Source organism: Dyadobacter sp. CY323, from assembly GCF_021390245.1.
Taxonomy (GTDB): Bacteria; Bacteroidota; Bacteroidia; order Cytophagales; family Spirosomataceae; genus Dyadobacter.
This window is the reverse complement of record NZ_JAJUXH010000034.1, coordinates 1-57,671: the sequence shown is the minus strand read 5'-3', so window position 1 is coordinate 57,671 and position 57,671 is coordinate 1. Positions and strand designations below refer to the sequence as shown.

The 57,671-nt window shown below is 47.4% G+C and carries 51 protein-coding genes (1 of these 51 running past the window's edge); 21 read left to right on the top strand and 30 right to left on the bottom strand.

Annotated features, from left to right (window positions below; translation table 11 throughout):
- Both LZG72_RS27905 and LZG72_RS27900 read left to right on the top strand, forming a co-directional pair.
- Positions 1 to 142, top strand: part of the annotated coding region (locus LZG72_RS27905; RefSeq protein ID WP_233878446.1) for a fibronectin type III domain-containing protein (this coding region is incomplete at its 5' end). The annotated region extends 776 nt beyond the left edge of the window; 142 of its 918 annotated nt are in view.
- 2 nt (positions 143 to 144) lie between these two features.
- The gene (locus tag LZG72_RS27900; protein ID WP_233878445.1) at positions 145 to 591 is read left to right on the top strand and encodes a hypothetical protein; all 447 of its coding nucleotides are present in this window, start codon (positions 145 to 147) and stop codon (positions 589 to 591) included.
- A 111-nt stretch (positions 592 to 702) separates the two neighbouring features.
- On the opposite strand, the gene LZG72_RS27895 is transcribed toward LZG72_RS27900, so the two are convergent.
- Positions 703 to 1,224 (bottom strand): DUF892 family protein, encoded by a 522-nt coding sequence (locus tag LZG72_RS27895; protein WP_233878444.1) that lies wholly within the window; start codon positions 1,222 to 1,224, stop codon positions 703 to 705.
- Positions 1,225 to 1,234: 10 nt separating this feature from the next.
- Positions 1,235 to 1,597: a two-component system response regulator gene (locus tag LZG72_RS27890; protein ID WP_233878443.1), complete on the bottom strand. Its 363-nt coding sequence runs from the start codon at positions 1,595 to 1,597 to the stop codon at positions 1,235 to 1,237.
- Between the two features lie 283 nt (positions 1,598 to 1,880).
- On the opposite strand from LZG72_RS27890, the gene LZG72_RS27885 reads away from it, so the two are divergent.
- Positions 1,881 to 5,027, top strand: a complete 3,147-nt coding sequence (locus LZG72_RS27885; RefSeq protein WP_233878442.1) for a PAS domain S-box protein — start codon at positions 1,881 to 1,883, stop codon at positions 5,025 to 5,027.
- A complete protein-coding gene (locus LZG72_RS27880) occupies positions 5,024 to 5,425 on the top strand; it encodes a response regulator (RefSeq protein ID WP_233878441.1) in 402 nt (133 codons plus the stop codon). The genes LZG72_RS27885 and LZG72_RS27880 overlap by 4 nt, the downstream gene beginning before the upstream one ends.
- A 34-nt stretch (positions 5,426 to 5,459) precedes the next feature.
- On the opposite strand, the gene LZG72_RS27875 is transcribed toward LZG72_RS27880, so the two are convergent.
- The 4 genes from LZG72_RS27875 to LZG72_RS27860 all read right to left on the bottom strand — a co-directional run bounded on the left by LZG72_RS27875 (position 5,460) and on the right by LZG72_RS27860 (position 8,297).
- A complete protein-coding gene (locus LZG72_RS27875) occupies positions 5,460 to 5,882 on the bottom strand; it encodes a response regulator (RefSeq protein WP_233878440.1) in 423 nt (140 codons plus the stop codon).
- Between the two features lie 124 nt (positions 5,883 to 6,006).
- Positions 6,007 to 7,455, bottom strand: a complete 1,449-nt coding sequence (locus LZG72_RS27870; protein WP_233878439.1) for a hypothetical protein — start codon at positions 7,453 to 7,455, stop codon at positions 6,007 to 6,009.
- Positions 7,456 to 7,489: 34 nt separating this feature from the next.
- A complete protein-coding gene (locus LZG72_RS27865; RefSeq protein ID WP_233878438.1) occupies positions 7,490 to 7,876 on the bottom strand; it encodes an SPW repeat protein in 387 nt (128 codons plus the stop codon).
- Positions 7,877 to 8,033: 157 nt separating this feature from the next.
- A complete protein-coding gene (locus LZG72_RS27860; protein ID WP_233878437.1) occupies positions 8,034 to 8,297 on the bottom strand; it encodes a SemiSWEET family sugar transporter in 264 nt (87 codons plus the stop codon).
- Positions 8,298 to 8,478: 181 nt separating this feature from the next.
- On the opposite strand from LZG72_RS27860, the gene LZG72_RS27855 reads away from it, so the two are divergent.
- From LZG72_RS27855 to LZG72_RS27835, 5 genes are all read left to right on the top strand, one after another.
- Complete coding sequence (locus tag LZG72_RS27855) at positions 8,479 to 8,709, top strand: hypothetical protein (protein ID WP_233878436.1); 231 nt, start codon at positions 8,479 to 8,481, stop codon at positions 8,707 to 8,709.
- 16 nt (positions 8,710 to 8,725) lie between these two features.
- On the top strand, positions 8,726 to 9,484 hold the full coding sequence (locus tag LZG72_RS27850) for an OBAP family protein (RefSeq protein WP_233878435.1): 759 nt from the start codon (positions 8,726 to 8,728) through the stop codon (positions 9,482 to 9,484).
- 184 nt (positions 9,485 to 9,668) lie between these two features.
- Positions 9,669 to 10,139, top strand: coding sequence for a hypothetical protein (locus LZG72_RS27845; RefSeq protein ID WP_233878434.1), 471 nt, complete (start codon positions 9,669 to 9,671; stop codon positions 10,137 to 10,139).
- Positions 10,140 to 10,252: 113 nt separating this feature from the next.
- On the top strand, positions 10,253 to 10,804 hold the full coding sequence (locus tag LZG72_RS27840) for a DUF4142 domain-containing protein (RefSeq protein ID WP_233878433.1): 552 nt from the start codon (positions 10,253 to 10,255) through the stop codon (positions 10,802 to 10,804).
- 105 nt (positions 10,805 to 10,909) lie between these two features.
- On the top strand, positions 10,910 to 11,824 hold the full coding sequence (locus LZG72_RS27835; RefSeq protein WP_233878432.1) for a response regulator: 915 nt from the start codon (positions 10,910 to 10,912) through the stop codon (positions 11,822 to 11,824).
- Between the two features lie 8 nt (positions 11,825 to 11,832).
- On the opposite strand, the gene LZG72_RS27830 is transcribed toward LZG72_RS27835, so the two are convergent.
- From LZG72_RS27830 to LZG72_RS27785, 10 genes are all read right to left on the bottom strand, one after another.
- On the bottom strand, positions 11,833 to 12,327 hold the full coding sequence (locus tag LZG72_RS27830) for a DUF892 family protein (protein WP_233878431.1): 495 nt from the start codon (positions 12,325 to 12,327) through the stop codon (positions 11,833 to 11,835).
- 174 nt (positions 12,328 to 12,501) lie between these two features.
- On the bottom strand, positions 12,502 to 12,738 hold the full coding sequence (locus tag LZG72_RS27825) for a hypothetical protein (protein ID WP_233878430.1): 237 nt from the start codon (positions 12,736 to 12,738) through the stop codon (positions 12,502 to 12,504).
- Between the two features lie 159 nt (positions 12,739 to 12,897).
- Complete coding sequence (locus tag LZG72_RS27820) at positions 12,898 to 13,902, bottom strand: SDR family oxidoreductase (RefSeq protein WP_233878429.1); 1,005 nt, start codon at positions 13,900 to 13,902, stop codon at positions 12,898 to 12,900.
- 14 nt (positions 13,903 to 13,916) lie between these two features.
- Entirely contained in the window at positions 13,917 to 14,435 is a 519-nt protein-coding gene (locus LZG72_RS27815) for a DUF4142 domain-containing protein (protein WP_233878428.1), read from the bottom strand.
- Positions 14,436 to 14,571: 136 nt separating this feature from the next.
- On the bottom strand, positions 14,572 to 14,925 hold the full coding sequence (locus LZG72_RS27810) for a hypothetical protein (protein WP_233878427.1): 354 nt from the start codon (positions 14,923 to 14,925) through the stop codon (positions 14,572 to 14,574).
- A 219-nt stretch (positions 14,926 to 15,144) separates the two neighbouring features.
- Entirely contained in the window at positions 15,145 to 15,597 is a 453-nt protein-coding gene (locus LZG72_RS27805; protein ID WP_233878426.1) for a PleD family two-component system response regulator, read from the bottom strand.
- A gap of 16 nt (positions 15,598 to 15,613) precedes the next feature.
- The gene (locus tag LZG72_RS27800; protein WP_233878425.1) at positions 15,614 to 20,854 is read right to left on the bottom strand and encodes a PAS domain S-box protein; all 5,241 of its coding nucleotides are present in this window, start codon (positions 20,852 to 20,854) and stop codon (positions 15,614 to 15,616) included.
- Positions 20,855 to 20,933: 79 nt separating this feature from the next.
- Entirely contained in the window at positions 20,934 to 21,971 is a 1,038-nt protein-coding gene (locus LZG72_RS27795; protein WP_233878424.1) for a chemotaxis protein CheB, read from the bottom strand.
- Positions 21,972 to 22,112: 141 nt separating this feature from the next.
- The gene (locus LZG72_RS27790) at positions 22,113 to 22,589 is read right to left on the bottom strand and encodes a response regulator (RefSeq protein WP_233878423.1); all 477 of its coding nucleotides are present in this window, start codon (positions 22,587 to 22,589) and stop codon (positions 22,113 to 22,115) included.
- A gap of 161 nt (positions 22,590 to 22,750) precedes the next feature.
- On the bottom strand, positions 22,751 to 23,173 hold the full coding sequence (locus LZG72_RS27785; RefSeq protein ID WP_233878422.1) for a response regulator: 423 nt from the start codon (positions 23,171 to 23,173) through the stop codon (positions 22,751 to 22,753).
- A 153-nt stretch (positions 23,174 to 23,326) separates the two neighbouring features.
- Here LZG72_RS27785 and LZG72_RS27780 point away from each other — a divergent pair, with 153 nt between their 5' ends.
- Positions 23,327 to 24,565, top strand: a complete 1,239-nt coding sequence (locus tag LZG72_RS27780) for a sorbosone dehydrogenase family protein (protein ID WP_233878421.1) — start codon at positions 23,327 to 23,329, stop codon at positions 24,563 to 24,565.
- Between the two features lie 121 nt (positions 24,566 to 24,686).
- Here LZG72_RS27780 and LZG72_RS27775 read toward each other — a convergent pair whose 3' ends face one another.
- The 3 genes from LZG72_RS27775 to LZG72_RS27765 all read right to left on the bottom strand — a co-directional run bounded on the left by LZG72_RS27775 (position 24,687) and on the right by LZG72_RS27765 (position 28,623).
- The gene (locus LZG72_RS27775) at positions 24,687 to 25,418 is read right to left on the bottom strand and encodes a hypothetical protein (RefSeq protein ID WP_233878420.1); all 732 of its coding nucleotides are present in this window, start codon (positions 25,416 to 25,418) and stop codon (positions 24,687 to 24,689) included.
- Between the two features lie 122 nt (positions 25,419 to 25,540).
- Entirely contained in the window at positions 25,541 to 27,955 is a 2,415-nt protein-coding gene (locus tag LZG72_RS27770; protein ID WP_233878419.1) for an ABC transporter permease, read from the bottom strand.
- Between the two features lie 245 nt (positions 27,956 to 28,200).
- Complete coding sequence (locus LZG72_RS27765) at positions 28,201 to 28,623, bottom strand: SRPBCC family protein (RefSeq protein WP_233878418.1); 423 nt, start codon at positions 28,621 to 28,623, stop codon at positions 28,201 to 28,203.
- 279 nt (positions 28,624 to 28,902) lie between these two features.
- Between LZG72_RS27765 and LZG72_RS27760 the strand changes: the two genes are divergently transcribed.
- Genes LZG72_RS27760 through LZG72_RS27750 form a run of 3 tightly spaced genes read left to right on the top strand, consistent with a single transcriptional unit; the run spans position 28,903 to position 33,604 of the window.
- Positions 28,903 to 31,362 (top strand): glycosyl hydrolase family 95 catalytic domain-containing protein, encoded by a 2,460-nt coding sequence (locus tag LZG72_RS27760; RefSeq protein ID WP_233878417.1) that lies wholly within the window; start codon positions 28,903 to 28,905, stop codon positions 31,360 to 31,362.
- Positions 31,363 to 31,395: 33 nt separating this feature from the next.
- Entirely contained in the window at positions 31,396 to 33,075 is a 1,680-nt protein-coding gene (locus tag LZG72_RS27755; RefSeq protein WP_233878416.1) for a glycoside hydrolase family 43 protein, read from the top strand.
- 7 nt (positions 33,076 to 33,082) lie between these two features.
- Complete coding sequence (locus LZG72_RS27750; protein ID WP_233878415.1) at positions 33,083 to 33,604, top strand: VOC family protein; 522 nt, start codon at positions 33,083 to 33,085, stop codon at positions 33,602 to 33,604.
- Positions 33,605 to 33,620: 16 nt separating this feature from the next.
- On the opposite strand, the gene LZG72_RS27745 is transcribed toward LZG72_RS27750, so the two are convergent.
- Positions 33,621 to 36,779: a zinc-dependent metalloprotease gene (locus tag LZG72_RS27745; RefSeq protein WP_233878414.1), complete on the bottom strand. Its 3,159-nt coding sequence runs from the start codon at positions 36,777 to 36,779 to the stop codon at positions 33,621 to 33,623.
- Between the two features lie 257 nt (positions 36,780 to 37,036).
- Here LZG72_RS27745 and LZG72_RS27740 point away from each other — a divergent pair, with 257 nt between their 5' ends.
- From LZG72_RS27740 to LZG72_RS27715, 6 genes are all read left to right on the top strand, one after another.
- On the top strand, positions 37,037 to 37,621 hold the full coding sequence (locus tag LZG72_RS27740; RefSeq protein ID WP_233878413.1) for an RNA polymerase sigma factor: 585 nt from the start codon (positions 37,037 to 37,039) through the stop codon (positions 37,619 to 37,621).
- A gap of 225 nt (positions 37,622 to 37,846) precedes the next feature.
- Positions 37,847 to 38,866 (top strand): FecR family protein, encoded by a 1,020-nt coding sequence (locus LZG72_RS27735; RefSeq protein WP_233878412.1) that lies wholly within the window; start codon positions 37,847 to 37,849, stop codon positions 38,864 to 38,866.
- 171 nt (positions 38,867 to 39,037) lie between these two features.
- On the top strand, positions 39,038 to 42,466 hold the full coding sequence (locus LZG72_RS27730) for a TonB-dependent receptor (protein ID WP_233878411.1): 3,429 nt from the start codon (positions 39,038 to 39,040) through the stop codon (positions 42,464 to 42,466).
- A gap of 12 nt (positions 42,467 to 42,478) precedes the next feature.
- Positions 42,479 to 44,176 carry a RagB/SusD family nutrient uptake outer membrane protein gene (locus LZG72_RS27725; RefSeq protein WP_233878410.1) on the top strand — a complete coding sequence of 566 codons (1,698 nt, stop codon included), beginning with the start codon at positions 42,479 to 42,481 and terminating at the stop codon, positions 44,174 to 44,176.
- 92 nt (positions 44,177 to 44,268) lie between these two features.
- Positions 44,269 to 46,197, top strand: coding sequence for a heparinase II/III family protein (locus tag LZG72_RS27720; RefSeq protein ID WP_233878409.1), 1,929 nt, complete (start codon positions 44,269 to 44,271; stop codon positions 46,195 to 46,197).
- A 676-nt stretch (positions 46,198 to 46,873) separates the two neighbouring features.
- Positions 46,874 to 47,038 (top strand): JAB domain-containing protein, encoded by a 165-nt coding sequence (locus LZG72_RS27715; protein ID WP_310590577.1) that lies wholly within the window; start codon positions 46,874 to 46,876, stop codon positions 47,036 to 47,038.
- A gap of 16 nt (positions 47,039 to 47,054) precedes the next feature.
- Here the strand turns inward: LZG72_RS27715 and LZG72_RS27710 are convergent, their stop codons facing one another.
- The 6 genes from LZG72_RS27710 to LZG72_RS27685 form a co-directional block, all read right to left on the bottom strand.
- Entirely contained in the window at positions 47,055 to 47,711 is a 657-nt protein-coding gene (locus LZG72_RS27710; RefSeq protein WP_233878408.1) for a hypothetical protein, read from the bottom strand.
- Complete coding sequence (locus LZG72_RS27705; protein WP_233878407.1) at positions 47,708 to 48,349, bottom strand: 7-cyano-7-deazaguanine synthase; 642 nt, start codon at positions 48,347 to 48,349, stop codon at positions 47,708 to 47,710. The genes LZG72_RS27710 and LZG72_RS27705 overlap by 4 nt, the downstream gene beginning before the upstream one ends.
- A complete protein-coding gene (locus LZG72_RS27700; protein WP_233878406.1) occupies positions 48,342 to 49,664 on the bottom strand; it encodes a nucleoside 2-deoxyribosyltransferase in 1,323 nt (440 codons plus the stop codon). The genes LZG72_RS27705 and LZG72_RS27700 overlap by 8 nt, the downstream gene beginning before the upstream one ends.
- A 381-nt stretch (positions 49,665 to 50,045) precedes the next feature.
- Positions 50,046 to 50,564, bottom strand: coding sequence for a PIN domain-containing protein (locus LZG72_RS27695; protein ID WP_233878405.1), 519 nt, complete (start codon positions 50,562 to 50,564; stop codon positions 50,046 to 50,048).
- 1 nt (position 50,565) lies between these two features.
- Positions 50,566 to 51,861 (bottom strand): AAA family ATPase, encoded by a 1,296-nt coding sequence (locus LZG72_RS27690; protein WP_233878404.1) that lies wholly within the window; start codon positions 51,859 to 51,861, stop codon positions 50,566 to 50,568.
- A 137-nt stretch (positions 51,862 to 51,998) separates the two neighbouring features.
- Positions 51,999 to 52,424 (bottom strand): helix-turn-helix transcriptional regulator, encoded by a 426-nt coding sequence (locus LZG72_RS27685; RefSeq protein WP_233878403.1) that lies wholly within the window; start codon positions 52,422 to 52,424, stop codon positions 51,999 to 52,001.
- Positions 52,425 to 52,604: 180 nt separating this feature from the next.
- Here LZG72_RS27685 and LZG72_RS27680 point away from each other — a divergent pair, with 180 nt between their 5' ends.
- A complete protein-coding gene (locus LZG72_RS27680) occupies positions 52,605 to 52,850 on the top strand; it encodes a hypothetical protein (protein WP_233878402.1) in 246 nt (81 codons plus the stop codon).
- Positions 52,851 to 52,926: 76 nt separating this feature from the next.
- Here the strand turns inward: LZG72_RS27680 and LZG72_RS27675 are convergent, their stop codons facing one another.
- The 3 genes from LZG72_RS27675 to LZG72_RS27665 form a co-directional block, all read right to left on the bottom strand.
- On the bottom strand, positions 52,927 to 53,532 hold the full coding sequence (locus LZG72_RS27675; RefSeq protein ID WP_233878401.1) for a hypothetical protein: 606 nt from the start codon (positions 53,530 to 53,532) through the stop codon (positions 52,927 to 52,929).
- A gap of 29 nt (positions 53,533 to 53,561) precedes the next feature.
- A complete protein-coding gene (locus LZG72_RS27670; protein ID WP_233878400.1) occupies positions 53,562 to 53,906 on the bottom strand; it encodes a hypothetical protein in 345 nt (114 codons plus the stop codon).
- Positions 53,907 to 54,119: 213 nt separating this feature from the next.
- Entirely contained in the window at positions 54,120 to 54,752 is a 633-nt protein-coding gene (locus tag LZG72_RS27665) for a hypothetical protein (protein ID WP_233878399.1), read from the bottom strand.
- Between the two features lie 259 nt (positions 54,753 to 55,011).
- Between LZG72_RS27665 and LZG72_RS27660 the strand changes: the two genes are divergently transcribed.
- Complete coding sequence (locus LZG72_RS27660; RefSeq protein WP_233878398.1) at positions 55,012 to 56,031, top strand: hypothetical protein; 1,020 nt, start codon at positions 55,012 to 55,014, stop codon at positions 56,029 to 56,031.
- Between the two features lie 838 nt (positions 56,032 to 56,869).
- Here LZG72_RS27660 and LZG72_RS27655 read toward each other — a convergent pair.
- Positions 56,870 to 57,304 (bottom strand): hypothetical protein, encoded by a 435-nt coding sequence (locus tag LZG72_RS27655; protein WP_233878397.1) that lies wholly within the window; start codon positions 57,302 to 57,304, stop codon positions 56,870 to 56,872.
- Positions 57,305 to 57,671 lie beyond the last annotated feature (367 nt).

The window sequence follows — 57,671 nt, the reverse complement described above, 5'->3', positions numbered from 1 at the left end:
CATGAAAGGAAATGTGATCCAAAAAGCAGCATTCGATTCGCAGATTTCCATTGATGCGCGTGGGATTCCGTCAGGTGCCTACATATTAAAAGTTGGCGTCGGTAATAAACTCAATTCTTATAAAATCGTAAAGATCCAGTAGCCATGAGATATCAGCATTTGTTTCTGTTAATCATTTTGGGTTCGGTATTTTCCTGTCGTACACGGAATGTAGAGCCTGCCGATGAAGCATTGTTCACAGGCACATTTAAAGCCAGCGAGGTGAAAGAAGGCAATGTCCTTGTTTACCGGGAAGGCGCTACCAATAACATCATTCCGGGTTATGCCAGTTATCGAATTGCGCTTTTAAATGAAAATGGTGAAAGGAAAGTCGTTTTGACGGAATTTACCGGCGAGAGATTCGAGGGGATATGGACTTATTCTTCCCCGGACCAATTGCTGACGCTCGGCGCGCTTTCTCCGCAACCCGCCTCCATTACATTTGTTTACAAAGTAGAAAGTCTGACGCAGTCCTCATTAATTCTTGTAAACACAGTGCCCAATCCGAAAACCGGGCAGACGATCAATCGGCTGGTGCTGGTACCTGAATGATTCCCGGGCTGCACGCGGCTATCATATTGGGGGATATAGTGGAACAGATACCCCCAAATGGGATACCCACTTCGAATGGGCCGTCGTCTCACGTATTTCAATACCGTTAGCTCAAAGTGGGTTGTTCACAGTCGCCATGTACTTGGCACTGATCAGCAATAATAGCGTCCGGTCTGCTTTTGCTTGCTCGTAGTTCTGCTTGATCAGTTGTTTGATCTGATCGTTTCTCAATTTAACCGCAGCCATTTCAAGGATCTGGAACGAAGCCATTTCGATGCTTTCAATATTGTGAAGGTAGAACAGGATCGACATGTCCCTCAATTCGGGATTTTTACTATGCAATTTAATATCATTGAAAGAATCGTCGATTAGACCTTTAAGTCCATTTGAATGCACCTCGGAGAAATCGACAGGTAGCATTTCGTAAATCTGCTTCATCCGCTCAATCTGCTGTTTTACGTCTTCAATGGTCGTGTGAATGGCTTCACGCAGATCCGAAAAATGAGCATTGTTCATCAGTTCCGGCAGTTCGGTCACCAGCATTGTTTTTGCTGCGTAGATCTTGTGCAGGTGGTGAACAAAAAATCTTTCAAGATCACTTCTCTCAACATTGATATCGTCAGCTTTCAGCATACACAGCTAGTTAGGATAGATATTTGTTTACCTGAGACAGCAGGCTTACGATGTTATAAGGTTTGGCCAGATACATATCTGCATGGCATCTGCTGGCGATTTCTGGCAGGTCATACTCGGCGGAACACAATATCACAGGCGTCATTTCAGTATCCGGATTGGATTTTAAATCACTGCAGATCTGAGCCCCCGACCTGGATGAATCTTTAAGTCGGACATCCAGCAGGATCAGGTCGGGGTGCAGAACCTGAATATAGCCCGTGTCAAGCTCCACCGGAGAAAAGATCACATCGTATCCCGAATCACGGAAAACGATCCTGAGAAGTTCCAGGATATCGGGATCGTCTTCAATTATCAGTATTTTTTTTCTCATGCAAATAGATGTAGGGCTTTGGTTTGCGAATGGCTCAAATGCTATGCCAGGAAGGAAAGCATCGGGATTAGTCGCTTTGGCTTATCACTTTAGTGCGTGGCATGAATATTACAGCAATTGCTTCCTATTGCCTGAGGTTCTGACATTTACTATGTAAGTTCTATAGGTCTCTCACAGATTGGACGTCAACGAACCCCATGTCGTCCATCGGGTCTTCATCATCCCGACAAAAATATGCACAACATAGCTCTTTGATGAACAAATACACTTTAAATTATTCCTCATGATCAATACGCCTGAACTTAAGCCGGATGACTTACCATCGAAAAAGTCGACGGCTAAGGAATACAGACAGTTGATCAGGTCTTTCGCCCAGGCTCTCTGGGAAACGGACGCGAACGGACAGGTATTGGAGGACTCCGACAGCTGGCAAGCGTACACCGGGCAAACACCGGGCGAGAGCAGGGGGGAAGGTTGGGCGGAAGCGGTTCATCCCGACGACCGCTCCAGTGCATTAATTCATTGGCGGGTGGCCGTCCGGACAGGGCAAAATGTTAACACCGAATTCCGTCTGCGATGCCCGGACAGGAGCTGGTGCTGGACCAATTTAAGGGCGAATCCCGTGCGTGACGACGATGGAGATATTATCAAATGGCTTTGTGTCAATTTGGATATTACCGGGCAAAAACTGGCGCAGCAAGGTTTGCAGCAGTCAGAAACCCAATTTCGCCTGCTAACCACGCTCAACTCGGATACGGTATATAAAATGAATGCGGATTGGAGCCTGATGGTCAATCTTAAGGGTTTCGATTTTTTGGAAGACACCGTCCACTCGAACCGGAGCTGGTTTGAACAATACATTCCTCCGGGTGACCGGGCCAAGGTAAAGTCTGCTATCGACAAGGCTCGTTCGACAAAAACTCTTTTTGAGCTTGAACACCAGGTGTATGTGGTAGACGGCACGGTGGGCTGGGCCTTTTCGAGGGCAGTCCCGTTATTCGACGAGCATGGACAAATTACGGAGTGGTTCGGAACGGCCCGTGATGTTACAAAACGTAAATATGCGGAACAACGGCAGGCGTTTCTGCTGGAGTTAAGCGATGAATTAAGAGCATTGGGCGATCCGCTTGCGATTCAGGAAGCAGCTGCCCGTTTGCTGGGACAGAGACTGGGTGCAGACCGTGTATTGTATTCTGAAATTGCAGGTAATGGCCTGGAATATCTGATCGCCCGCAACTACGTCGCGTCTGCTGACACGGTCGCAGTTATCGGAAATTTCTCGACAGTTCAGTTCGGACAATGGCTGATCGACGCCGGGAAGGCGGGACACACGATGGTTGTAAGCAATGTGATGGAGGATGCCCGACTATCCTCTTCCGAGCGGGATGCATTTCTTGGGATTGGTGTCCGGGCCTTTATCATTACTCCGCTCAACAAAGAAGGGAAATGGGTAGCCGCTGTGAAGATACACCAGGCGCAGCCCAGAAAGTGGACTTCCCTCGAAATCTCACTGGTTGAAGAGGTGGCAGAATACACCTGGGCGGCTGTGGAACGGGCCAGGGCTGAGGAAGCCCTGAGCGACTCGGAAAAACGGCTCCGTCTGGCGATCGATGCCACTCAGCTGGCTACCTGGGAATGGAACCTGAATACCGACGATGAACTTTGGAATGAACAGCATTTCCGGATGCTTGGAATGGAAGTCGAAAATAAAGCTCAGTCGTCTGCGACATTTCTCGACAGGGTTCACCCGGACGATCGCGCGTGGATCGTGGCCGAACTGAGCAGCGCCATTGCTGAGCAAGGCTTGTATGACGCCGACTTCCGGATTGTGCGGCAGAACGACGGAGCTGTCCGCTGGATGAGCGGATACGGGCGTGTTACCGAGATAGTGGACGGGACGCCGGTCCAGATGAGCGGAGTAATGTTTGATATCACCGACCGGAAACAGGCAGAAGAATCTTTGCGCCACAGCGAGCAGCGCCAGCGCGCTATCCTGGAAAGCGCCAGGGATTATGCGATCCTGACGCTGAATACCGACCGGACTGTAAGTAGTTGGAATACAGGTGCCGAGAATATGATGGGCTACACGGAAGCGGAGATCATTGGGAAGTCGGGGGACATTTTCTTCGTGCCGGAAGACCGTGCGAAAGGGGGGCCGGAGCGGGAAGTCGAGCAGGCACTTGAAACCGGCCGGGCTGAGAACGAACGCTGGCATCTGCGCAAAGACGGTTCCCGTTTCTATGGCTCCGGGGTCACTACTGCCCTCATGAACGAAGCGGGCGATGTGATCGGCGTGTTGAAAGTAATGCGAAACCTGACGGCCCAAAAAGAAGCCGAAGACGCATTACGGAAATCGCAGGAACGCCTCCAGAAAGCATTGCGTATCCCGACGGTCGGTGTACTGTTTTTTGATGACGCCGGCAACTTCACCTCGGCCAACAATGCATTTCTGACCATTGGAGGATATTCAAGAGCGGAGGTCGAGAGCCGGCAGCTGAACATCAGCGAAATGACATTGCCGGAGTGGATGCCGCGCACACAGCAAGCATTACACGAACTCAGAACGATCGGCCGCAGTACTCCTTTTGAAAAGCAGCTCCGGCGTCCCGACGGCTCGCGCTGGTGGGGATTGTTTGCAGGTACCCAGCTCAGCCAGACGGAATATGTCGAGTTTGTGCTGGATATTACTTACCGTAAAAAGACCGAGGAAGCACTACTGGAGGCGGATCGGCGTAAGGATGAGTTCCTGGCGTTATTGGCCCATGAGCTGCGCAATCCCATGGCAACTCTGTCCAATACACTCATGTTGCTGGAATTGACCGGCGGCCAGCAGGAAATCCTCCCGCTTGAAACGGCCTTGTCGATGATGAGACGCGAAATGGCGCAGCTGGTGAGGCTGGTGGACGATCTTCTGGATGTGAGCCGGATCAATCAGGGTAAAATTGTGCTGAAACTGGAACGCCTGGACCTCACCCGGCTCGTGGAAGAAAGCCTTCAGGCGACACGGCCGCTGATCGATAACGCGCAACGTCAACTTACGGCCACGCTGCCCGGCGAGCCTTTGTACCTGCACGGAGACGCGACGCGCCTGACGCAGGTAGTGCGCAACCTTCTCACAAACGCCACCAAATTTTCGAATGAAGACGGCCGTATCTGGCTCGACCTCACCCGCGAAGGAAATGAAGCCGTATTACGGGTGCGGGATGAAGGTATCGGCATACCTGCGGATCAACTCGACCGCATTTTCGGGCTTTTTGCCCAGGTAGACACATCCCGAACGCGCTCACAGGGCGGATTGGGGCTCGGCCTGACGCTTGTCAGAGAATTTGTGAAAAAACACGGCGGCCGGGTGGAAGCCCGAAGCCCCGGACCAGGCCTGGGCAGCGAATTCATTATTCATTTACCTCTACAAAAAACAATAATTAAATGAGTTCAACCTTAGAAAAAACGGACAGAAAAATGATCCTGGTTGTTGATGATAACCGGGATGCAGCTGCCACATTGGGCATGTTTTTGAAACTGAAAGGTTACCGGGCCCATACTTGCTACGGAGGCAGAGAGGCATTGGAGGTAATCGAAGACATCCGGCCAGACCTGGTTATACTTGACCTGGCGATGCCGGACCAGGATGGATACCAGACTGCCGCATTGCTCCGTACGAACCAGGGGTTATCGATTCCATTGATCGCACTTTCAGGTTATGGGCAGGAGGAAGACAGGCGCAGGACGGCTGACGCCGGTTTTGATGCACATTTGGTCAAGCCCGTGGATTTCGCAGAACTGATAGACCTGCTGGGTACGATGCTGCCGGATACGCCCCAGAATTAATTGTAAGAGAATCAAGAACAGAAAAAAGTAAGTGTCAGAAATTGTTGGGAGCCGCGCATCTTTTCCAGTATTCCATCATGACATGGATCGTGTCCTTAATTTCTTCAAATTCACTTGGCTTTACGAAGAAACCCTGCGCAGAAGTACTGTAAGCATCAATGACGGCACGCTGGTTGATAGCCGTGGTAAAATATACGTATGGAATGCATTTAAGACTGAGTTCCGCGTCATTTTGAACTTTCTGTCTGAGTTCGAGCCCATTCAGTATAGGAAGATTAATGTCCGAAATGATGATGAAGGGTCGGTCGGGGGTTGTATAAAGGTAATCCAGCGCTGTCAACCCATCCGCGAAGTACATCCGCTTATTTGTATATCCCAGTTCATTAAAAACCTCTTCCAGTACAAACTGGTCATCGGGATCATCTTCTATGATGATGATTGTGCCGCTTTTATCCATTATCAGGTAAGATTGTTGAACCGTACGATTTTCGTTCAGCACGGAGCCAGATGCCCCATATGGAGCATCTGGTCGTGGAAAGAACGGGAATTCTTTTGAGTTTAACAAACAGAGTTTTTGCAGATCAATAACGGAATATCGCAGCCACCGGAGAATTTGCCGGCATGGTGTCCTGGTCCAGCACAAACACTTCACCGCCATTTCGGATCGTTTTGATCAGCGCTTCGTCCAGCAAATCTTCGGCATTTTCGTTTTCAGTATTGTCCAGATTCAACTCACTGGTCGTTTCATCGAAAATGCCATAAATATGCTCCGCTTTTCTGACAAAAATGTGTGAAACCCGGCCGTAGTACGCCGCTGGTATCACATCCGCCGGAATGGAAGAAGTAAGCTCGGTAGCGGATTGATTGGCATAGATCGTCAGCGCTTTTTCCAGCGGTTGCCTGAAATAAGACGTCATTACTTCTTTCGCCACTTTGTACAACTCATTTTTGTCGTCGTGCTCGTGACTTCCCGTAATGGATTCGCTGCATACATTGTAATAATCGCACACTGATTTATAAATAGGGATCAGATATTCGACACCCGCCAGAAGCAGCGGCACATTCTCGGTGTGCAGGATTTGTTTGAACAAAATATCGTCCACATGCTCGAAGTAGGTGGCAATGTTGGCTTTTTCGTCCGGGTTTCCGCCGCCCATTCCGTGGAAGTTGGCGCCGCCTCCGGAGCTGTTTGCTACACGCACCGTGCTCGCATCTTTTTCGGAAATGCGTTTGACTTCCATCATTTCGTCCGGCAGGTCGGGCACGTCGATGTATTCCATTCCAAATGCATCCGCTTTGAACAGCTTGCATTTTTGCTTGCTGATCACGAGCAGATAAAAATATTCCTTGCAAGCCATGATCGGGATCAATGGAGAGACGTAAAATGTCTTCTCGCACATCACCTCATTTTCCGGCGCAACCGGCATTTTGCTATACTTGAAATACCCTTCCGAAATGAAAACGGCGAGTCCATTATCCATACTCGCCCAAAAAGCGTCGTTTTTCAGCAGTTCGTAACCCGGAGAAAGCATTTGCTCGATCACCGCCGTGGGTATTTCTTTGTCTGCCAGTCTTTTGGAAAGATCCTGTAAAGTGTTTTTGAAGACGATCACATCCTTTTTCTCATTCACCGCCACACCCGATTTGTGGGTAGGAATGTATACAGTAATGCAGCACGAAGCCCGGTAGTCGGCCAGCTCGATGAACAGTTCTTTACTGAGGACCTGGGGTAACTCTTCCGGTTCTGTTTCAGCCTGCTCGTCCACAGCGAGTACCGTCGTTTTGTCACTTGCCGGCTTGTTTTCCTTTCCTTTAAAAGAATCGTCGCCTTTTGAAGTATTTCTGTTCGGGTGTCGGATCGGTATTGACGGGTCAATGGTTAGGTCGTCTTCAACATATTCGTTGTCTAAATCCAGAAACTCTTCCAACTTCTCGGGTGGCGCATTGGAAATCCCTAATCCTTCTACTTTATTGATAGCCGAAGGTTTTCCTTTGGGCGGATGAAACCCGCCCGACTGATCTTTTCCCATAATTCAAAACGGATTTTTGTACTAACTACTTTAATTAAGGCTGGTGGCTGCGCTGAAATGCATTTTCTCCGGTAGTTTGCGAAACGCGGGATGTCATCAGTCCAGCCGCAACTTCGAAGAGTCCAAGCAGCAGATGGGGCAGGTATACCTGATCTGCAAAACCCAGTATCCACGGGGATGCCGCGAGGAACAAACCGGTAACAATGTCCACATTGAGGTGCGCCGCCATGGGGATACTCCGGACCATTCCTCCTTCGTAGTCTGTAAAAAGAGACATCAGGATGGTCATCGCCCCGATGGCAACGAGAGTCCATGTTGCAGATGCCACTTCGTTAAAGCCAGCGATCCACGGCATCGCGATGAACAAGATGCCGGTCATGTAGTCCAGCCTGCTGTGTAATTTGGTGCTGATAATTTTCATGAGATAAAACTTTAATGGTTGTTGATGATTTTTTAAAAAAAATCCGACTTACTAAAAATTGTGCCAGAAATAATTTCGCACCTGACGGTCACTTTCAGTTGCCCGGGCGCGCGGAGTTTTAAGATTGCGGGCAGGTTTAAGCCGGTAATCCGTCACATTAGTCATTGTCTTTGTATTTGTATTTCAAAAAAAGCATAGCCACATTCAGACAGATCGTAAAAATATTTGTCGCGATGATCGGGACATCTTTTTTATCAATACCATAATAAACCCACAATGCATTGCCGGTAAGCAGTACAATAAACATCGCCATTGAAACCTCGCTGGCCTTTTTCTTCTTGACCGTTGTTACCAGCTGTGGTATCACTGCCGACGATGTGCATATCCCGGCCACCAGGCCGAGCCCTTCAATAAAGTCCATTCGTTTATTTATTTAAATGTTGTAGCGACCCGGAACCTTCCGTAGGCACGAGCGTCGCTGATAGCGGGAGCGATCGCCAATAATTTTTATGCCAGCGTGCCGGCGGTGCTGGAACAACTTTAATAAGAGCGCGCAAGTCTGGCCGGAAAGGCCGACATGTTCCATTTAAAAATAGCTGAATATGAAAACAGGAATCTTCGCAACCCTTTGTATTGCAGCCATGCTGCTGCTGGGTTGCTCTAAAAACGAAAGTAACCAGAGTGAGTCGGATCAGGGCACACCAATCGACTCGAGTGTGGTGGGGAAAGACACGAGTTCATTCGATACCCGAAAGGATATTGAGCAGAGCGATGAGCAGAAACTGACCAACCCGGGACGTGACACGACTAACTCGGATGAGCCTAGACGCTAGTTAACCGCTCCGCAACATGAAAAAAGGCAACGCTTTTTATTTACCGTTACTGATGTTCATTTCCTTCGCGTGTGGCGGCCGTAACACCTCGTCGAACGTGGAAGCTCCCGGCGATGAGAAAACGGCGAAAGATAAATTACTGACTGCCGGTGCGGAGGTAATGCAATCGGAAGTACCTCTGAAACAGTTCAGTACGTATCTGGATGGGTTTCATTTTTACAATGGCAACCTGAATGCGCAAATGGAGGCGCATCATTATGTGAGCCAGCTCAATGAGGATGTATATCAGGCCATCATTTTCGATGGAAATGACAAGGATGCCAAGATCATGGGGATCGAGTATATCATTACTGCGCCGATGTTCGAAACGCTGACCCAAGAAGAAAAACGGCTTTGGCATAGTCACGGTTTCGAAGTGAGCTCCGGCTCGCTGATTGCTCCCGGCATTCCCAAGCCAGCCGAACACGAGCTGATGGAAAAGCTGATCTCCACATACGGCAAAACCATCCACACCTGGCACACGGACCAGGAACGTACGTTGCCCGTCGGCGCGCCGATGATCATGATGGGGTTTACCAAAGAAGGTCAGCTGCATCCGGACTTGCTGGCCGCCAGGGATAAAAGATTTGGCATTTCCACCCAGAAGAACAAGGAAAACCGTCGGGATATTCCCGTGCCCAAGCCCGACGCAAATGCCAATGCCTGGGAAAAAGGGCAGGTGAGGCAACTGGTGGTTTCGGATAAGCCGGATTCGGCCATGTACAAGCACCGTTAAAATAGTTAACCAAATCAAAAAAACATGTTCGTACCCATAATAGTACTGATTTTGGCGCTCGTCGTCATCCTGGTGCTTTATTTCAAGCGGAAAAGCGAATAAGGCATTCAAGTGAAATGAATTATGATTGATTCCGGTCCGTGCCTGTAACGGACCGGAATGACTACAAAATACCTAACAACTAATGGATAGTACGCGTGAAATAGTGAAATCGGTGTCCCGGATATGGCGGATCTACAATAGGCAGGAGCCTTTGTTCCACGCCGCCATGCGCCTGGACATGTCTTACCGGTGCCGATGTCTGCTGGGAAAAGGCTTTATGGTTTATGCGCTTTTCAAAAAAGACATCGGGCGCATTTACGAAGAAGTGAAGTGCACACTGAACGATGGCGAACTGGCGAGCATTGTTCGCAGCACAGAAGATCTCTACCCCGATGAGCAGGATCGAAATGCATTTATCTCCGGGCTTCTTGCAGGACAGGAAGATCTGTGTGAGTCCTACGAGACCCTGCTGTCGCACCTCGACCCGGAAAGTGCCGCGGCGGTGATTTGCAGCGGGCACCTGGAAAAACTGACAGAGCTCGCCAGAAATCTCGCCGATTACAACCAGCGGCTTTCCAAACAAGAGCCGCAGGTACAGGCTTCGGTAGCCTAAGTCGCAGTTCCGGCATATGCCGGTCAGATGCAAGGCGGTCGGACGGTGCAGGCATGATTTTTATTAATGTCGGCACCCAATCAAACAAACTAAAATTCAACCAAGTAAAAATTATGAAAAAGTTAAATTCAATGATCTGGCTGGCCGCGATGATGTTCGTAGCAGCCGCATGTAAGGATGACGATGAAGACGATATGTCCAATACGATTTCCGATAAGGACAGGACTTTTATTATGAATGCTGCCGATGGCGGAATGTTTGAGGTGAAAGCCGGTCAGCTGGCCGTCGCGAAAGGTGATTCCATGAATCATATGATCCATTCGGATTCCATGAGCGTGAAATCGTTCGGGCAGATGATGATAACCGATCACACGAAGGCCAATGAAGAACTGATGGCACTTGCGAGTGAAAGGCAGGCTACCATGCCAACGACATTGACTGCTGCAAAACAACAGAAGATCGACAGTCTTTCTGCGGTGAGTGGCGCTGCATTCAATACGATGTATACAAAAATGATGGTGGCATCGCATCAGGAAACGATCAGCCTGTTTCAGTCAGAGTCTACCGGGGGCGACGACAATGAGTTGAAAACATGGGCTTCCAGCAAGCTGCCAACTCTTCAGCACCACCTGGAAATGGCAGAAATGATGTGGGATGCGCTTTAAGAATCACAACTGAGTGAATGATGAAATGCCCCCAGAAGTCAGTGACTTCTTGGGGGCACTTTTATGGATCGAATAGAAATACGACCAACCATAAACTTTCATGAAATGCCTTCTTATAAAACAATTTTCCTGGTAGACGACGACGAAGACGACCGTATGCTTGTACGGGAAGCACTTGTGAAGACGGTAAACCCGATCAGGCTCGTCGACGTAGAGCGCTCCGACGATCTCTTTCCTTTTTTAGACCGGGCACCCATGGGTCCGAAACTGATCCTGATGGACATGAATATGCCCAGGATTAATGGCCTGGAAATGCTTGCTAAACTCAAAGGCGACCCGAGATATGAGCACATACCGGTCATTATGATCTCCACCACCACCAACTCGGCGCTGATCACCCAGGCTTATAGTCTTGGTGTGAATGCATTCATTGTGAAGCCGGTCTCGTACGAGGAATATGATCAGCTTGCGCGGGGAGTTGCATTATGCTTCCTGAACAACTACCGGTGGCAGGCTACTGCGCCGGTATCGGATTTTGATGACAGCAAAACGATTATCGTCGTCGAAGACAGTGACGATCACTGGTTTCTTTTGCAAACCGCCATTCGTAACAGTTCCATGAAGTATCAGCTTGTGCGGCTTAATACAAAGGAAAGGGCGACCCTTTTTGCAAAGGATGAACTGCCGGGCTTTGTTCCAGCCGTGGACATGATCCTGGTGGACCTGTACCTGCCCAAACGCGAGGATGGATTGCAGCTGCTGGCCAATCTCCGGAAATCCATGCACGACCATCATCTTCAAAATATCCCGATCGTCATTTTTACGTATTCCGATAGCAGCAGGGATGTAGACGATTGTTACCGCGGCCAGGCGAACGCTTACCTGGTGAAGCCTCTGGACGTGACCGGCTGGCGATTCTATTTCGAAAACCTGATCCAGTTCTGGTCGAAGGCGGTTAAGCCACCTCGGTTTACGAGGTCAGCGCAGGGCAAAATTCCTGAAAAGAGGGTTGGTAGGTGACAAGCCTATTACGCCGTAGCTCCGTGCGCATATTCCCGCGCGACAAACCGCTCAGCCTGTTCCTGTAAAAACAGATCGGTGGCCAAATCATCCGATAAAGCTTCCCCAACCACATTTTTAAGGTCTGTCAAACTTCCCTGATCGTCCAGGTCTAATACGCCTTCGTAACAACTTATTTTATGCTGGACGGCTTTGGCAAAGAGCAGGGTTAGGGAGAGATCTTTGATGCTCCCACGTTGCTGGCTGTGTAAACTGTGCATAATCCTGCTTTCAAGATCTGCGGGAGCGTTTTCCGTTTCTCCTGGCATAATGCAAAATTCGGCTAGTCTCAGCTGATGTTGCTCCGACATCGACAATGCTTGCTGGAGGGTTCTTGAAAGCTGCCCGGACCAAACGGCCTGGACCAGGTGGGGAATGATCCTGCTGATTTGCTGTTCAGCACGGATTGCATGATTAAGCTGCGGATAAAAATGAGCGTGGCCGGGCAAAGGTGAAAATTCCATGGTGTTTCTGAGGTTAATGCGAGATCGTTGCGACCTTCCGGTTCTCATTCTTAAAATGCCGGGGAAGCATTCAGGCTTGAAAACCGGTTTCATAAAGCCTGATGAGACATGCCTTAAGAAACCGGTACTGCGTTCAGCGGGAAATTAGTTGCCAGCCAAACATGTCGGGAGACATTAGTCGTGCCCCTGCGTTTTAACGATCTTGTTGTAGATCCCGAGGAGCAGAAAAGGAGAAGCCCATTGACCAATAAAAAGAGCGGTATGTTTACGGCCCATCAGTTTGAAAGCCAGTGATACGCCCATTGATGCGAGCGATGTCCACAAAAACAGGTCGGAGGGTAGCTTGGCAGTTTGCTCTTCAATCGTTGTGGCCACCGGCCCTTCTTTGAATGTTTCATTTGTCGTTTCCATAACTCTTAATTTAATGGTTAATAAAATAAAGTGCTGCGTATTATAAAAAGCATTCCACAAGCGAAGCCAAACTAAATGGGACACTGGAATTTAATGAGAAAAGACAGTTTTCCACGTCAACGCTTTGCTATATACGTTGCGTGATGGCCCTCGTATCTGCTAATCTTTTCGTTGCTTGTTTTCTGCTTTCATCCGTTCCCGCACGCCGTCGTCGACGCCTTGGCCGGTAGGCATGGGCGTGAACACTGCGCCGGATGTAGGTGGTGCCGGCGGCGCTGTCCGGATCTGATAGCGGTGAGCAATATTCGCAGAGACGCGGTCGGTAAAATGGGGCAGCAGCCTGTGTGATATATAGGAAGCACGGGCTTTCCAGCCAACCGGCAGTTCCCTTTTACGGTGAAGCGATGAAAAGATGATCGCATTTACCACTTTCTCGGGTCCGTCCATAGCTGCCATTCGGGCTGTGCCACCGCTGTAATTGGCGGCATGTCCCCAAAAAGGAGTATCTACCGCCCAGGGCATTATAGTTACCACTTTGGTATGTTTCAGCTGACCGCTCAGCCGGAGTTCCTGGTGGAGCACATTACCCAGCGCTCTCACAGCTGCTTTTGTGGAGCCGTAGGTTGCGTGGTAGGCCAGCGGAACCTCGCTTTCTACCGAACCGGTGTTGATCAGCTTGCCATGTCCCTGCGATTTAAACAGTTTCAATGCGGCCTGGCTTCCATAAACAACACCTTTTAAGTTGATGTCAATGAGCCTGGAATAATCGTCGGCAGGTACGTCTTCAAAACGCCCGATGGCGCCGACCCCTGCATTATTGATCCAGACATCGACAAGCTGAAATGCACCCACCGCCGCATCGGCCAGCCGCTGAATGTCTTCCTGTTTACTAACATCTGTAACGACCACGAGTGCTTTTCCTCCTGCCTTCCGGACGTCGTCGGCGACGGAATCCAGGACGTCACCCCGGCGGGCGGCGAGTACCACATTGGCGTGGTACCCGCCGAGCCGCGTCGCGACACCGCGACCGAATCCACTCGAAGCGCCGGTGATCACGAAGGTTTTTCCTTCGATCTTTCGACGGTCCGAGCGGCTAAGCTGCTTGGTGGCACATCCGGCCAGCAGCGAACAGGCTGCTACCCAAATCATGAGGTTTCTAAACATAGGAATGCGGTTATCTACCAAAGCCATTCTTTCAGCTCAATGGCTTCTTCCAAATGGTGGTGCAGTGTCGGAAGTTTTCCGGCTGCGAAAGATTTCACTTCGGGATCATCGCCCAGTGTTGTTTCTGTTTGAAAAAGATCAATGGTTTCAATGTGTGATTTCACCATCATCGTCATATATAGCGAATCAAATGCCATACCATTCATCATAGCCAGACTGTCCAGCTTTTTCTGTTTGTCCATGGAAAGCATCTCGGGCAGATCGAGCATTTTTTTGTGAGCGAGTGCCATCATCTCGGCGGTTGCCTTGCTATGATCGGTAACCATGTGCTCGCCATAATGGCGGACGGAGTCCACAACCGCTTTGCCGGTAGCCATTTCGCCAGCCTTGATCTCGAAGAGATTGCTATCTGCCGCCTTGATCATAAAATCGCGGTCGGTGCGTGACAGCATACCGTCCACTTCGTGGTCAGTACAGGATGAGGCAGTAAAAAGAATGCATGCGAAACCGAATGGTAGTAACAGCTTTTTCATAATTGTTTGATTGGTTTAATTGAACTTGGTTTTTGATTTGATAAAAAATGAAGGAGATTGAGAACCCCGGTACGAAAGAATGATTGTTAAGTCGGCAGGGGTTTATAAAAATTATGCCAGTGGAGGAGACCATGCGCTATTTCCTCGGGACCGAGCCGAATTTCATAGTCTCCATGTTTTCGCGCCTGGCACGGCCGATATCAAGTCTGCTGCCCGATAGTTGTTCCATAGATTTGGGCGCTGGCGCCGGCCTGTCGTACGTCCATTTTCGGGTGGTGGCCGGGACTGTATTATTTGTAATTTCCGGGTTATCGTACCATTGTTCTCCCATGCCTCCTGCCCGTTTGAGCAGGGTAGTGGTATCCGTGGTTGAGACGTGGTTTTGCAAGGCTATTTCACTTTGACCTGGATGAGTAGAAACGATTTGTGAAAATGCGGCGGATGTGGGAATGGCCATCAGGACCATCGCCGTGGAGATCAATTTTTTCATGCGTAGTCTTAAAGTTTCGTTAATGCGTGGGTTGGCGGTGATAATAAAAATTGTGCCAGCAAACGAGTAGGATCGCCCGGGAAGCGGATTCGTACAGACATCAGTTCTACAGTCTGCCGAACAGAATGAGGCCGATCGCCATGCAACGATCTCAATCCTTCCCGGGAGGGGAGGATAATGTAGGAAATGGTGATGCGAAGTCCGGGATTTACCGATCCATTACTTGGACAGTCCGGGGAATGTGGTGAAGTCGCCTTCGTGTGCGTATATGTCAGTCATGACTGCTTTAATTTGATGCAGGTCGACAGGTTTGAGCGAAAACCCATCCGCTCCCAGACGAAGGCTTTCCTGCCGGAACTCGGCCTGATCGCGGTTGGTCATCATGAGCACAGGTACGTTTTGCCAATAGTTATGAAGTCTCAGTTTCGAAAGTGTCTGAAACCCATTTAGCCCCGGCATATCAATGTCCAGAATGATTACACGGGGCTTAACCGGATTTTCATCCGCAATCAAGTCCATTGCGTCGGCGAGTTCAGAACCATCGGCGAAAAACCGCACCTGATGCTGCGGTAAGAACATTTTAAATACCTGCTGGACTAAAAATCGATAGTCAGCATCATCGTCTACCAGGTAAATCAGGTGCCGGTTTTGCATATATGGGGATTCGCTCATTCAGTCATTTAATCATTTATTCATTCAAAAAACTAATCCTGAACGTCGTGCCCTCATCCGGATGGCTGTCAACTTCCAGCCGGCCACCGAGCAATGTGCAGAGGCGGGTGACAATGGCGAGACCAATGCCTTCGCCCGCGGAGCGGCCCGGCGTAATGACCACTTCACCTTCCGCCGGCTCCTGAAACTCGCCCCTTAACCGGGCAAGTAACTTGGCAGGTAAGCCCGGTCCGGTATCGACCACTTTGAAAGACCATCCCATGCCGTCCTTCTCCCAGTTGATCGTCACTCCGCCCATATCGGTATATTTCAAAGCATTCAGTAGCAAATTTTGCGCGATCCGCCGGATTTGTACCGGATCACTTTCAACCTCCATCTCTGTCGGCCCCAGCGCATTCAGCGCCAATCCGCGCTCCGTAGCGAAAGGCTGCGTATTTTCCGCCAACTCAAGCAAAAGTCCTGCCAGATCGAAACGGCTGACGTGGATTACTTCCTGCGCAGCTTCCAACCGGGCAAAATCCAGCAGGCTGCTCATGAGCTGGGTCATTTGCTGGGTATTGCGCTGGATCATCTGGATCAGGATATTGTTGTCTGCCTCGCTGCCGGCCATTCCCAGGAGCTGGGCGGCGGAAGCGATCACTCCAACCTGCCCGCGCAGATCATGCGATGCAGACCTGAGCAATTCCCCGCGCTCTTTCAGCGCGTCGCGAAGATGCGCCACAGACTCCGCGCTCTGACTGGCATTTTCCAATTCGCCTAGCCAGAACTGCTGCTGAGTCTGGGCTTCTTTTAACTGTGTGATGTCGAGCCCGGTCAGTACCACGCCGTCGTCCTGCCGGCTGATGGCTACTGCGAGCCAGCGCTCCTGCCCATCGGTGGTCAGGTACTTTTCATCGTAACGTGGCTCGTTATCGTGGTAAACCTGCATCAGAAAATCATGCGTCTCGGGTCCCCACAGCAAAGTGTCAAAATGATCCGCTTGTTTGCCAAGCAACTCGTGGAGCGGCTGGCCGAAGAACTCGGCCAGCTTCTGGTTTCCTACCGCAAGCTTAAACCCGGTCACTAAACTGCCATCCGCGCCAGCACGTACGGCTTTCAGGAGGCCAATGCAGGCTGGCGAGGCATCCAGCACCGCCTGCAGGTTTTCAGCAAGCTGACGTGTCTGCTGCTGGGCACTTTGCAGTTCCGTAATGTCCCGCGCAATTGCAAGTACACTTTGGACCGAGCCGTCGGGCCCGCGCTCAGGGACCATTCTGGAGTAATATTCAAATCTGCCGGTTGGTGTTGGAAACCGGTTGTAATGTTCCTGCGGCTGACCGGTTTCGAACGTTTGCCGGAGCTTTTCCATATAGGAACCGGTACTGTCCTCTGGCTGTCCCATTTCGGCATTGGTTTTGCCAAGGAGGTTTTCAAGCGGTTCGCCCGATTTGCCTATGAAGGCGCTGTTAGCAAAAAGCAGACGAAGGTCGTTGTCCCAGCGCGTAATCACATCGGGCGTGTTCTCAACAAGTGTCCTGAGCTGGGCCTCACTTTGACGGATCTGTTCCTGCGCCAGCACCTGGTCTGTAATGTCCCAGTCGATCCCTAATGCTTTCACGGGCGGCCCGCCTTCGTTCGCTAGCGCCACTCCTCTGATTTTCAAGTATCTCACAGCATCACCGGCGTGAATGCGCAGAACTTGTTCAATGGCTTCTGTCCCAGCCCTGAGCCAATCGGTAAACCGCCGGGCCGCTTCCTTCTCGGCCCCGCGGGTGAAATCCACATAAATATCGGTATACACGGGTTCGCCTATCGGCAGGCCAAACAATTGGTACATGCCTTCTGACCAGATAAATTCTTCTGTGGACCGGTTATACTCCCAGCTGCCGGTGCCGGCCAATAATTCGGTTTGCTGCTGCAGGGTCAGATTTTTGAGGGCCTCTGCATACTCGGACTGCTTCCGCAAAGTGATGTCGCGGGCAATCGTAGAAACACCGATTACCTTTCCGGATTTATTTTTTACAGGAGACATAACCACCTCCAAATGCATTTCCGCACCGTTTTTGTTGACCCGGATGGTGTCAAAGATTTCGACTTTCTGGGAAACTTTGATATTCTCGGTGTCTTTCAGCAACTGGTCCAGATCTGCCGGCAAGGTCAGCATAGTCAGAGGCTTTCCAACTGCCTGAGCGGCTGAATAGCCATACAAGTCATGGGCGGCCTCATTCCAGCTTGTGATTACTCCTTCAAAATTGACCGTCATGATCGCATCCTGTGAAGATTCGACGATGGCTGCCAGAAAAGATTTTGCTTCTTCGGCGGCACGATGCTCGGTCAGGTCACGCATGATCTTCACAAATCCGAGTAGTTTGCCCTGAACGTCTTTCAGTGGCGACACCGAACCGGAACCCCAGAACCGGGTTCCATCCTTACGCAGATGCCAGCGCTCATTAATGGCCCGCCCCTGATTAAGTGTAGTCTGCTCTTCCAGTTCCGGAATGCCGTTTTGTCTGTCTTCAAGCGTAAAAATAATATCGCTGGTATGACCCAGCACATCTGATTCGGAATAACCGGTAATGCTATGCGCACCGGGACTCCAGCTTGAAATCTTACGTTGCAGGTCGAACGTGAAGATCGCGTAGTCTTTTGCGCTGTCGAACACAAGCCGCATACGCTCTTCCGACTGGCGGACAGCTTCTTCCGCTGCCCTGCGCCGCGAAATATCGACAAAGGTCAGCACAACGCCGTTAATGCGGTCTTCGGCAGTACGGTATGGTAACACCCGCATCAGGAACAACTGTCCGTCGCTGGTCTTTACCTCGCGCTCGACGGGCTGTAATTTTTCTAGTACCGCTTCGGCATCCCGTAGCAGGTCGTTATCGTCGAGCCGGTTGGTGATGTCGGTGAGGGGTCGGCCACTGTCCGATTGGATCAGGTTGAAAATGCTTCGGGCCGCCGGGGTAAACAGGATAACCCTCAGGCTGCGATCCAGAAAGAGTGTCGCGAGATCAGTGGAGTTGATCAGGTTTTGCAGGTTGTTCCGCGTGATCGAGATCTCTTCCAGTTTTACTTTAAGTTCCTGGTTTACTGTCGTAAGTTCCTCATTTATCGACTGCAGTTCTTCCTTGCTTGTTTCAAGTTCCTCAGCCGCTGAGTGCAATTCTTCGTTGATCGCCTGCAACTCTTCGTTGGAAGCTTTCAGCTCCTCGGCCTGGGTTTCATGCTGTTCGCTCGATGTACGCAGCTGCGCCTTGAGACGGACCAGTTCTTCTTCCAGTTGCCGCGCCATGGGCTCCTCGGAAGCAAGTATGCTGGTCGTCGGTTCGGTATGTTGTCCGGTTGGTTCAAAGATAACCAGTAGCAAACCGCGGGCCGGGTCGCTCCCCGCAATGTTGTCTTCATCCAGCACCGGACGCACATGTAGCGTCAGGGTCTGCATTCTGTCGTCGATCCTTACGTTGAGGTTCGGAGCTTCTACGTTGCTTTTTTGCTGAACGGCCTGATAGAATGCAGTCCTCAATTCCAGTCGCAATTCCGGCCGGATCAGTTTCAGCAGGTTTTTGGAAGGCTCGCCGCCAGCAATATGGAGGTATTTTCCCGCCCGTTCGGACAGGTGCAGAATGTCGTAATCTTCATTGACGATGATGGATGGCGGGGCATATCTTTCCAGAAGTTGCTGATGCAGATCTCCGAAGTTGAGCCTGCTCTGCAGTGATCTGCTCTCTTTGGATGAGCTGTTTTCTGAAACAAGCCTTCTACCCGCCGGCACCAGGAAGTTGCTTTCCGGGACGGGGTAGGAACGGATTGAAACGGGGCGACTCTGGTAAATGTGGTTCTCGCGGCTGACCGGGGCAAACAGATCACCGGCCCCGTCAGTTGTCTCGGAGAGTCCGAGCAACAGGTAACCTCCCGGTCTCAAAGCAAAGTGGAACGTTTCCATTACCCGCTCCTGCGCCGCACTGTTGAAATAGATCAACAAATTGCGGCAGGTGACAAGGTCTATTCGTGAAAACGGTGGATCTTTTAGTACATTATGATGGGCAAAAAGCACCATTTCCCGAATTTCCTGGCGTACCCTGAAATCATCGCCATCCGGTACCAGAAACTGTCGCAGCCGGTCGGCTGGTATGTCTGCGGCATCATTCAGGGTATAGCGGCCTTCCCGTGCGATGGCAATGGCGGCTTCGTCGATATCGGTCGCGAAGATCTGCACTTTTGGCGCATCAAGCACATCCATGGTCTTTTCTGCCATCAGCATGGCTAGCGAGTAAGCCTCCTCTCCCGTGGCGCAACCCGCCACCCAGATCCGGATCACGTCATTTGATCTTTCCCGAATGAGCGTAGGGAGAATATCATCCTCCAATGCCTGAAAAGGCTTACTGTCCCTGAAAAAGTTGGTTACCGATATCAGCAGGTCTTTTAGCAGCGCCTGGGCCTCGTCGGGATTCTCGTGTAAAAAGGTAACATAGGCCGGAAGGTCGGGTAGGTTGCGGACACTGATACGCCGCTCAAAACGGCGCATCAGCGTCGGCCGTTTGTAATTGGAAAAGTCGTGCCCGGTGCGCAGGCGCAAATGGGCGAATATTTCACGCAAAGCCTGCTGTTCACTGTCGGGACGCATCCCGGGGTCTACCCGGATTGAGACTTTTCCCAGGCTATTTTGGTATGAGACAAGCTTTTCCGGAAGCTGGGCCACCGGAAGAATGTCGTCGACCAGGTTGGTGGCGATTGCGTGACGCGGCATTTCATTGAATGCGGCCTCTCTCGGATTCTGGACAAAAACGGCGCCGCCGTTCTCCTTGATCCGTTTTAGCCCCATGGACCCGTTCGCGCCTGTGCCTGACAAGATCACTCCGACAGCCATCCGGCCATGTGATTCGGCGAGAGAGCGGAAGAAAATGTCCACGGGTGCGCGACGTTCTTCCTGACGGATGTTGGGCGAAACGTTGATAATGTCGTCCCGCATTTGCAAATGTTTGTTAGGCGGCACAATATACACGTGGTCAGCCTCAATCTTAACATTTTCAGTGACCTGGGTGACGGGAATGGACGAAACCTGCCTGAGGATCTCAGTTAACCGGCTGTCATAATCCGGCGATAGGTGCAGTATGACCACATACGCCATTCCGGAATTGACGGTTACCTGTTCAAAAAACTCTACCAATGCTTCCACACCGCCTGCTGAGGCTCCAATGCCGACAATAAGAGTTTGTTTTCCCTCTTCGATCGCAGCCGGTATCTCTTTGGTTTCTTCTTTTTCTGAATGTTTCTTGCCCACGTACTGCTACTGTTTTCAGGGTTATAACTCTAATTTTATATCTATATATTTAAATAGATAGTCTATTCCAAATGCGTATTCAATCTATTTCTTCGTCCAGCTGCATCATATCCTCCATCGTTAATTGCGCGCGCAACAGCGCAGCCTGCCGCATTAGCTCGGCCCGCTGTCCTGCCTTTTGAGCCTGCTGAAAATACCTTGCTGCAAGTCCCGCGTGGTTCGCTTCTGCAAAATGGTCACCCACATGATTAAGTAGCATAATGCTTTCATCTACTCCGCGAATCGCACTATAAAGGTCGTCTTCGACCTTCTCCATAATGGCGGTCAATAGCCCGTCGGCAGAGTAGGCGTGACCGGTATGGCAGCGGAAACGGCTAATATCGCCATCTTTCAGCAAAGTAAGCACACCGTGGCAATCCGGACATGTAAATGGGCTTAATTGTCCATGATCCATGATGCGGATGCCTTCCGTAATGTCCTCAGCCGCGATCCGGATCTCTGCCTTTGTCTTTTCATCTTCTCCCTTGGTTACCTGTTTTGTTTCACCGGCAGGCTCGCTGGCCAATCTGGATAGTAGCGAGCCCATTTCGGTTAGCGGGACCGTGAAGTCAATACTTACCTGACTGACTGCACTTTCGGGCATCGAGGGGACCTGGGAATCTTTTGGATCTTGTACGATGGCAATGCCTCCCCGGTATTTGATCGTCCATAAACCCGCTGTCCCGTCATCCAGGGCACCGGATAGCACGACGCCGATCACACGGTTCTGATAGGCATAGGCTGCTGAACGAAAAAGGGGATCGACGGCGGGGCGAAAGCGATTTTCTTTCGGGCCGTGGGTTACACGTACAGTTCCGTGCTCCAGCAGCATGTGGTGATCGGGCGGGGCCACATAAATGCGGTTCATCAGAATCGGTTCGCCATCCACCGCGTGGGCGGCATGAATTGCATTGATTTTATTAAATACCTGCGGAAGCATGCCCCGGATGGTAGGTGACATGTGCCAGACTATAAAAATAGCCGCTTCAAGATCAGGCGGAAGATCAGCAATAACCCTCTTAAATGCCTCGAAACCGCCGGTAGAGGCTCCCATGACAATGATATTTCTTTTTTCCATTAGATTGTTTTTTACAGCATTCCCGGTCCAGAAGCACGAAAAGTACTGAAAAACCAATCTTGCACGTTCCTGTTTTGGAATGCAAATACTTGAAATATACGTGCCATTACCTCGGACAAAAGTCTGTTTGTCCCAAAGGCATTAAAAAGCGGCGTGACTGTTGGTCGAGCTGGGAGTAGCGGATGCAAGGCAATTGTAATCGACCCAATAGCGGCAGATCGTTGCCAGCAATTCTCTCAATTCTTCAAAGTCGATGGGCTTCACGAAAAATGAGTTTGCGCCCGCCTGGTAACATTTGTTGATATCCTCCTGATTGGCCGCCGCACTGAGCATGACTACCGGGATCACGTTCCACTCGGTGGTTGCGTTGGGTGGTGTCTGGCGAACCAGTTTCAGTAGCTCGAAGCCATCTATCATATGCATTTTCAGATCGAGTATGATCAGCGCGGGACGTCTGCCCGCATAATCATCCGCCGATTGGAGCACCATGTACTGGTATAACTCCTGCGCGCCCTGAAAGGACCGGATGTTGTAAGTTGGTAAAAAGCGGTTGAAGATGGTCCTGATGAGTTGGCGGAAATCCGACGAATCTTCAACCAGGTAGATTTCTTTTTGCATTGGTTGTATTTTGTTTTTGAGGTGTAAACTTTTGATCCACAATAAATTCGACGTGCGGGTACAATAAGCGCATTCTTATACTCAGTATGGGCAATCTCAATTTCTCGACGCACTAAAATCGTTCCTGCTGCCTTGTGACGCTTCGTATAAACCTTTTGCTGCTAGTTCATCCAGAATTTGCAGATCGACTGAATTGTATTTTTCATTACAGTTACACTTAAAGGCTTAACGATTACTGCATTGGCGCCGGCCTGGTAGCATTGATGCATTTGGGTGGGAGAAATATCATTGCTCATAACTACAATCGGGAGTGTACTAATCCGAGGATGGCTTGCTAATGGCGGCTGTCGCAATAGCCTGAGCAACTCAATGCCGTTCATGGCGGGCATATTCAAATCCAGTACAAGCAAGTCGGGAAACCGAGCATGATCTTCTGACCGGCTCAATTGCTGCAGGTGTTTATGAAGTGAGCGGCCATTTTCAAAGAATTTAACCAGATAAGGCATTTCCATACCCTTGATTAACTTATAAAGCAGAAACTGATGGTCGGGGCTGTCGTCGACAATGTATAACTCACGGTCCATAAACGTGTAATGGGTTAGGCTGCCTCTTGTTGTGTCCAAAATCGTACCAAGTTTTGGACAGGTCACTGTTGGCACAGCTTTTTAAAAACGCGCGGCTTCTTCATCCTGTAAGTTTACAGGGATATATATCATCTCATCAACAAAAAGGAAATCATGAAAAAGCGTTATTCATTAAGCGGGGCACTGAAAATGGCGTCTGCGGTGACCGTATTATCGGCCTTATTCGTCGTCGGCTGTAAGGATGGGGACAATTTCTGGGACTCCATTATACCGGAAACGGATGAGGAGGCAACATCTGCACAGATCGAAAACTATGTCTTCTATCCGGCCGTGCAGCCTTCAACGGACGCAAACATTGCCCAGCTCCGGGTTCCTGCCGGTTTTAAGATCAATAAATTTGCGGACAAACTAGGCAAGCCAAGAATCCTGGTAGCAGATGCGAGCGGGCACATTTATGCCTCAGACAGAGAAGCAGGCATTGTCATGATGCTTACCGATGCCGACGGTGACGGGGTGTCCGAAAACACCAAAACGGTTGCCACCATCAAGCAAGTACATGGATTGACCATGCACAATGGGAAAATGTACCTGGCAGCCGTCAATGAGGTATATGTCGCCGACATTAACCCGGACGGTACTTTGGGATTGCCCAAAATGATCATCGACGATCTGCCAGACGGCGGCCAGCACCCCAATCGCACCCTTGCATTTGGTCCCGATAATAAAATGTACCTGTCCGTGGGCAGTACCTGTAATTCGTGCCCGGAACCCAATCCCGAAAATGCCACGATGCTGCGTGCCGAGGAAGACGGATCGAACAGAAAAGTAATTGCAAAAGGCTTGCGCAACACAATTGGTTTCGGCTGGCATCCCGAAACAAACGAGCTATGGGGAATGGACCACGGCATTGACTGGCTGGGCGATAATGAACAAAAGGAAGAAGTGAATCAGATCCGGCAGGGAGCGGATTATGGCTGGCCGTACATTTACGGAGAAGGCAAGTACAATCCGGGCGACAGGCCACAGGGCGATACCACCTATCAGCAATACCTTCAAAAAACGACGCTTCCGACCTTGACGTATCAGGCCCACGCAGCGCCAATGGCCATGGCTTTCTATTCGGGAAGTATGTTCCCGGGTGAGTATAAAAACGACGCGTTCGTCGCAATGCGGGGTTCGTGGAACCGCAGCCAGCCGGTAGGTTACAAGATCGTACGCCTGCATTTTGAAAATGGCAAGCCGGTGCGGTTTGATGATTTTGTGACAGGATTTACGATCAATAACAACAAGGCGCATTTCGGTCGGCTGGTTGGTGTGACCGTACACAAAGACGGATCACTGCTGTTCTCGGACGATACAAATGGGGTGATATACCGGGTTTCATATCAATAGGTGCATGCTGTGGTTGTGCGACTTATCGGTCACAGACATTATTTAGTTTCAGTCACAGACATAAGAAAGCCCGGCCACAAATCTGTGGCCGGGCTTTCTTATGTCTGTGAATTATCTGCTTTTACTCGTTTGCTCCTGCGCCACTTCCGGAATTTCCACTTTTCTTATTTTTCCGTTTCTTAGACTTTTTGGAACTGTCGTCCGAGGTACCCGATGTTCCGGATCCCTGACCGACAGAGCTTTGACTACCGGAAGTTCCAGATGTGCCGGCTCCAGACGTACCGCTGGTTCCTGTGCTGCTATTGGAGCTTCCTGATGTTCCGGTACTTCCCGACGTTCCGGTACTGCCCGACGTTCCGCTGGTTCCTGACGTTCCGGTACTACCCGATGTTCCGCTGGTTCCTGTTGAGCCTGATGTTCCGGTACTTCCCGATGTTCCGGTTCCGGTTCCTTGTACCTGGCTGCCACTAGTTTGACCTGATGTGCCCGATGTTCCGGAAGTACCTGATGTTCCGGAAGTACCTGATGTTCCAGTAGCTCCTGAGCCCTGCTCCTGGCTGCCGCTGGTTCCTGTAGTACCAGATGTTCCGCTGGTTCCGGTTCCCTGAACCTGGCTGCCGCTGGTGCCTGACGTTCCGCTAGTGCCTGACGTTCCGGTAGTTCCGGATGTCCCGGTTCCCTGGCTGCCACTCGTGCCGCTGGTAGATGAACCATTTTTATTCGTTCCGCTACCTTGCGTTGAACTTGAGCCTTGATTTGTTGTGCCCTGAGATTTCGTTTCCGACGACTGCGCATAGGCACTTCCTGCTGAGATTAGCAGAAATAATGATACACTTAAGATTACCTTTTTCATTTTGATAGTTTTAATGTGATGAATTGTAATTAAAAGTTAAAGTCGGTGAGCATTATAAAAACCGTTCCCGCAAAATCTGTGGAACGCAAAATTCCCCGCATTCACCCCGATTTTGCGCCGGTTCAATCCACTTTGAGATTCTTTACGGGATTTATCAGCGCTGTTTTTACGGATTGAAAGCTAATGGTAACCAGTGCCAAAAGCAGGGCCGAGAGGCCAGCTAGAATAAATACGTCCCACGAAACCGAGATCCGGTATGCAAATGAATCCAGCCATTTTTCCATTACCCACCATGCGAGCGGCAGTGATATTATGATCGCAATGGCAACCAGAATGATGAAATCTCTGGATAATAGAACCGTCACACTGCTTACCGATGCGCCGAGGACTTTACGGACTCCAACTTCCTTGGTCCGCAACTTTGCTGAATACGCTGACAATCCGAACAGACCGAGGCAGGAAATCAGTATGGCCAATCCTGCAAATCCCTTGAAAACCTGGCTCATGCGGTTTTCAGAAGCGTAGAGTTTGTCCAGATTTTCGTCCAGGAATGAATAGGTGAATTTGCTGGAAGGGGAGAGGGTAGTTACCTGTTTTTTAAGAAATTCAAGTGTTTGCTGTACCTGGTCGCCTTTGACTTTGACCAGCAAATAATTTGCCCAATATGGATTGTACTGGATCACCAATGGCTCTACTTTGGAATGAAGGGACGCAAAATTGAAGTCTTGAACCACCCCAACCACCGTACCCGTGTCTGCACCGGTGACAAACGGTTCTCCAACCGGGTTTTTAAGACGGTAGGCCTTTACAGCCGCTTCGTTCAATATGAATTCCGGATTTTTGATCTGAGGAAATTGGTTATAAAAAGCTCTTCCTTCTTTAAGCTTGATCCCCAACGTGGCAAACAGCTTTTCATTTGACCATAAAACCCTGCTGCCATCCGGAATGCCTTCCCCGGTTGCTCTGTGCAAGGGAGAAGCGGGATAGTTTCCGAACCGCTCGCCGGGAAGGGTAGAGGTTGTTGCGAAACTCGCGATAGCCGGATTTTTAGACATTTGATCCGACAGTACTCCAAACTTTTCCCACATCTGATCATACATTGTGACGCTGATAACCTGATCTTTATCAAAACCCAGGTTACGATTGTGGAAGAGCTGCATTTGCCGGTAGACGATAATGGTGCTAAAAATCATAAATACGGAAACGACAAACTGAAAGATGATCAGTCCTTTCCTTACTGCATTAACCCCCTGGCCCAGCACTCTTTTCCCTTTCAGAGAAACCACTGGATTGAGGCGCGCCACAAACCAGGCAGGGTAGAGCCCGGCAAAGAATGCGACGATCACCATCATTATCGCCATAATAGCCAGATTTGGCAGGGTCAGAAGGTCTGAGAATACAAATCCGTCAGCGGTAAGATTTTTATAAAAAGGGAGACTTAGTTTAAACAGCAGTGCCGACAGGCAGCTCGCCAGCAGTGTGATTAGAAAAGATTCACTTAAAAACTGGCGGATCAGCTGCTGCCTGGTTGCACCCACCACCTTGCGAAGCCCGATCTCTTTCATCCGGTTGAATGCCAGCGCAGTCGAAATGTTAATGAAGTTGACGGTCGCGACCAGCAAAATAAACAAGGCTGCGATGGCGAAAATATAGACATAGGTAATGTCGCTGTTCGCGGACATTTCTTTTTCCAGCTTGGAATGCAAGTGAATATCCTTGATAGGCTGCAAATGCAGCTGTCTTGTGGCGAGGATCTTGCTTTCAGATTCCCTCATGGGGGCGTAAAACCTGGTGGCAAATGCCGGGAAGCCGGATTCGACCTTAACTTTGGAAGCATCCTTCCGAAGCATGACATAGTGATAGAATCCCGACCAGTCGACATCCTCCATTGCTTTCTTGTCCAAATAACGATCAATCGTTGGCATGGAAACCAGATAGTCGAAATGCAGGTGGCTCGGAAAATCAAATGCTTTTATAACACCCGTAACTTTCAGCGGCAGTTTGTTGCGGTCATCCACGATGATCCGGCCCAAAGGATCATTCGTTCCGAAGTATTTGACTGCCATTTCTTCGGTGAGGATGATCGCATTGGCTTCATGGAGCGCCGTTTTTGCATTACCACTTACAAATACAAGGTCAAACATGCTGATCACCTCTGCATTGGCAAACAGGCCGCCTTTTTCCTCGAAACGTTTCACTTCTCCTTTTGACCCGGAATAGCTAAGCAGTTGATAGGGAAACAGCCTGTGGAAACCCACACCCTGTTCGATCTGTGGGAACTGGCGCTGTAACGACGGACCTAATGAAGGCGGTGTGGCGGCCCAGTGACGGATTTGCTCTCCTTTGCTTTCGAACGTGACCCGGTATATTCGGTCCGCTTTTGAAAAGCCTTTGTCATAGCTCAGCTCATGTTTGATGTGAAAACCGATAATCAGTGCTCCTGCTATCCCCATAGCGAGCCCAAAAATATTAATGGATGAAAACGTCTTGTTCTTCCAAAGGTTACGCCAGGCGATCTTGATGTAGTTTTGAAGCATCTCAATATGTTGTTCAGGTTACAAGGATAACCTCAGAAGTAAAAAAAGATGCCGTAGGTTTAACTATTTGTTTATCAGTAATATATGGGTTTAATATGTAATCTAAAACGTCCGATTCCGTACAATTGTGCGGTGATATCAGGAGCAAACAACAACCTCTCCATTCCCGGGAATAAGCAACCGCGAGAGCAAACCCCATTCATTCATAGCCTGCCTGAATAGCTGCCGCGTAACCAGGATATCGCTCAATTTTCTTCTACGTGTTTTTTGAAATTGTCGAGAATTGCCTGCCAGCCTGCTTTTTGCATCTCGACGGAATGGGTTTGCTCAGCATCGAAAATTTCGGTTACTGTGGTACTTCCGTTGTGATCGGTAAAAACCACTTTCACAGTCCTGCCATCTTCCATGGTGTACTCAATCAGGCTTTCCGGTGTAACATTCGAATAGACGCCTCCAAAATCAAAGCTGAAACTGCCGTCTTTCGCGGCCATGGTCGTTTTAAACTTTCCACCGGTCTGCAAGTCATTTTCTGCAAATGGCGCATGCCAATCGTCCGATGCAAAGCACCATTTAGTGACATGTTCCGGCGCATTAAACTGCTCCCAGACTTTTGTGATCGGCGCATTGACGGTCGATTCAACGGTAATTTTTTGAGCTAAGGTTTCCATTTCGTTCTGGATTTTTTGTGATTGATATGTTGGTTACAAAGGTGTGAAGAGTTAGCGATACAAACGGGTGCCGATTATGCCAAACTTGGGGGTGCGTTGCGTCATTTTGGTTATTGTGTGTTCCAGGCGAACAAACAGGCAGCTATTATCAAAAAGAGAAGCGGCCCGCTACCTAATCATTTTATCAGGAAAAAATTTTGTTTTTTATTAAAAGTATTATAGCATTGTACTTAGTAAAGTGTCACTTTGACACGTTAGCGAATCAAATTAAGCGTGCATATGAGGGGACTTTTCTGCCTGTTATTTCTGGCGTTTGCATTTACTGGTCAATCACAGACGCCGCGCGTACAAAAGCTTTGGTATGATAAACCATCCGGTAAAACCTGGGAAAACGCATTGCCGGTGGGAAACGGCAGACTGGGCGGAATGGTGTACGGGAATGTGGCGATTGAAACCATCCAGCTCAATGAGCATACATTATGGTCGGGCGGGCCTAATCGCAATGATAACCCGGCCGCGCTGGCCGCATTGCCTGAGATACGGAAGCTGATTTTTGACGGAAAACAAAAAGAAGCTGAACAACTGGCTAATAAGGCCATCATTACCAAAAAGTCTCACGGACAAATGTTCCAGCCGCTCGGCGAACTGCATTTGACATTTCCCGGCCATGAAAATTATACCAATTATTACCGCGAGCTAGACATTGAACGCGCAGTCGCTAAAACCACTTATCAGGTTGAAGGCGTTAATTATTCGCGGGAAGTTCTGGCCTCATTTCCAGACCGGGTTATTGTGATCCGGCTCACAGCTGACAAGCCAGGCCAGCTTTCGTTCAGCGCTTCATTTTCTTCGCTACACATTAATAAGCAGATCAAAACGACGCCTTCCAAGGACCTTACCATTGCCGGAACAGCTGCTGATCACGAAGGTGTGAAGGGAATGGTCCGGTTCAAGGGAATTTCCAGGATCAAAACCGAAGGTGGCAGCATATCAGCCAGCGACACCGCATTAATCGTGAAAGGAGCCAATGCGGCAACCATTTATGTTTCCATCGCCACCAATTTTAAGAATTACCAGGATGTGACTGGGGACGAAAATGCGCTTGCGGCTTCGTATTTGGATAAGGCATTTTTAAAATCCTATGCGAACATTCTGAACCCGCACATTGCAGCCTATCAAAAATACTTCAAACGCGTCAAATTTGATCTGGGCACAACGGATGTTGGCAAATTACCGACTGATGAAAGGCTGAAAAACTTTCGCAATGTAAATGATCCTGAACTGGTTACGCTTTACTATCAATACGGACGTTACTTGCTCATTTCAAGTTCGCAGCCGGGCGGGCAACCTGCTAATTTGCAGGGGATCTGGAACAACAAAATGATGCCGCCGTGGGATAGCAAATACACGATCAACATTAACGCACAGATGAATTACTGGCCTGCAGAACGCGCAAACCTGAGCGAACTGCACGAGCCTTTTCTGAAAATGGTGGAAGAGCTGGCGCAAACTGGAAAGGAAACGGCCAAAACCATGTACGGAGCCAGAGGCTGGATGGCGCATCACAACACCGATATCTGGCGCGCAACAGGCGCGATCGACGGCGCATTCTGGGGCATGTGGATCGCAGGCGGCGGCTGGACGAGCCAGCATTTGTGGCAACATTATCTGTATCACGGCGACAATGCTTATTTGGCTAAAATATATCCCGTACTCAAAGGCGCAGCGACTTTTTATGCTGATTTCTTGATAGAACACCCTAAATATCACTGGCTTGTCGTAAACCCGGGAAGCTCTCCTGAAAATGCGCCAGCCGCCCATGAAGGATCGTCATTGGATGCGGGAACAACCATGGATAACCAGATCGCATTTGACGTTTTCAGCAGCACAATCCGCGCTGCGGAGATATTGAAAAAAGACGCTGCATTCACCGATACGCTCAGACAAATGCGCAAACGGTTGCCTCCTATGCATGTGGGCCAGCATGGGCAGTTGCAGGAATGGCTCGACGATGTGGATGATCCGAACGATCATCACCGCCATGTGTCACACTTGTACGGCCTTTTTCCCTCAGACCAGATTTCAGCCTATCGCACACCGGAGCTATTTGCAGCCGCCCGGACCACATTGCTGCACCGCGGCGACGTCTCGACCGGATGGAGCATGGGTTGGAAAGTAAACTGGTGGGCCAGATTGCAGGACGGCAACCACGCTTTTACATTGATCAAAAATCAGCTTTCTCCGCTCGGCACGACCAAAGACGGAGGCGGCACCTACAATAACCTCTTCGACGCACACCCGCCTTTTCAGATCGACGGCAATTTTGGCTGCACTTCCGGCATTACCGAAATGCTCATGCAAAGTGCCGACGGTGCCGTGCATTTACTTCCCGCATTGCCTGATGTTTGGCAGGCGGGCAGCATTAGCGGACTGCTCGCGCAAGGTGGGTTTGAGGTTGTGGATATGCAATGGAAAGATGGCAAATTAACGAAGGTCGAAGTGAGGTCCAAGCTCGGCGGAAACCTGCGGCTGCGCGCGCCTAACCAGTTGAAAACTGCGAATGGTAAGCCGGTTAAAATGGCTTCCGGGCAAAATTCGAATGCATTTTATCATAGCGACGAAGTGGCCGCGGCTGTGTTGTCTCCAAAGGCAAATCTGTCTTCCCCGGATGTGAAGCAAACGTTCCTTTATGATATTCCTACGCAGGCTGGAAAGGTGTATGTGTTTGTTGGTCAATAGTTTATCAAAATTGAATCGGATTAAATTTATCAAATGATAAAGCAATTTTTCTCCGCAGTGCTGATTGCATTCATATGCTTCGCTCAGCTTGTCTCCGCGCAAACCACTACGCTGGTCAACCCGATATTAACAGGCTTTTACCCGGATCCAAGCGTGGTTCAGGTTGGCACGGATTACTATCTCGTCAACTCTACATTTTCCTATTTCCCAGGCATTCCCGTTTTTCACAGCAAAGACCTTAAAAACTGGAAGCAGATCGGAAATGTCATTCACAGGCCTTCCCAGATGGATTTTATGGGTGAAAAATTAACAAGAGGATTGTTCGCACCCGCCATCAGCTATCACAATGGCACTTATTATGTCACTTGTACGGACATTGATCATGACGGGAATTTTGTGGTTACTGCCAAGAATCCCGCTGGTCCGTGGAGCGACCCCATTCGTGTCCCGCAAGCGCGCGGCATAGATCCTTCATTGTTTTTTGATGAGGACAACAAAGCCTACATTATTTATAACAGCGATGCGCCGGACAGAAAACCCTTGTACTCAGGCCATAGAACGATCCGCATTTATGAAATCGATCCGGTTACATTAAAAGTGATCGGGGAAGAGAAACAGCTGGTGAATGGTGGCGTGGATCTGAGCAAAAAGCCCGTTTGGATCGAAGCGCCGCACATTATGAGAAGAAACGGCTGGTATTATTTGTATGCCGCAGAAGGCGGGACATCCGTCAACCATACCGAAGTCGTTTTCCGCAGCAAGTCGGTTTGGGGGCCATTTGTTCCTTACGAAAATAATCCGATCCTGACCCAAAAAGGCTTGCCCGACGACCGGAAAGACCCGATCACTTCGGCCGGACACGCACAGTTTGTGGACGGGCCTGATGGCAAGACTTACGCTATTTTTCTCGCAGTAAGGCCATATGAGGGAAATTATTACAACACAGGTCGTGAAACTTTCATCGCGCCTGTTGAATGGAAAAACGACTGGCCGGTCATTAACCCTGCCAGCAAAGACATTAAGTATGAATACGTTGCAAATTTTAAAGAGGTAAAACAAAAAGACGCTCTTCCGCAAGCAGGCAATTTCGCGTATACATTAACATTTGAAAAAAGTTTGGATCCGGCGCTGCTTTTCATGCGGACCATCGACAGCAGTTCATTCTCGTTGTCGAAACAAAGCGGTTTGACATTGAAATTAAAACCCGAAACCATTATGGAACTGGGTAACCCGTCATTTATCGGCAAACGGCAACAGCATTTGTACTGCACAGCCGAAACGGAAATCGCTTTCTCCCCCAAGTCTGACAAAGAAAAAGCAGGTCTGACCATTTTTCAGGACGAATCCCATTTTTACTTTTTGAGCAAATCAATGGAAAAGGATAAGCCAAGCATCCAGCTTTTCAAAAGCGGCTCCGACGGGAAAAGCATGGAGTTACTTGTGGAAAAGCCGGTGGACGATATTTCCGGGCCTGTTAAGCTGCGCATCGTTGCGGAAGGCGGTTCTTACCGTTTTTATTTTTCCAAAGGCAATGCGTGGCAAATGCTGAAAGATAAAGTCGATGCAAAATTCCTGAGTACCGAGGTCGCAGGCGGGTTCATCGGGTGCCTGTTTGGCATGTATGCAACTTCGTCCGGCGAGCCGACCACCAATTCAGCTTCTTTTAAATATCTGAAATACAGCAGCAACGATCCCATGTTCAAAAACAAATAAACAACCTATGCAAAAGTCCTTTTTCAAAAATCTTTTACTTGTCTCTGCGCTGCTAGTATGCAGCCTCGTTCACGCCCAGTCCAATTTTACGAGCAAAACCATCGGCGTAGGCGTCGTGGTCGCTGATATGGAGCGTTCCCTGAATTTTTATGTCAACGGAATCGGCATGGTGAAAACAGGCAACTTTACAATTAATGCAGAATTCGGCAAACGGGGCGGCCTGACTGGCGGTGAGGCCGTGGAAGTGAACATATTGAAACTAGAAAACAGCCCGGAAGCCAGCGACTGGAAACTGATGAGTTTTGGTAAAAAATCCGCTCATCCTGCGCAAAAATTCATTCAGGACGATACCGGCCCGCAGTACATTACCATTCAGGTCAAATCATTGAAACCCATTATTGAAAGGCTGAAAGAGCAGAAAGTGACCTTTCTGGGAAGCACGCCGACGCCGTTGACAAAGGATACGCATTTCGTACTGGTTCAGGATCCGGACGGAACATTCGTGGAATTGATCGGACCGATCGAATAGCGCTATCTCAAAGAAGTTAGTGCACAACGTGTACCAGCTTGCTGCTGACCTCCGCCTTATTTTCGATCCGGATCCAATAATTGCCGGCGGCCAGGTTGGAAACGTCAATCTGCTCCTGTTCTCTGAATCTGCCGATTTTCTTTCCGAATACCCATTTTCCATCTGCAGCAAAGATTTTTATCCGGCCCGACTGTCCGATCAGGTCGGGTCTTACTTTTACCCGCAGCTGGTCCGTGACCGGATTGGGATAAAAAACCATATCACCCGCGTTTGTTAAATTGACCGCAATCACTTTGCTATAAGCGAAGTCAGCATCTGTTTCGATGGATTTCAACCTGTAATAATTGATTCCGGGAGAGGGATTATAATGGGTAAGGGTGTAAAATGCAGTATCCATCGCTGGCGTTTCGCCGAGGGCTCTGAATGTTTTGGCATCGGTGCTATGCTCCGCTACGTATTTGTCCATGTCGACCTGATCCGTTACCTCCCAGTGTAATGCGACTACATCACCTTCGGCTGCGGCTGTGAAGTTCACGAGTGTTACAGGAAGCGCAGCTTCCGAGGCGAGGCGGGACAGCCCGTATCTGTTTGATATCCAGAAACTTTCGTTTTTATCTATCCATAGATCACCACCAAAATTCCGGAAAGGAAGTGTCGCCCCAACCTTTTCCCATTTTGTATCAGTAAACCTGTAAACTTGTGTCTCATTACCGGATGCCAGGATATAAGCCTTGCCGGAAGGCGAAATGCCAAGGCCGGTAACCTGGCTGCCGAAAGGAGCATTTCCTGCATTGAAAACAGACCAGCCCGAACCATTATAGTAAGCAATGGTGCTCAGGTACGAATCCGAATCTATCTGCCGGAGCCAAATTTTCCCGTCATTCTGGATTTCGACCTGATCTATAAACCTGGAGACTGCGGGGCTCGTCGTGGAATTGATCGTGTAAGTAAGGTTCGGGTTACCCAGGTCCATGACGAGTATCTCATTATGATAAACCGGGGAGTTGTTATTGAGTAGGATCCAGGCCTTGTTGTTGTAAAACCGGATGTCTCTGATGTACTCGCTATCGGAAAGCTGCCGAAGCATAACCGGGCCGGAAGGAGTTTCCTTGAATACGACATGTTGAGTCCAGAAAACCGTGTATTGGGGGCTATAACCTTGTATGTTGCTTGCGGTGACGATCTGTGTGACCAGTGCATCTGGCGAAGGTACTTCATTCACAAGCTTAACCTTCCTGAATGTGCCCGGTTTTCCAAAATTAAGCACATGAACATTCAGCTCATCGTCGGTGCGAACAGCGTTGTCCACACCTACACCCAGAAGTCCGTCGGTGTTGTCGCGGTTAAAGGTCTGATACGTGAGCGCTTTCTGGTCCATTTTGATAAATCCTGCATCAATCACCCCAAGCCAGATATGCTCTTTGGAAACCGCGATCTTTGGGTTCATCCGGCCGAAAACGAGCTGGTTCTTTTCGCTCAGGAACGTGAGTCCTCCCGGCGAGTTACTACTGCCCGTGGTAAATTCGACGATATAGTCCATCACGTCGCGATCAGGATAATTTAGCAGATCGTTCGTCCGCCCCTGCACGCGGAGGTAGAGTTTTGTATTGGCTGGCAAGTCTTTGAAAACATCTACAATCTCTACTAACGGCGTGTAGTTCCTTCGAAAAAGCGGGTTGTTAAAGCCCGGGTTGTCGGCGATCGTGACGGTGACATTGGGATAAATTTGATTTGGCAAATACGAGAGCGGAAGCGTTCTGGGTACATTGAGCCCGTTCTCCGGAATGGGTAGGAAGAGCCCGATCACGTTCAGTTGCGGGTTGGCCGAAAAGTAACCTGTTTCCGACCATCGTCCTGTTTTTCCGCCTTGAATAGCTTTGACGCGCCATTTGTACCCGCCAAGATAGGGTGTATACACAAATTCGTTCTGCACAATGATTTCGTCAGTCGGATCGGAAAAGTCGAAATCATACAAAGGCGTTACCTGGATCCGGTATGCCGTCGCACCGGGAACCGTTGAGAATGATAAAGTTACAGCTTGTTGTGAAGCAGAAATCGAGCCTGAGGCGGGGCCGAGGATTAGAGGTAAATCAGGCCGATCGGCATCGATCCTGATCTTGACCGTGTTCGACCAGGCGGAGGTGCCCAAGGAATTGATCGCCCTGACCCGGACAAAATAATTTGTCCCCAGGGTTTGTGTCATTAAACGGACGCCATTAAATGGCGTGGGTTCGATAATCTCCCCGGCAAAATTAACTTCGGTGGAATAGCTGAATTCGTAGGATTTGGCGCTAATGGAAGCGGGCCAGGCGTAAAAGTCGCCTTTGATCGCTGTAATATCGCCGGCCAGTGAAACCGGCATTGGTGAAGATTCCATTTTAGCGAAATTAGCCTCTGCATGCGCTTTGATCACGGCCTGTATCATCGGATGAAGCGGGGTCTCGACCACATTGCCGCCACATGAGCTCAGCAACGATTTGGTCGTACTAATTTCAAAAGACTTGTCATAACAGTCGCCGCCTTCCACGCCGCCGCAAAAGTCGATCGGGCCACCCGGCCACTCGCAGCTATTTGAATGCATAGCCCCGAAGTTATGCGCTATTTCGTGCATGATGATCTTGACATTTTCGAGCGTGGATACGTTATACGAGCCTCCGAGAAAAGCCAGGCCTGCGAACTCGCCGGTTAGTGGTTTGGTATAGAGGTATAACTTTTTATCGAAATTAAGATCAGCAGCACTGTTGGCGAGGATATTAAGGAGCGCATAAATATCGCTCTGGCCTGCGTAAGGATCGGGGCCATCGTCTTTAAATATCCGGATGCTGGTGACCATCATACGGATATTCGCTTCCCTCTCGAAGAATTTAGAAGCTTTTTCGATATTTTCCGTCACGATCTGAATGATCGCCGCGGTATCCCGTTGGTATTTCACATAAGTGTCCGAATCGATGTCCACCGCAATGCGGCATAGCCTCAGTTCGCCGGCGGTCGTCCGTGCATTCTGCTGTGACATGATCGCGGGAAGTCTCCTCATCAGGCGCATTACTTCCTGCGGGGCGTCGTGGTCTTTGGTACCACACATAAAAGGCTTTTCCTGGCTGAAAGCAAATGTGCAGGAAAGTAAAAGGATCAGAACAAACTTGGATCCGGTGGAGGTAAAAGTTAATCCATTCATACAGATGCGGGATGACTTGTTCAGGATTATCCGGAGTTTCGGACTATACTACAGACACTATTTTGCAAATCTCCGTTGCATTTTATTTAGTTATTTTATAAATATTGATGGGCTTTGCAATTGATACCGGAAACTTCGTTTTTTTAATGAAACACCGGAGATAAATTCGGAACGTCCGAAGTCCCGGGGACGTTGGAAAGAAGGTGTAAATACAAATAGCTGTCTGAGAGTGGGGCACGCGCCCCTGAAAAAAAAGGATGGATACAGAACTTCATAGGGAATGGGTAAACGGACTTCGTTCTGGCGATCAGAAAGCATTTACTGCTATTTACAAGGCGTATTGGTACCAAATGTTTCAGGTAGTTTACAGGAAAACAAATGAGCGAGAGGTGGCGGAAGAGATTGTTCAGGAAATCTTTACACGTCTTTGGAAGGAACGCAGCACCTTATTGATCACCCATTTAGACCGATATCTCTTCACAGCAGTTCGTTATGAGGTTATTGATTATTTGCGCTCGAAAACAAAAACAACCGCATTGGATGATTTTTTCGGGGAACTGACGGAATACCGGGGTACCGACACCGAAAACACGATTTTATATAACGACTTAAAAGAATCCATTCACCGCGGATTACAAGAACTGCCGATGAAATCCCGGGATATTTTTGTGAAAAGCCGGTTTGAATACTGGTCCGTTGCGGACATTTCCAAGCATTATCAACTCTCCGAAAAAGCAGTCGAATACCACCTCACCAAAGCGCTGAAACACATGCGGTTTTATCTGAGCGAGCACATCATCATCTATTTATCAGCTCTCTATTTAGCATCTGTTCTACTTTGAAATGTAGCGTTTTAGCTATCTGTATCTCTTGAATGCACATGCAGAGTATTGTATTAAAAAAAGAATTTTCCATTCTTTTCGACGAATGCATTGCATTTATTCAATAAAATATTTTATCATTTAGGGTGGTGCGTCCCTTTTCCGGCTTAGTATACGGAACCTGAAAACCCATATCTCGAAATCCACCCAAATAGCAATCCATGAAACTTAGTCCGGACATTCTCGATGAATAACGAGCACCTCAAACTATTACTCGAAAAGTATCGCAGCGGCGAATGCACTCCGGATGAACTGGACTTCATTCATGACTGGTATAATGGGCTAGACGGTGAAGATCTCCGGCTGAGCGAGATTGAAAAAGGCGAACTGGAGGAAAAGATCTGGCTGAATATGCAGCATGATCTGATCGGGGAAGGATGGAAAGTGAAGCGGTCCGGAACGGTTTATCTGCGGTATTTTGCCGGGATAGCCGCTACACTGTTACTGATTGCCGGATTTGTAATATTTCAAAAAGACATGCCCGCGAAGTTGACAGCCTCTGTTTTTTCGAATGAAAAAGAGATGGTGAGGGAAGTCAATTCGTCTGATCAGCTGAAAAAACTGGTGCTGATGGATGGCAGTGTCGTTACGCTGACGCCGAGGAGCACGCTTACTTATCCGAAAGAATTTGCAGACCGGGAACGCGAGGTAACGCTGGAAGGGGACGCGTTTTTTGAGATCACCAAAAACCCCGACCGTCCTTTTATTGTGAAAAAAGGGAAGCTGGTAACCAAAGTACTTGGAACGAGTTTCTGGATCAGAAGCGATGAAAAGTCGGGCACTTCGGAGGTTGCCGTTGTAACGGGCAAGGTTACTGTTTTTGAGGAGAAAGAGACCATGAATAACGGGACCGGAGTATCAGAAAATTCAATTCTCGTCATACCGAACGAAAAAGCGGTTTATAACGCACGGTCGGGTGAGATACAGCGTAGCGCGGTGGAAATCCGTTTGCCGGAAAAGAAGACTGTACAAGTGAGAGAGATGGTCGCGGATAATCTGCCGCTGCCCGAAATCCTGGGCTTGTTCAAAGTCCTGTATGGCGTGAATGTAGAAATCGGTGCGCCTAAAATGGCGCAATGCGGGTTCACCGGCGACCTGCGCAACATGCAGTTTTACGATGCACTCGAACTGCTTTGCAAGTCGGTTAACGCAACTTACGAATCTGTGGAAGGCCGGATCGTAATGAATGGAGAAGGATGCCAGTAATAATTCAATACAATTTAACAATCAACCCTTAAACGATGAACAAAATAGAAAAACGACGACCCAGATGAAAAAATGAAGCGGTTTGAAAACTGCTATCCCCTGAATGCAGATGCTGCTTGAAGTAGCATCGAGGAAAAATTGAAATGAGTTTAAGTACTGATGATCTCTAAGATGATGAAAAAAAATATTACTCAATTAAGGCAGTACAATCTTGTCAACCGGTTATTACTGGTATGCTTGCTGATAACGGTCCTGAGCACCGGAGCGGCTTTTGCAAATGTGGCAACGCAGGAATTGCTGTCGAAAAGTGTGACCCTGAACGTGAAGGAAACCGCCCTCAAAACGGTCCTTTCCCAGCTTCAGAAACAAGTAAATGTAAAATTCGCATACAGTGAGGCGATGATAAAACCGGAGCGGAAAGTTTCCGTTCAGGCGGCAGATAAAGAATTGAAACAAGTTCTGAATGAGATACTTTCTCCGCTGGATCTCTCTTATGAAGTGGTTTCAGGCAGGATCCTGATCACGCAAAACCAGACAAAACCGACTACCTCGGCCGCCGAGACAGTGCATACCGAGCCCAATCTGACGCAGTTGGCACAGGAAATCAAAGGAAAAGTATCCGATGAAACAGGCGGCGGATTGCCAGGTGTCAGCATTATTCTGAAAGGGACAACGCAGGGAACGACCACCGACATCGATGGTAATTTCACCTTGAATGCGGACAACGACGCGGTACTGGTTTTTTCATTCGTTGGGTACGTAAGTAAAGAAGTTCCGGTTGGAGGGAAAACACTTATCGAGGTGATTCTGGCATCCGATACCAAAGCATTGGACGAACTGGTAGTAGTAGGTTACGGCACACAGAAAAAAGTCAACCTTACCGGTGCGGTTTCTTCCATTGATATAAGCAAAGAAACACAGGGACGCCCGGTGACCTCACTTTCTGCCGGTCTTTCCGGATTAGCTTCCGGACTTTCCGTGAACCAGGGTAATGGCCGTCCGGGCGGTGATGGAGCCACACTTCGGGTACGGGGACAAGGAACGCTGAACAATGCAGATCCACTGGTGATCATCGATGGCGCGGTGGGTGATATGAATACGTTGAATCCGCAGGATGTAGAAAGCATTTCGGTATTGAAAGATGCGGCATCTGCCTCCATTTATGGATCGAGGGCTGCAAATGGGGTAATCCTGATCACTACCAAAAAAGGTAAATCAGGCGAAATGAAAGTCAACTACAATGCATTCTTTTCCGTAGCGCGCCCATCCAATGTGGTTAAAACGGTTAATAACTATGCCAATTACATGGAATTGGTGAACGAAGGTTTCCGCAATTCCGATCCGAACGCAACGCCGACCTTTTCTCAGGCGAAGATTGATCTGTGGCGCGCCAATGAAAACGGGGATCAGCTGAAATACCCGAACACGGATTGGACAGACGCTGTTTTTCAGAAAAACCTCGTGCAAAATCACAACCTTTCGTTTTCTGGTGGCAGTACCAACATGCGTTATTTCGCATCGTTCGGCTACCTGGATAATCCTGGGATCATCGAAAAATCGGGTTTTCAGCGTTACAACATGCGTTTGAACCTGGAAGCGGACGTTAAACCCTGGCTGACATTGGGAGCGAAACTAAATGGGTTGGTATCCAAAACGGATATCGGTACCAATGTGCTCAACGATGTATTCACTTTTGCCGGTGCAAGTACGCCAGGCATCGTTCTGCGTTCACCGGATGGCCGTTACGGAGGCCCGAATAACCCGGAAGACGACCCGCAAGCCAATAACGTTTTGCATAACCTGAACAGTCAGAAAGGCGATATTCGGAGAAACAGCATGACTGCGCGGTTTTATGGTAAAGCGGAACCTATAAAAGGACTTACGATTGAAGGATCTTACAACTATGTTTTTGAAGATTCTCTGCGTTACCAGCAGCCTGTTTTCAATAACCGCTGGGAGTTTATCAACAACACCGTTACCCGCAATGCAGTCGGCAGGACTTCTGTAACCAACGAAAACAGAAAGAACTACCAGTATTATATGGATGGGATTGTCCGGTATGAAAAGCAATTCATGAACCGTCTGACAATGAATGTAATGGCAGGGGCGAGTCAGGAATATTACAAGCGCGGATGGTTCAATGCAAGTAAAATGGATTTGATTGATCCGTCTTTAAGCGTTTTGGATGCGGCAACGCTGGATGCTAGCGCCGGCGGAAGTGCGCAAGACTGGACCATGCAATCTTATTTCGGAAGGTTAAACCTGAATCTGGATGATAAATACCTTTTCGAAGCGAACCTTCGCCGGGATGGTACTTCCCGTTTTATGGCCGGCGATACCCGCTGGGGTGTGTTTCCGTCCTTCTCGGCAGCGTGGAGACTATCAGAAGAGGATTTCTTCAAAGTGAAATGGCTGCCTAATCTGAAATTGAGGGCGTCTTATGGTTCGTTGGGGAACAATGCGGTGGGGAATTACGAGTATCAGGCGGTTTACAACTCGGCCAACTACATTCTTAATAATAACCTGCTTGTTGGATTTGCCCAAACCGCACTTTCCAATGCGATGTTAACCTGGGAAAGTACTTACATTACAAACGTCGGTCTGGATTTCGACTTGTTTGATTACAAGCTGGGAGGTTCCATTGATGTGTTTGACAAACAAACCAAAAATATCCTGATCGATCTTCCGGCCCCTTTGGTGGTTGGTAATGCGTCGATTCCAAAGCAAAACTCCGCACAGGTCCGTAACCGTGGTATTGAGTTAAACCTCAACTATCGTAACAAGATCAATGATTTCAGCTACCGCATCGGTGGTAACTTCACTTTTGTTGATAACAAGGTGACGCAGTATAAAGGCGGCGAACGCAGCATCAGCGGCGCCAATCTGATTCAGGAAGGTTACGCGATCAACACGCAATATATTCTGACGGTCGATCGGATCATTCAGACCGATGCTGATCTGGCGTTGGTCACCAAAATGATTGAAAATGCGCCTTTGGATGCCAATGGTGCTAAACGCAATCCTTTCTCGGCATATGGAACACCACAAAAAGGAGACCTGCTTTACAAGGATAACAACGGCGACGGAATCATAAACGACGACGACCGCGTCACTTTGGGTCATGGTACAGCGCCGCGCGTTTCTTATGGTTTCAGCCTGGGTGCCGACTGGAAAGGATTCGACTTCTCGATGTTACTTCAGGGTTCTTCGGGATTACAGCAGATCTGGCACGACCTGTATCACACCACCGGAACGCGCTGGGGATACCAGATCAACCAGGAGGTTGCTGATGGTCGCTGGTTTGAAGGTCGCACGGATGCTTCCTACCCGCGTTTCACGAACTATGTCGATACCCGCAATACTAAAAACAGCGATTTCTGGCTTCAAAACAAGTCTTACCTGCGTCTGAAAAACGTACAGCTGGGTTATACCATTCCGGGTTCCATTTCTCAAAACCTGAAAATATCGTCTGTAAGAGTTTACGGAAGCCTTGAAAACTTCCTGACTTTCACGAAATACAAAGGTTTTGATCCGGAAGTTAACGGAACGAATTACCCTACGATGAAGCAGATGGTTTTTGGTATAAGTGTTAATTTTTAATACCTCAGAATTATGAAAAAAGTTTGGATATTACTTGTAATGGCTGTTGTTAGCAGCTGTTATGAACTTGATACACAGCCTTATGACAAGGTAAGTGCCGGTACTTTCTGGAAAACAGAAGCGCATGCGTTGCAGGGGATTATGGGTGTTTATGCCGATATGAAAAACCTGAACACACTCGGGCTGTATAATATGTACGATAACCTGAGTGAGATTGCCATGGGTTATGATATCGGACTGGGCGACATCATCAATGGCGCATTTACCAACCGGACAGCCAATGTGGTAGATCGATGGAAAAGTTTGTACGATGGCGTTCAGCGTTCTAACACCGCGATCCGGAATATCAGTGGAATGGATATACCCGAAGAATCAAAAAAGGTTTTTCTTGGTGAAGCTCGTTTTATGAGAGCTCTGTACTATTTCAATCTAATGAATCTTTTCGGTGGTGTTCCCATTTATGACGAATCGACGGACCTGAATGTCGATTTCAATAAGTTGTTGAAGCCGAGAAATTCCGAGCAGGAAGTGAGGGATTTCATTCTGGCAGACCTCAATGCTGCCGCAGGTAGCTTACCGGTTTCCTATCCCACGGAGCATTATGGCCGTGCTACAAAAGGTGCTGCGGTTTCGCTGAGAGGGAAAGTGTATTTGTATAATAAAGAGTGGGATAAAGCCATTGCAGACTTTGAAGATGTAGTTTACAACAAAACATCTGCCTACGGATACCAGCTTTATAACGACTACGGAGACCTTTTCAAACTGGCCGGACACAGAAGCAGCGAGATGATCTTTGCCATCCAGAATAAAGGAGGAGTGGGATTCCCATACGGGATGCCGTTTGCCTTTTACCTGGGAACCCGGTCTACCTTCGGAAGTGACTGGAACAATGGTTTGCCTACTACTACGTTAGCCGATATGTATGAAAACAAGGATGGTACGCGGTTTAACTGGGATACCCATTATCCAAATTTCAATGCGGATAACAATGTGAAAAAGGCGGCGTTCATTGCAACGCATACCAACGGTAAATTCAACACCGTACCGGATACGGCGAAACTGGGCAAAATCTACAACAACCGCGATCCGAGGATGACCGAAACACTCGTGGTTCCTTACTCTTTCCAGCTAGGCTGGAATGCCAATGCACCGCGTCAAATGCAGCTCGTACTTGCTACGGGTGTTAATGAGAACTTCGGACAGATCCGTAACAACCGTGGCTGGATGACTTATGTATGGCGCAAGTTTGTCCCTGAAGCAGATCTGGGTGGTTTGCTCACTGCCCGTGAACATACACCGATCAATTTCCCGGTGATACGTCTGGCGGATGTGATGCTGATGCTGGCGGAAGCTTATAATGAAGCCGGACAAACGGATAAGGCTATCTTAGAGGTGAATAAGGTTCGTGCAAGAGTGGGAATGCCCGGCCTGAACAGTGGAAATCCGGCGCTGGCTGTGACGGGCAAGGCGGCGATGTCGGAACGGCTATCACGCGAAAGAGCATTTGAGCTGGCAGGTGAGGGGCACCGCTATTTTGACCTTAAAAGATGGGGAACGCTCGTAGAAAAAACCAAGGGTGTCATTGAAAAAAGCATCGTTGGTGACAATCTGCTGACCCGCGGTGTTCAGGACCGTCACGTGATCTGGCCAATCCCCGGACAGGAAATCGAAGTAAATCCAAGTCTGAAACAAAACCCCGGCTGGGAATAACCAATAACCGGAATACGATAAATAGTGGGAGTCATGATGGTTCCCACTATTTGCTTAAGTTAAAAACCAATCAATCCCTAAATCCTGTAATTATGAAAAAACTGATTGCCTTTATTGCCCTTTTTTTAAGTTGTAACGTGCTGGCCTGGAGTTACGAAAAACGCGATCTGCTTCAACAGAATGCCAATCTTCAACGGGTAAAAGAAGCCCTGAAAAATCCGGCAGACTGGGTTTCCTATCCGGCTTATTCCGACCGGGCGGGCTGGGATAAATTGTCCGGTGCTCACCGGGAAGCCCAGATACGTGAAGGAGAAAAATACCTGGAATACGAATGGAAAGTGGTGAAACTGACGGACTACCTCGAATATGAAAAAAGTGGTTCGAGAACCATTATGGAAAACCCGTTCGGCAGCAACACCAACGCGCTGGCTGCATTGGTTCTCGCAGAGTTAAGCGAAGGAAAAGGCCGGTTTATGGGCCAGATCGTGAATGGCGTGTGGATGTTCAATGAAATGACCACGTGGGTACTTTCTGCGCATCTGGGCTCGGCGCAATCTTCCAAAATGTTTTTCCCCGATTACCGTGAGCATGCGATAGACCTCACAGCAGGTGATCTGGGGTCGTTTATGTCGTGGGTTTATTATTTTTTCAAAGAACCTTTCGACAAGATCAACCCGCTCATTGCGCAGAGAACCAAACTGAATATCCAGGAACGGATCCTGAAACCATATATGGAGCGGAACGACTTCTGGTGGCAGTCATTCAATCTGAAACCAGGTGCTATGGTCAATAACTGGAATCCGTGGTGCAATTTCAATGTTCTCACGAGCTTTTTATTGATAGAAGAAGATCCTGAAAAAAGAGCCGCCGGGGTGCACCGTACCATGGTATCTGCGGATGAATTTATTAACTATACCCATACCGACGGCGCGTGCGAAGAAGGACCGTCGTATTGGGGACATGCTGCAGGGAAAATGTATGATTATCTTCAGATCCTGAGCTACGCGACGGGCGGGAAAGTATCGATTTTTAAAGAGCCGATCATTAAGAACATGGGAGAATACATTGCGAATTCCTATGTGGGAAATGGCTGGGTGGTCAATTTCGCCGATGCATCTGCCAAAGGCGGTGGAGAGGCTGGTGTGATTTACCGGTACGGGAAGGCTGTGAATAGCGACAATATGAAACAATTCGCCGCTTATCTGGAAGAGAAAAAATCAAAAGAAGTGATACTGGCCGGGCGCGACTTGTTTCGTGCGCTGGAAGATTTTCAATACGGCCCTCAATTAAAGGACCAAAAAGCGGCTTTGCCTGAGTTTAAGTCGATGTGGTATCCGCAGACTGAATTTCTGTACATGAAAAACGACAAAGGCTTTTTCTTTGCCGGAAAAGGGGGATATAATGCCGAAAGCCACAACCATAATGACATAGGTACATTCTCACTGTACCTGAATACAACCCCGGTTTTCATAGACGCAGGCGTGGGAACGTACACCCGGCAGACTTTCAGCAATGAGCGCTACACGATCTGGACAATGAAAAGCGAGTATCACAATGTGCCGGTGATTAATGGCTCGGCCCAGCGTGCCGGTGGACAATTCCGGTCACGCAACATTCAGTTCGATGAGAAAAAATCCCTTTTTTCAATGGATCTCGCGGGAGCATATCCGGAAAACGCGAAAATCAAAAACTGGAACCGGTCTTATGAATTGGATAAAAAAGGAGAACTGGTGGTGCAGGATGATTTTGCATTAACCAATGCGGAGGCTGCGAACCAGGTTAATTTTCTGGTTTGGCAACAGCCGGATATTTCTACACCCGGAACGATAAAAATGCAAGTCAACAACCAGACAGTGTCGATGCAATTTAGTCCGGAACTGTTTTCCGTTGAGGTTGAAAAAGTAAAACAGGACGACCGCCGCCTGTCTAATGTATGGGGTGAAACAATTTACCGGATTTCATTAAACGCAAAAAAGGTCGCCGCGAAAGGAAAGTACAAATATGTGATATCCGTATTATAGGATATCGTTTCCGGTGTTTTTTGTTGGGTTAGAAAGCGGAGAATCCTGTAGATGTATAGTTTACAGGATTTTCTGTTTTTGCGGCTGTTCGGCCAGGATTCGAACCGTGGGGCCGCCGCTCAGGATGCAGTAATGCACATACTATACCTTTCCAGGACCCACGCTGCAGTTATTGTATACCATTGATTATCAATTACATATCAAATGAAAATGCGATAAGCCTCGCCAAGATTTCTATGAAGACTGCCGAAATGCCCTGAGGATTTTCTTGTATTAATGATGCCACTAAGGTAGGCACAGGGCTGCGGGGCGTTCCACGCGGGGCGGCCCACGCCGGGCGTAGTGGAAATTCCGGCATAAACGCCCAGCCGCGCGCATGCTTTCCTTTATTCCGTTGCTTCCACTACTTGCTTGCCCCAGTGCCCGAATGAAGCGCCATAATTCATTCAATCACTATCTCAGCCAAGGTAATTATGGAAAGCTTCGCGAATGTCTCAAACTTGTATCAGGTAGCAGAAATTGAGCTGATCTACAAAAGCAAATGTACAAGCAAGCCAGAGTCCTAAAATAGAATCGTCCAGAGATGCATACAAAGTGCTGATCCAAAGATGGTCGCGGACGGCCAGTCCACGACGGCTGGAACCCCGACGGCTGTTCCACGACGGCGGAAGCTCCGTTGCACTTGAATCTATTTGAAGAGTTCAAGATACTGCTATTGAACAATGCCAGCCGCGTGCTAGGTATTTTTGAAGTTTCCAAAGGTTGGATTTCAGGAGCAAGTGCTGATATAAGGATCGTTTTTGCAGCTGCTCTGAAAGCCAATGCAACAGGGATTATTTAGTAGTAAGGTATGAGCTTTAAAATTCCAGAACCAGTTGATCGTTTTTCCGCGTATGATCAGAACTTTCTGACATAAGCTTCCAAATAGAGTGGTCAAGAGCTGATCTAGATACTTCTAAGAAATCTGCTGCATATTCAACTATCTTTTTAGTCTCCTCGTAACCGTTAACTTCTATCGATGCAAGTTTTAAAAAGCCGGATATATGTCTGTCTACCGCTACTGTATCGTATCCAAGTCTCTTCAGAAGATAATCCATTGTTTTTGGGCCAATTCCTTTGATTACCATAAAACTAGATCTATTCGTATACTGCTGAAAATATAGTTTGAGATCCTCACATGTTTCAATATCATGGAGTACAAAGTAGTCTAGAACAGCTAAAATTCTTGAAATTTTTACGTCGTCATTCCAATTAATGATTCGACCGAGTGTGTGCTCGTTGATAATTTCATTAAAATCTGATGTGGTGGTCGCATTTGGAAATTCTTTCAACACTTTATTTACACGTGGCTCGACAACTGTTCGAAAGTTTAGGCCAGACTGTAAAATGATTTCAACCAGTAGAGCCCCAAGATGATCGTGCTCAAACGCGCTATTGCGCTCTTCCAGGAAGGTTCCATTATCAAGAGTTTTGATATAATTTGCAAGCCTTCTGGCATTTTTCGCACAACTCATAGCTGAGAATCTTCTATTTCAATTTGCCTTAAAGCGACTAATCGATCAACACAGTTTGGACATGCCCCGCATGGGATGGTGGGAGAAGCTTGACAAGAGAATGTCTTTCCGATTGCAGCACCCAGCGATATGCCAAGGCGAGCTACCTCATATTTAGAATGATACCTAAACGGCATATTTATTTTAACGGATCCATAGTCAGATAGCATTGTTTCCATTTTGTCAAAGAAGTCATTTGAGCAGTCAATCTCCTTTGCATGGTTACTATTAATAAAAGCTGAATAAACATTAGGCAATCCCATTGTCTGAGCAAAAGTGGCACCAATAGATAAAAGCAATACATTTCGATAAGGAATATACAGATCGTCCGCTTTGATCTCATCTTCCCACAAATTTGCTGGTTTGATAAATCGAGACTGTGATTTTTTGTATATGGAACTAACATCTATCTCCTCGATCTTCGATACAGCGTAACGAGGAAGAACTTCTTTTAGAGTCTTTAACTCTACATGTGCACAATGCTGCCCATAATTAATAAAGAGTGGAGTATAAGATATCCCTTGCGAATCAAGCCAATAGGCCAGTGTTGTTGAGTCCAAGCCGCCCGATGCCAGCAATATTCCGTCTTTACTATTCAATGTTTTGAAGTTTTGATGTTGCTATGAATATTTCTGCAATAAGCTCATCTAAGTCACTGGATACCAAGTCAGGTAGCTCAGTGAGCATACAGTTATTTGCAATGCTAAATGGGTCATATACAAACACAGGCAGCCCTCTCGCCGACGCCAATCCTATCTCGATAAGTGTTCCAGGATCGTTATAAATTAATACTGCAACTAAAATCTGACAGCTATCTAATAACACCATGTCGGTGCTAAATATTTGTTGTCGCCTAGTTTTATCAGCGTTTTCTTCCATTTGGCCATTCTCCTTGATAGGCCTACGTGGTGAAAAGTTGTGATACTCAAGACTGTTTGCGACTTCATCTATTGGTGAAGTATCGACAAAATTAAAATCGGGTGCTGCAATATAGACATTGATTGCTTTTCGACTTTCCCAAGGAATGTACACACCTCCGAGAGCTTTGAGTTCGGAAATTTGCGAGTTGTTAATTCTGGCAACATTCGTTTTGAAATCGTCTGGATAAGTAGTTGAGGCGTATTCAGCGGCTACCCATGAAGAGTAGGTCATTGCCAGATTCTGTGATAGTTGTTGAATTCTTACTATGTAGGCAACATTGTATACGTCTCCAACTCCGACTGAATGAACAATTGGTCTTGTTTGTGAAGCTGCGATGGCAGTGGTGCCTGACCCATAATCGATAGCTCGGCTCCCTCCTCGATTTTCTTTCAAAACAAGTTGATCACAATATTTTTGAAAAAGGCTAGAAAAGTCTTCAAAATTATTTTTAAATGTGTTTTTGAAGAGAGGCGATGATGTAGAAACAAATAGCGTCGAGATCTTCGTGGTGATTCTTTCAAGATCATCAACACTCGAAATTCGGTTTGTCACATCAACATGCAATTTTTCAATCGAAAGTTTCCAAGCGGAGATACTTATGTCGAAGTTGCCGGCAAATAATAATCCATCTGAAAACGATATTTGACGTAATTTTTCAAATGCGCTTTCATTGTAATCATATGTTGCCTCGTCACCAAGAATTAAGGTATATCCTTGGTTAGCAACTTCTTTTACCTCTTCGATTAAAAAGACGTTGGGTGCTCCATCGACATTTCCCAACTTGATAATTTCTTCGCAGTCATGAGCATTCAAATAACTTTCAATGTGTCTATCCAAGTAAGAAGGTGCAAAGTAGCCAACACTATATGGGATTTCCATTGCCCAGAGTGCTCTTGCGGCGTGAACTATTCCGCCTAGTCGCATTTTTGTCTGGGTTTGCTTTGTGCGAAGTGACACATCTACGAATACCTCTCCAATCAAACAAACTTTCATATTGGAATAATGTCAACCACGATCGATGGAAAAGGCACAGTTTGCGATGAGACAATGGTGCCACCGTATGTGAAGCCGCTGCTTATGCAAAACTTTATGTAGTTAAAGCTTGTGGGCAAGTATCCAATCTCTTCACTAAGTACTGTCTCAACTGCGAGTCGAACACCGTTGAAGTTCACTCTAACTTCGGTTCCAGGAACTGGGACATTGCCGGAGTTCACGTAGTAATAACATCTTGCGACCTCGTCTAAAGATGTGCTAAATGCAGTTCCACATTTATCAATGCCACTGGCGCCACCGGTTTGCTCTGCATCACTTTTTGGCTGCCGAGATGAATAATCACTAAAATTCCCTGCTCCTGTACTACCCATAATGTTGATGTTATATATTTAGGATGAGGTTTACTCTTTGTTTCTCTCTATTGGAAAGAGGATCACAAGGTCGACATATACTTGAAATATTTGAATCGGTCAAAAGTGGGCTATTTGAGCGTCCCCTATATATTTTAGGGCGCTTTTTAGCAAATTTAAAAAAGAGTAGGTTTCTGAAATAAGGATAGGCGCGGCGATCCTCTGAACAAATTAATTTGCACCCAGATGAAATGAGTAAGGCAATAATGTGCTGATCATCAAAGTCAGCATCTCTGACAGCGTTTCTTATTTTCGCCTCCAACTGATCGACTTTTTCATTTTCTACCCTAACCGCCTTCTTAGCATTTCTTAATTCCGTAAAAAGCTTCCGGTAGTTTGGCCCAATCTCAGACATATATTTCGTGCCACCAAAAACGACTTTTCCTTTTCCTTCTAGAATCCACTTGAATATTGGCTCAAATTCTTCATGATTCTGAGAAAATGTATTGAAAACATTTCCTAGTGAATTTGTGTCGATAATTATGCACATGTCAAATATTGATTAAATCTAACTGTTCTCGGATAAAGAAATTTCTAAAATCATCTGGTTGGTCATCGGAATAGGATCCGTCTGGATTGATAGTTATTGTTGTTAGACTATTTCCTTCCTTTGAACGGGAAAAGAAAATCACTTGTGCCGTTGAATCGACTGGTTTTCCGTTCTTTCTCAAATATTTGTTCAATCTAATTCGATATCTATCTATTATAAAGTCACTATGAGTCTCCACAATAAATCTATGCTTATCTTCGATATCGGATTTAAATAAAAAATCACCGAATGCAGCTTGGGCTCTTGGATGCAAGTGTATTTCTGGTTGCTGGATCGCGAACCAAGTAGGTCTGAATCTTGCAATTACTTCAACAACTATGGGAAATATTTGAGAAACTCCATATCCAACACTTGTTATATTTCTATCGCTTCCATTTAAATTAAAAACCATCTGAAATGGCTCAGTTTGAAGTGATTTTGACAACGATTTAACCGAAAACGCATCATAGAGGCCACTATCAGAACCGAACCTATCAATAATATGCTGAGATATTGGGTCGTCTTCCAGGTATTTCTTAAAAATGTAAGGAATATGGCGGCCCTGAGAATCGAAACTTAATATAGGCGAGTCATAAGTCTTTTTTGGGTTTTCTCGTGAAGGTGAAAACCAAGCACAATTAGTAAAAAATGATGGTGTTACGAAAGAAGGAATTTCACTTTCGGTATTAAATTTCCGAATTTCTGAATTTAAGTCATTAAATAGCGATAATAATCCTTTGCCTTTTCTTCTAATACTTTGGAATGGCGATTTTGACAGATCAATACTATTGATCCAGTTTTTGAAGATCTCTAAGTTGTCGTCATATTTTTCGGAATCAACTCTACTGCGCGATATAATTCGATACTTTGCAAAGAGACCTTGTATGCTTATTTGAATTTCGAAAGGGCCATTGATTAATTTGATTTCCTTCACCTCCGGTTTCGTATCCTGTTCGATGAATTTTAATCTAATTGCGATAAAATCGGTAAGGTCATGATTTTCTTCAAAAAAGGCAACCTCGAATTGCTCATTATTGATTGATTGAGTGCTGTTAGCAATTTCAACAAATTCACCTAGCTCAGTGCTGTCACTGCCAAATTGTTGATAGTTCCAGAAATCATTAGATGACAATATTCCAATCAGCTTTATCAAAGACGTTTTTCCGGTACTGTTTTCGCCCACAAAGAAGTTCATATCTGAAAATGATAGAAAAGTTTTCGTGAATCCTCGAAAATTATCAATGTATAGAGTAGGCATGATACCGAAGTTTAGAACTTAGTGGTGATTTACACTAGTCGTTTGTATGAATGATTAATGTCAAAAATGGTGCTTTATTCAGTAAATCCAGGGTAACTAGATTATCCAATTTAGCTGAATTAGATTGAAAGGTTAAATTATCTCCCCCCAATCAACCGCTCCAACCGCCCCATCATCTCATCCTTCTCCTTCAACATCCGCTCATAAAGTTCCATTTTCTCATCGTGCAACTTCCTTATTTCTTCGATTGGATTGATGTTAAATGTTGGTGTATCTCCCACATTTAAAAATGAGCTATTTTGAAATGTATTTGAAATAATATTCACTGCCTTTTCCTCATCAAAATTCCGAATAGCATCAGCCGGGATTTTAAGAATCGCCGCAACCTGCTCCAGAATATCAGAATCTATCTTTTCTCTTTGTTCAAGCAACGAAATCTTTTGCTGGTTCCAATCTTCGCCGAGCTCGAAAGCCAATGCATCTTGTTTGATCGCCAGCATTTCCCTGAATCGCTTCAAGTTACGGCCTTCGTGGATCTTCGGGTTGGAGGTAGTATGTGCCATGTGGAAAGGGTGTTTGGTTAAAAAAAAGCAATTTATATAAATCTGCCGGGAAGTGCCCGGATATCTTACAGCCAGCGCAATGTATGTTACCGGTCGATTGTGTTGGGAACAAACCACGGCAATCTTTGCTTTGCAGAAAACGTAAATGCAGGGATTTGAACCACACTTAAAATCAACAAAATGGACACACTGCCACACTCCGACGAGCCCGAAGATTCCGCACTAAACCAACTCCACATAGCCTATGGCCGGAAAGTCAAAGAGCTGCTTAGCCAAAGTGACGCCGAGACTTGGATTGAAGATCTTTGGGATATGTACACAGGTTTCACGCTTTCAGCCAGGAAGCTGGGTATGATCCGCGAGGTCACAATAGGTTTGTTTCTTTCAAAGAGCTTGTGTTTTTCTTTCAGGATGTTGGGAAGATGAAGCCTTAGTGACCTGAGGTAAGCAATTCGCCCGATTGCAATTTCAGCGAATTTTCAACACTTGGGAAAGTGGAAGGCTACGGCGTTTGAATCGGGTTTGTCAAAAGCCAATTGGAGACCGAAAGGACATATTCATTAAATGAAATTTCGTCAATGTCCCAATGCTTAGCGGCACAATAGCCTGGAAGAAAATTTTGAAAGTCAGTATAGTTCTGAATAAAAAATGGTGAATGTGGGATTTTGTTAGGATCTACTGCTTTTGGAGCCAGCCACTCTCTGACCTTTTTTATTATAGTATTAGGTTTTTTATTGTGAGCCATCATGTCTTGACCGCCAAGATCTGAAAGGTAAGCTTTTGATTTATAGTCTTTTTCCTCAAATACAATACAGCGTTTACCAGCTTGTGACCTTCCTCCATATTCCTTGCAACCCATAAAAAGCCCTAATTCCAATGGCATATTTAGCCTGCCATTGGACAAAGACACATCGTGAATGCCATACTTACATTCCCTAATCAAGGTCATTATCTTTGTTATACGAATGTCATCAACGTCGTTGATCTCTTTGGTACATCTTGGAGTAAAACCACATCCGATAGTTGTGAAAACCATTGCGTCAAACAAAGGTTTAAAATTCGAGGTAAACGGGCAATTGATAAAAACACTTTCAGAGAATGAGGGCATTGGCTATCTGCTTGGAAAATAAGATTTGATTACTTAGTCGTGTTATTTATAAACTCAATCAAATCTTTTTCCTCACGTTCCGCTGTTTCCTTATCAATTGTTGGATTTGGTGCTGGTTGAATCCTTTTTACTACTACGACGCCTTTGAACGGCTGACCAGTAGCATTTATCATAAACTTACCTGTGGATGCTTCGCGTAAAATATAGTGACCGGTTGAGGCACTTCTGAATTGAACACTTTTGACAGCGCTTCTTTTTCCAGGCTCGGCTCCGGACGAAGGCTTCGCGTCACCACCTCCGTAGTATTTTCTTGAACCTCCGGCGCTCCCCACTTTTTCAGCTACTTGATTTGATTTTTCGATTTTCTTAGCCATTCTAATCCTCTTATTTTTTGAAGCGATAAGTTACGAAATATCCAACAATCTCGGAATATGTCGTGGGCGAGAATTATTTCTTACTACATTAGTGAACTTGTGCCTCATGTTTGAAATGCCGTTCTCCGAGTAGCATTGCGCTAAAAAGTGAAGCTTTCTAGTCACTGATTACGTACATTTTAACAATCTGCGCCAGTTCCTGCCGCGAATACCTCAAAGACTCTCCGATAAAGCAGAAGCTGGCAGCCGCACTGTGCATTCTTGGATCAGGATCGAAAACTTCTTCTTCGGCAGCTTGACGGGAATGGACACCTTCTTCTGCTCGGCCAGTTTCATGGAGCTTACCGAGTGGCAAAATGTAAGCAGCTCGCTGTGATCGTCAGCCGATAACTGTCGCTCTGCTTGAATGCGCTCAATGGCTGGCAGCAGGGTATCAAATTGCCAGGTCTTAAACATGGGCGCATTGTTGGAAGTCCAATTGCCCAAAGCGGTAAGCTCCTCAATGTTGATCGTTTGGTCGGCGGAGATCCCAGCCAGAAACCCGCCAAGCTGTTGCGTGGAAGATGTAATCACATCATAATATGGATTCCGGTTGTAATCCAGGTAATTCTTGCAAAGCCAAATCAGGTCCTCAGCTTCTTCCTCCGTAACAACGCCATCGCTGATAACGGCATTGATCTTGGCGACAAACTTGTTGGAAGGAGCCTTATCCTGCAAGCTGGAAAGAGAGCCGATCCAAGCGCGAAGCAATTCAATCTCACTGTCATTAATATGACCATCGGCCTGAATGCCGACGATCAGCCGTAGAGGGTGTTCAAATCTTTGTGAACCTGAGCCGGCCCGCAAAATTGGCGAAATGAGCCACTGTCATAAGTGTTGAAATAAGAGGTGTCGAGCATGGGAGGTTGAGTAGGGAATACTTTCGGGATAAGTATCCTGTGTGACCTTCCTAACTTCTTGCAAAAGATAACATATTAAACGGTCTGTTAAGGTGCCACTTGCTGCTCCTAAAAGTTGGCCGTTGCGAGGAAATGGAGAAGTAATTTTAGGCAGCGTTTCCAAGAACTGACTTTTCATAACTTTGTTGAATACTAGTCCTCTCTATATGCGTAACATTTGCTTGATTTTTCTTTTCAGTTTTCTATCCTGTCTGTGCGTCTTTGGGCAGGAAATTAGTAATGCACGGTGGATTTCAACGGATACGACCGTCGGTAACGTGCAGGTAATCGCCTATTGGAATAAAGGCGAAAAAATGAAGTACCGGGGTATCAAAACAACAAAACAATACCAAGGCGACAGCCTGATGTCCGAAAAGACTGAATTTGATGCCATTGTTCAGTTTGAGGTGAGCGACTCAACTGCAAATTCTTACGGCATGACCTATCGCATGTTGGAAAATCTTCGCGAAACATCAAAGGATCCGAAGATCTCTTTTGAAGACCTGAACATCACCGACGATGATCTGATCCTCAGATACACGACCGATACAAACGGTACATTAGAACGCTATACAAACCGCGATACTGTGGAGAGTAAACTTGGTACGCTGATGGCAGTTCTGACAAAAGAAACGCAGTCAAAAATGAATATAAAGTCGGAGGCAGAAAGAAAAGCGATAGCGGACGTAGTCAGTAAGCTTGCCAATGGAAAAACCTTGTTTGCCAATCTTTATGAACCTTTTATATCGCAGTTTCACAACCTGATGGGTTATAGGACGGGGCTCAACGATACATTGAATTATCAGGAAACGATTTTACACTCGATAACAGAAAAGAACATCCAATTCGATTGTTATGTATTTGTCAGCTCATTGGACAGCCTCGGCGAGGCACGATTTGATCTCGAAAAGTTTGCGGATATGAAAGACTTCGGGAAGGACTATGTGGCATTTTTGCAGAAAACGAGAGAAGCAAACGGATTGCAAAAAGACCTCGCGACTGATGCTGACGTGGCCGGCCTGGATATGAAAATGGAAACTTACGTCACCACTTATATCGACCTGGATTCCGGCTGGCCGACTTACCTCAAAATAACGCGTTCAGTCGGTACCACGCCGGCGAATGCAAAACAGACCAGCTATAAGGATGAGGTCTGGATTTTGACAAACGACCTGGAAAGCAAGTAGACTGGCATTTTGCATTATTCGATCAGGATCTTTTATGAAGTCACTAGTACGTGAGTATCTGACTGGCTGGTGTTATGAGAACTACTAGCTTGTTTCCTTTGCAACCAGGGAAGACAATACGGCTCCAAAAGGCAAAGCGTTTTGGAGGGCAAGGTGTCCGCCGGGAGCTCAAAAGTCCCGTGGAGATTATTCCCAAGATCAACCGGGGCTGCCTCGCCAACCTTATTTAAATTATGCATCAACCTGGGGACAGTTAATTTGTCAAGGTCATCGCCGAGGCCCTTCCACAGATTCAATGACTTTTCGATTATTGCTCACACACCTTATTCATTGACCAGCAAGAGACGTTCCTCTCGACAATAGGTACGTGGCTCGGAAAAGCCAAGTGAACCTAAATTTTTGATTAGAATAACATGGATAGTAAAATAACTGTCAGAATAGCGGCAGAGGACGATCTTACGCAAATTATCCGCAACTAAAATAACTGTCTCAACAAGTCAGGACGCCACACAGGAATGAGACGTTGATTCGTGAGATGGCGGTTTAAGACAGATATGCTTCTCTAACGCGTCAGTTATAGGGAGTGAGTAGGAGAGGCGGGATTCTATGGACAAATTCCCGTCTCCTTGTACAAAAGCAAGAACTTCCAAAACTTCACTTCCCCCTTGTTCTATGTATTGTTGTTTAACATAAAAAAGTACCCCCAGAGCACGCCATGGAGGCGGTTTCTAAAAAACAATACCTGTTAGCAATCTGTCTATTTCTGTTTGAAAATCGGCATGATCCTTCATTCGCGAATGGGGTATAGATTTTAAATGTAGTAGAAGTTAACTCGGGCTTATAACCCTAAACTTGAGTAAATGACGGCCTCTTTTGTTTCTGCTAGGTTGGGAAGTTTACCGGCTTCATCATTTACTTCACAGTTGACAGGATTTCCGTTACAGTCAAAGAGGTAAAATGCAATTCCGCCGCTACCCAGCCCGAAATTAGTGTACACCACTCGTTGGCCTTGGTACTTAATAAGGGAAACAATGCCTATGTAATTGCCTTTGTGAGTCATGCTAGTGCGATCTTCTTCAGCTTTGCGAAGCATATCAGATAACCACACCATCGAATTTTGATTGCACAATGCCCGAGCTCTTTTAAGAGCGCCTTGAACATCATGGCCCCTTATTGGCTCCGCTGTTGGGCCTTCATTGGTGCAATTTGTTGCAAGAAATAAGACGCAGGCTAAGAGAATAGAGGATCTCATTTTTGACAGATAGTTGATCATAAGAGGACTTGTTAGGTTCAATATAAGACCCCATTAACAAGAGAATGGTTGTAAGTGCTTAATAAAGAGTGCGCTCTCCCTGTACAAAACCAAGAACTTCGCCCGAATGCCTCTTACCCCCTGTTTTGTGTTTCGTCACTTAATATAAAAAGGTTATCCTAACGTAAATTCTGACAATCTCAGAAAATGCTCCATTCATGCGATGAGCAAGTTTGAAGCTGCATCGGTTGTTACCCGTGTCAGATATTGGACGTTTTGAGAAACAATCTCACAATTCTCTGTGTATGATCAGTAGTTCAGCACTTTATCTTTTTGCATGCCCCACCCGTCTAATGTCTGCGAATTAATTCAGGGTCACTTTCTCCTT

What these genes read in the sequence shown, in the direction of transcription:
- LZG72_RS27900 (WP_233878445.1), top strand. Translation starts at nt 145, where the DNA reads ATGAGATATCAGCATTTGTTTCTGTTAATCATTTTGGGTTCGGTATTT.
- LZG72_RS27895 (WP_233878444.1), bottom strand. Translation starts at nt 1,224, where the DNA reads ATGCTGAAAGCTGACGATATCAATGTTGAGAGAAGTGATCTTGAAAGA.
- LZG72_RS27890 (WP_233878443.1), bottom strand. Translation starts at nt 1,597, where the DNA reads ATGAGAAAAAAAATACTGATAATTGAAGACGATCCCGATATCCTGGAA.
- LZG72_RS27885 (WP_233878442.1), top strand. Translation starts at nt 1,881, where the DNA reads ATGATCAATACGCCTGAACTTAAGCCGGATGACTTACCATCGAAAAAG.
- LZG72_RS27880 (WP_233878441.1), top strand. Translation starts at nt 5,024, where the DNA reads ATGAGTTCAACCTTAGAAAAAACGGACAGAAAAATGATCCTGGTTGTT.
- LZG72_RS27875 (WP_233878440.1), bottom strand. Translation starts at nt 5,882, where the DNA reads ATGGATAAAAGCGGCACAATCATCATCATAGAAGATGATCCCGATGAC.
- LZG72_RS27870 (WP_233878439.1), bottom strand. Translation starts at nt 7,455, where the DNA reads ATGGGAAAAGATCAGTCGGGCGGGTTTCATCCGCCCAAAGGAAAACCT.
- LZG72_RS27865 (WP_233878438.1), bottom strand. Translation starts at nt 7,876, where the DNA reads ATGAAAATTATCAGCACCAAATTACACAGCAGGCTGGACTACATGACC.
- LZG72_RS27860 (WP_233878437.1), bottom strand. Translation starts at nt 8,297, where the DNA reads ATGGACTTTATTGAAGGGCTCGGCCTGGTGGCCGGGATATGCACATCG.
- LZG72_RS27855 (WP_233878436.1), top strand. Translation starts at nt 8,479, where the DNA reads ATGAAAACAGGAATCTTCGCAACCCTTTGTATTGCAGCCATGCTGCTG.
- LZG72_RS27850 (WP_233878435.1), top strand. Translation starts at nt 8,726, where the DNA reads ATGAAAAAAGGCAACGCTTTTTATTTACCGTTACTGATGTTCATTTCC.
- LZG72_RS27845 (WP_233878434.1), top strand. Translation starts at nt 9,669, where the DNA reads ATGGATAGTACGCGTGAAATAGTGAAATCGGTGTCCCGGATATGGCGG.
- LZG72_RS27840 (WP_233878433.1), top strand. Translation starts at nt 10,253, where the DNA reads ATGAAAAAGTTAAATTCAATGATCTGGCTGGCCGCGATGATGTTCGTA.
- LZG72_RS27835 (WP_233878432.1), top strand. Translation starts at nt 10,910, where the DNA reads ATGCCTTCTTATAAAACAATTTTCCTGGTAGACGACGACGAAGACGAC.
- LZG72_RS27830 (WP_233878431.1), bottom strand. Translation starts at nt 12,327, where the DNA reads ATGGAATTTTCACCTTTGCCCGGCCACGCTCATTTTTATCCGCAGCTT.
- LZG72_RS27825 (WP_233878430.1), bottom strand. Translation starts at nt 12,738, where the DNA reads ATGGAAACGACAAATGAAACATTCAAAGAAGGGCCGGTGGCCACAACG.
- LZG72_RS27820 (WP_233878429.1), bottom strand. Translation starts at nt 13,902, where the DNA reads ATGTTTAGAAACCTCATGATTTGGGTAGCAGCCTGTTCGCTGCTGGCC.
- LZG72_RS27815 (WP_233878428.1), bottom strand. Translation starts at nt 14,435, where the DNA reads ATGAAAAAGCTGTTACTACCATTCGGTTTCGCATGCATTCTTTTTACT.
- LZG72_RS27810 (WP_233878427.1), bottom strand. Translation starts at nt 14,925, where the DNA reads ATGAAAAAATTGATCTCCACGGCGATGGTCCTGATGGCCATTCCCACA.
- LZG72_RS27805 (WP_233878426.1), bottom strand. Translation starts at nt 15,597, where the DNA reads ATGAGCGAATCCCCATATATGCAAAACCGGCACCTGATTTACCTGGTA.
- LZG72_RS27795 (WP_233878424.1), bottom strand. Translation starts at nt 21,971, where the DNA reads ATGGAAAAAAGAAATATCATTGTCATGGGAGCCTCTACCGGCGGTTTC.
- LZG72_RS27790 (WP_233878423.1), bottom strand. Translation starts at nt 22,589, where the DNA reads ATGCAAAAAGAAATCTACCTGGTTGAAGATTCGTCGGATTTCCGCCAA.
- LZG72_RS27785 (WP_233878422.1), bottom strand. Translation starts at nt 23,173, where the DNA reads ATGGACCGTGAGTTATACATTGTCGACGACAGCCCCGACCATCAGTTT.
- LZG72_RS27780 (WP_233878421.1), top strand. Translation starts at nt 23,327, where the DNA reads ATGAAAAAGCGTTATTCATTAAGCGGGGCACTGAAAATGGCGTCTGCG.
- LZG72_RS27775 (WP_233878420.1), bottom strand. Translation starts at nt 25,418, where the DNA reads ATGAAAAAGGTAATCTTAAGTGTATCATTATTTCTGCTAATCTCAGCA.
- LZG72_RS27770 (WP_233878419.1), bottom strand. Translation starts at nt 27,955, where the DNA reads ATGCTTCAAAACTACATCAAGATCGCCTGGCGTAACCTTTGGAAGAAC.
- LZG72_RS27765 (WP_233878418.1), bottom strand. Translation starts at nt 28,623, where the DNA reads ATGGAAACCTTAGCTCAAAAAATTACCGTTGAATCGACCGTCAATGCG.
- LZG72_RS27760 (WP_233878417.1), top strand. Translation starts at nt 28,903, where the DNA reads ATGAGGGGACTTTTCTGCCTGTTATTTCTGGCGTTTGCATTTACTGGT.
- LZG72_RS27755 (WP_233878416.1), top strand. Translation starts at nt 31,396, where the DNA reads ATGATAAAGCAATTTTTCTCCGCAGTGCTGATTGCATTCATATGCTTC.
- LZG72_RS27750 (WP_233878415.1), top strand. Translation starts at nt 33,083, where the DNA reads ATGCAAAAGTCCTTTTTCAAAAATCTTTTACTTGTCTCTGCGCTGCTA.
- LZG72_RS27745 (WP_233878414.1), bottom strand. Translation starts at nt 36,779, where the DNA reads ATGAATGGATTAACTTTTACCTCCACCGGATCCAAGTTTGTTCTGATC.
- LZG72_RS27740 (WP_233878413.1), top strand. Translation starts at nt 37,037, where the DNA reads ATGGATACAGAACTTCATAGGGAATGGGTAAACGGACTTCGTTCTGGC.
- LZG72_RS27735 (WP_233878412.1), top strand. Translation starts at nt 37,847, where the DNA reads ATGAATAACGAGCACCTCAAACTATTACTCGAAAAGTATCGCAGCGGC.
- LZG72_RS27730 (WP_233878411.1), top strand. Translation starts at nt 39,038, where the DNA reads ATGATGAAAAAAAATATTACTCAATTAAGGCAGTACAATCTTGTCAAC.
- LZG72_RS27725 (WP_233878410.1), top strand. Translation starts at nt 42,479, where the DNA reads ATGAAAAAAGTTTGGATATTACTTGTAATGGCTGTTGTTAGCAGCTGT.
- LZG72_RS27720 (WP_233878409.1), top strand. Translation starts at nt 44,269, where the DNA reads ATGAAAAAACTGATTGCCTTTATTGCCCTTTTTTTAAGTTGTAACGTG.
- LZG72_RS27710 (WP_233878408.1), bottom strand. Translation starts at nt 47,711, where the DNA reads ATGAGTTGTGCGAAAAATGCCAGAAGGCTTGCAAATTATATCAAAACT.
- LZG72_RS27700 (WP_233878406.1), bottom strand. Translation starts at nt 49,664, where the DNA reads ATGAAAGTTTGTTTGATTGGAGAGGTATTCGTAGATGTGTCACTTCGC.
- LZG72_RS27695 (WP_233878405.1), bottom strand. Translation starts at nt 50,564, where the DNA reads ATGTGCATAATTATCGACACAAATTCACTAGGAAATGTTTTCAATACA.
- LZG72_RS27690 (WP_233878404.1), bottom strand. Translation starts at nt 51,861, where the DNA reads ATGCCTACTCTATACATTGATAATTTTCGAGGATTCACGAAAACTTTT.
- LZG72_RS27685 (WP_233878403.1), bottom strand. Translation starts at nt 52,424, where the DNA reads ATGGCACATACTACCTCCAACCCGAAGATCCACGAAGGCCGTAACTTG.
- LZG72_RS27680 (WP_233878402.1), top strand. Translation starts at nt 52,605, where the DNA reads ATGGACACACTGCCACACTCCGACGAGCCCGAAGATTCCGCACTAAAC.
- LZG72_RS27675 (WP_233878401.1), bottom strand. Translation starts at nt 53,532, where the DNA reads ATGCCCTCATTCTCTGAAAGTGTTTTTATCAATTGCCCGTTTACCTCG.
- LZG72_RS27670 (WP_233878400.1), bottom strand. Translation starts at nt 53,906, where the DNA reads ATGGCTAAGAAAATCGAAAAATCAAATCAAGTAGCTGAAAAAGTGGGG.
- LZG72_RS27660 (WP_233878398.1), top strand. Translation starts at nt 55,012, where the DNA reads ATGCGTAACATTTGCTTGATTTTTCTTTTCAGTTTTCTATCCTGTCTG.
- LZG72_RS27655 (WP_233878397.1), bottom strand. Translation starts at nt 57,304, where the DNA reads ATGATCAACTATCTGTCAAAAATGAGATCCTCTATTCTCTTAGCCTGC.